Origin of the sequence: Paraburkholderia sp. BL25I1N1 (genome assembly GCF_003002025.1) — a bacterium.
GTDB lineage: Bacteria > Pseudomonadota > Gammaproteobacteria > Burkholderiales > Burkholderiaceae > Paraburkholderia.
On record NZ_PVZB01000027.1, the window covers coordinates 57,672 to 115,342 of the forward strand.

Annotated in this window: 48 protein-coding genes and 3 pseudogenes (2 of these 51 cut by a window edge); 28 read left to right on the forward strand and 23 right to left on the reverse strand. The window is 60.7% G+C overall.

Annotation, left to right across the window (positions count from 1 at the left end):
• Positions 1–1,029, forward strand: partial view of a porin gene (locus tag B0G73_RS31705; RefSeq protein WP_106285091.1) — the 3' portion only. Its footprint begins 51 nt before the window's first position; only the last 1,029 of its 1,080 coding nucleotides appear in the window; the start codon falls outside the window, past its left edge; the stop codon is at positions 1,027–1,029.
• Between the two features lie 48 nt (positions 1,030–1,077).
• Positions 1,078–2,379 carry an MFS transporter gene (locus B0G73_RS31710; RefSeq protein WP_258194027.1) on the forward strand — a complete coding sequence of 434 codons (1,302 nt, stop codon included), beginning with the start codon at positions 1,078–1,080 and terminating at the stop codon, positions 2,377–2,379.
• A 143-nt stretch (positions 2,380–2,522) separates the two neighbouring features.
• Here the strand turns inward: B0G73_RS31710 and B0G73_RS31715 are convergent, their stop codons facing one another.
• The 3 genes from B0G73_RS31715 to B0G73_RS31725 form a co-directional block, all read right to left on the reverse strand.
• Positions 2,523–3,668 (reverse strand): porin, encoded by a 1,146-nt coding sequence (locus tag B0G73_RS31715; protein WP_106285093.1) that lies wholly within the window; start codon positions 3,666–3,668, stop codon positions 2,523–2,525.
• A 132-nt stretch (positions 3,669–3,800) separates the two neighbouring features.
• The gene (locus B0G73_RS31720) at positions 3,801–4,943 is read right to left on the reverse strand and encodes a branched-chain amino acid ABC transporter substrate-binding protein (RefSeq protein WP_106285094.1); all 1,143 of its coding nucleotides are present in this window, start codon (positions 4,941–4,943) and stop codon (positions 3,801–3,803) included.
• 320 nt (positions 4,944–5,263) lie between these two features.
• Positions 5,264–6,226, reverse strand: a complete 963-nt coding sequence (locus tag B0G73_RS31725) for a LysR family transcriptional regulator (protein WP_258194038.1) — start codon at positions 6,224–6,226, stop codon at positions 5,264–5,266.
• 160 nt (positions 6,227–6,386) lie between these two features.
• Between B0G73_RS31725 and B0G73_RS31730 the strand changes: the two genes are divergently transcribed.
• The 4 genes and pseudogenes from B0G73_RS31730 to B0G73_RS31745 form a co-directional block, all read left to right on the forward strand.
• A complete protein-coding gene (locus B0G73_RS31730; protein WP_106285095.1) occupies positions 6,387–6,680 on the forward strand; it encodes a DUF1330 domain-containing protein in 294 nt (97 codons plus the stop codon).
• Between the two features lie 70 nt (positions 6,681–6,750).
• The gene (locus B0G73_RS31735) at positions 6,751–8,085 is read left to right on the forward strand and encodes an aspartate aminotransferase family protein (RefSeq protein WP_106285149.1); all 1,335 of its coding nucleotides are present in this window, start codon (positions 6,751–6,753) and stop codon (positions 8,083–8,085) included.
• 13 nt (positions 8,086–8,098) lie between these two features.
• Positions 8,099–8,887, forward strand: a complete 789-nt coding sequence (locus tag B0G73_RS31740; protein ID WP_106285096.1) for a hydroxypyruvate isomerase family protein — start codon at positions 8,099–8,101, stop codon at positions 8,885–8,887.
• Between the two features lie 4 nt (positions 8,888–8,891).
• A pseudogene (locus tag B0G73_RS31745) lies at positions 8,892–9,101 on the forward strand (ABC transporter ATP-binding protein); the annotation flags it as partial.
• A gap of 85 nt (positions 9,102–9,186) precedes the next feature.
• Here B0G73_RS31745 and B0G73_RS31750 read toward each other — a convergent pair.
• Positions 9,187–10,236 (reverse strand): phosphotriesterase, encoded by a 1,050-nt coding sequence (locus B0G73_RS31750; RefSeq protein ID WP_106285097.1) that lies wholly within the window; start codon positions 10,234–10,236, stop codon positions 9,187–9,189.
• A 15-nt stretch (positions 10,237–10,251) separates the two neighbouring features.
• Positions 10,252–11,583 carry an aspartate aminotransferase family protein gene (locus tag B0G73_RS31755; RefSeq protein WP_106285098.1) on the reverse strand — a complete coding sequence of 444 codons (1,332 nt, stop codon included), beginning with the start codon at positions 11,581–11,583 and terminating at the stop codon, positions 10,252–10,254.
• Positions 11,584–11,960: 377 nt separating this feature from the next.
• Here B0G73_RS31755 and B0G73_RS31760 point away from each other — a divergent pair, with 377 nt between their 5' ends.
• Positions 11,961–12,740 carry a TetR/AcrR family transcriptional regulator gene (locus B0G73_RS31760; protein ID WP_106285099.1) on the forward strand — a complete coding sequence of 260 codons (780 nt, stop codon included), beginning with the start codon at positions 11,961–11,963 and terminating at the stop codon, positions 12,738–12,740.
• 524 nt (positions 12,741–13,264) lie between these two features.
• Here B0G73_RS31760 and B0G73_RS40960 read toward each other — a convergent pair.
• On the reverse strand, positions 13,265–13,603 hold the full coding sequence (locus B0G73_RS40960) for a hypothetical protein (protein ID WP_146144255.1): 339 nt from the start codon (positions 13,601–13,603) through the stop codon (positions 13,265–13,267).
• Between the two features lie 175 nt (positions 13,604–13,778).
• Here B0G73_RS40960 and B0G73_RS31765 point away from each other — a divergent pair, with 175 nt between their 5' ends.
• From B0G73_RS31765 to B0G73_RS31795, 7 genes and pseudogenes are all read left to right on the forward strand, one after another.
• On the forward strand, positions 13,779–14,810 hold the full coding sequence (locus tag B0G73_RS31765; RefSeq protein ID WP_106285100.1) for an acetamidase/formamidase family protein: 1,032 nt from the start codon (positions 13,779–13,781) through the stop codon (positions 14,808–14,810).
• 173 nt (positions 14,811–14,983) lie between these two features.
• On the forward strand, positions 14,984–17,359 hold the full coding sequence (locus tag B0G73_RS31770) for an acetamidase/formamidase family protein (RefSeq protein ID WP_106285101.1): 2,376 nt from the start codon (positions 14,984–14,986) through the stop codon (positions 17,357–17,359).
• Positions 17,360–17,497: 138 nt separating this feature from the next.
• The gene (locus B0G73_RS31775; RefSeq protein ID WP_106285102.1) at positions 17,498–18,400 is read left to right on the forward strand and encodes a polysaccharide deacetylase family protein; all 903 of its coding nucleotides are present in this window, start codon (positions 17,498–17,500) and stop codon (positions 18,398–18,400) included.
• A 72-nt stretch (positions 18,401–18,472) separates the two neighbouring features.
• A complete protein-coding gene (locus B0G73_RS31780) occupies positions 18,473–19,330 on the forward strand; it encodes an ABC transporter substrate-binding protein (protein ID WP_106285103.1) in 858 nt (285 codons plus the stop codon).
• Positions 19,331–19,389: 59 nt separating this feature from the next.
• Positions 19,390–21,093 (forward strand): amino acid ABC transporter permease/ATP-binding protein, encoded by a 1,704-nt coding sequence (locus tag B0G73_RS41775; protein ID WP_106285104.1) that lies wholly within the window; start codon positions 19,390–19,392, stop codon positions 21,091–21,093.
• A 13-nt stretch (positions 21,094–21,106) separates the two neighbouring features.
• Positions 21,107–22,123: an alpha/beta fold hydrolase gene (locus B0G73_RS31790; protein ID WP_106285105.1), complete on the forward strand. Its 1,017-nt coding sequence runs from the start codon at positions 21,107–21,109 to the stop codon at positions 22,121–22,123.
• A 38-nt stretch (positions 22,124–22,161) separates the two neighbouring features.
• A pseudogene (locus tag B0G73_RS31795) lies at positions 22,162–22,255 on the forward strand (IS6 family transposase); the annotation flags it as partial.
• An 836-nt stretch (positions 22,256–23,091) separates the two neighbouring features.
• Here B0G73_RS31795 and B0G73_RS31805 read toward each other — a convergent pair.
• Entirely contained in the window at positions 23,092–24,054 is a 963-nt protein-coding gene (locus tag B0G73_RS31805) for a GlxA family transcriptional regulator (RefSeq protein WP_106285106.1), read from the reverse strand.
• Positions 24,055–24,247: 193 nt separating this feature from the next.
• On the opposite strand from B0G73_RS31805, the gene B0G73_RS31810 reads away from it, so the two are divergent.
• Positions 24,248–25,438, forward strand: a complete 1,191-nt coding sequence (locus tag B0G73_RS31810) for an MFS transporter (protein ID WP_106285107.1) — start codon at positions 24,248–24,250, stop codon at positions 25,436–25,438.
• Positions 25,439–25,884: 446 nt separating this feature from the next.
• On the opposite strand, the gene B0G73_RS31815 is transcribed toward B0G73_RS31810, so the two are convergent.
• The 5 genes from B0G73_RS31815 to B0G73_RS31835 form a co-directional block, all read right to left on the reverse strand.
• Entirely contained in the window at positions 25,885–26,976 is a 1,092-nt protein-coding gene (locus tag B0G73_RS31815; RefSeq protein ID WP_106285108.1) for a porin, read from the reverse strand.
• Positions 26,977–27,097: 121 nt separating this feature from the next.
• Positions 27,098–28,141: a porin gene (locus tag B0G73_RS31820; protein ID WP_106285109.1), complete on the reverse strand. Its 1,044-nt coding sequence runs from the start codon at positions 28,139–28,141 to the stop codon at positions 27,098–27,100.
• Positions 28,142–28,373: 232 nt separating this feature from the next.
• The gene (locus B0G73_RS31825) at positions 28,374–29,771 is read right to left on the reverse strand and encodes a uracil-xanthine permease family protein (protein ID WP_258194028.1); all 1,398 of its coding nucleotides are present in this window, start codon (positions 29,769–29,771) and stop codon (positions 28,374–28,376) included.
• A gap of 162 nt (positions 29,772–29,933) precedes the next feature.
• Positions 29,934–31,232, reverse strand: coding sequence for an MFS transporter (locus B0G73_RS31830; protein WP_106285111.1), 1,299 nt, complete (start codon positions 31,230–31,232; stop codon positions 29,934–29,936).
• A 295-nt stretch (positions 31,233–31,527) separates the two neighbouring features.
• The gene (locus B0G73_RS31835; RefSeq protein ID WP_106285112.1) at positions 31,528–32,214 is read right to left on the reverse strand and encodes a GntR family transcriptional regulator; all 687 of its coding nucleotides are present in this window, start codon (positions 32,212–32,214) and stop codon (positions 31,528–31,530) included.
• Positions 32,215–32,347: 133 nt separating this feature from the next.
• Here B0G73_RS31835 and B0G73_RS31840 point away from each other — a divergent pair, with 133 nt between their 5' ends.
• The 13 genes and pseudogenes from B0G73_RS31840 to B0G73_RS31900 form a co-directional block, all read left to right on the forward strand.
• Complete coding sequence (locus tag B0G73_RS31840; RefSeq protein WP_106285113.1) at positions 32,348–32,752, forward strand: carboxymuconolactone decarboxylase family protein; 405 nt, start codon at positions 32,348–32,350, stop codon at positions 32,750–32,752.
• Between the two features lie 158 nt (positions 32,753–32,910).
• Positions 32,911–33,705 carry an alpha/beta fold hydrolase gene (locus B0G73_RS31845; protein WP_106285114.1) on the forward strand — a complete coding sequence of 265 codons (795 nt, stop codon included), beginning with the start codon at positions 32,911–32,913 and terminating at the stop codon, positions 33,703–33,705.
• Between the two features lie 113 nt (positions 33,706–33,818).
• Positions 33,819–34,562 carry an SRPBCC family protein gene (locus B0G73_RS31850; protein WP_106285115.1) on the forward strand — a complete coding sequence of 248 codons (744 nt, stop codon included), beginning with the start codon at positions 33,819–33,821 and terminating at the stop codon, positions 34,560–34,562.
• A gap of 30 nt (positions 34,563–34,592) precedes the next feature.
• A complete protein-coding gene (locus B0G73_RS31855) occupies positions 34,593–35,474 on the forward strand; it encodes a xanthine dehydrogenase family protein subunit M (protein ID WP_106285116.1) in 882 nt (293 codons plus the stop codon).
• A 19-nt stretch (positions 35,475–35,493) separates the two neighbouring features.
• Positions 35,494–36,006, forward strand: a complete 513-nt coding sequence (locus tag B0G73_RS31860) for a (2Fe-2S)-binding protein (RefSeq protein ID WP_181196685.1) — start codon at positions 35,494–35,496, stop codon at positions 36,004–36,006.
• 4 nt (positions 36,007–36,010) lie between these two features.
• Positions 36,011–38,377, forward strand: a complete 2,367-nt coding sequence (locus B0G73_RS31865) for a xanthine dehydrogenase family protein molybdopterin-binding subunit (protein ID WP_106285118.1) — start codon at positions 36,011–36,013, stop codon at positions 38,375–38,377.
• A gap of 64 nt (positions 38,378–38,441) precedes the next feature.
• Positions 38,442–39,170, forward strand: a complete 729-nt coding sequence (locus tag B0G73_RS31870) for an enoyl-CoA hydratase/isomerase family protein (protein WP_106285119.1) — start codon at positions 38,442–38,444, stop codon at positions 39,168–39,170.
• 147 nt (positions 39,171–39,317) lie between these two features.
• The gene (locus B0G73_RS31875) at positions 39,318–40,985 is read left to right on the forward strand and encodes a UbiD family decarboxylase (protein WP_106285120.1); all 1,668 of its coding nucleotides are present in this window, start codon (positions 39,318–39,320) and stop codon (positions 40,983–40,985) included.
• A complete protein-coding gene (locus tag B0G73_RS31880) occupies positions 40,972–41,568 on the forward strand; it encodes a UbiX family flavin prenyltransferase (RefSeq protein ID WP_106285121.1) in 597 nt (198 codons plus the stop codon). The genes B0G73_RS31875 and B0G73_RS31880 overlap by 14 nt, the downstream gene beginning before the upstream one ends.
• Positions 41,569–41,649: 81 nt before the next feature.
• Positions 41,650–43,122, forward strand: coding sequence for an NAD-dependent succinate-semialdehyde dehydrogenase (locus B0G73_RS31885; protein ID WP_106285150.1), 1,473 nt, complete (start codon positions 41,650–41,652; stop codon positions 43,120–43,122).
• 31 nt (positions 43,123–43,153) lie between these two features.
• Positions 43,154–45,001: a UbiD family decarboxylase gene (locus tag B0G73_RS31890; protein ID WP_258194031.1), complete on the forward strand. Its 1,848-nt coding sequence runs from the start codon at positions 43,154–43,156 to the stop codon at positions 44,999–45,001.
• 59 nt (positions 45,002–45,060) lie between these two features.
• On the forward strand, positions 45,061–46,419 hold the full coding sequence (locus B0G73_RS31895) for an MFS transporter (RefSeq protein ID WP_106285123.1): 1,359 nt from the start codon (positions 45,061–45,063) through the stop codon (positions 46,417–46,419).
• A 51-nt stretch (positions 46,420–46,470) separates the two neighbouring features.
• Positions 46,471–46,581: pseudogene (locus tag B0G73_RS31900) on the forward strand (XdhC family protein); the annotation flags it as partial.
• A gap of 382 nt (positions 46,582–46,963) precedes the next feature.
• Here the strand turns inward: B0G73_RS31900 and B0G73_RS31910 are convergent.
• The 11 genes from B0G73_RS31910 to B0G73_RS31960 form a co-directional block, all read right to left on the reverse strand.
• Positions 46,964–47,971 (reverse strand): D-2-hydroxyacid dehydrogenase, encoded by a 1,008-nt coding sequence (locus B0G73_RS31910; protein WP_106285124.1) that lies wholly within the window; start codon positions 47,969–47,971, stop codon positions 46,964–46,966.
• Between the two features lie 13 nt (positions 47,972–47,984).
• Positions 47,985–48,488, reverse strand: coding sequence for an aromatic-ring-hydroxylating dioxygenase subunit beta (locus tag B0G73_RS31915; RefSeq protein WP_106285125.1), 504 nt, complete (start codon positions 48,486–48,488; stop codon positions 47,985–47,987).
• Entirely contained in the window at positions 48,481–49,755 is a 1,275-nt protein-coding gene (locus B0G73_RS31920; protein ID WP_106285126.1) for an aromatic ring-hydroxylating dioxygenase subunit alpha, read from the reverse strand. Before B0G73_RS31920 ends, B0G73_RS31915 begins: the two co-directional genes overlap by 8 nt.
• A gap of 73 nt (positions 49,756–49,828) precedes the next feature.
• Complete coding sequence (locus B0G73_RS31925) at positions 49,829–50,824, reverse strand: ABC transporter substrate-binding protein (protein WP_106285127.1); 996 nt, start codon at positions 50,822–50,824, stop codon at positions 49,829–49,831.
• Positions 50,825–50,963: 139 nt separating this feature from the next.
• Positions 50,964–51,692, reverse strand: coding sequence for a GntR family transcriptional regulator (locus B0G73_RS31930; protein ID WP_106285128.1), 729 nt, complete (start codon positions 51,690–51,692; stop codon positions 50,964–50,966).
• 146 nt (positions 51,693–51,838) lie between these two features.
• A complete protein-coding gene (locus B0G73_RS31935; protein ID WP_106285129.1) occupies positions 51,839–52,426 on the reverse strand; it encodes a UbiX family flavin prenyltransferase in 588 nt (195 codons plus the stop codon).
• A gap of 52 nt (positions 52,427–52,478) precedes the next feature.
• Complete coding sequence (locus tag B0G73_RS31940) at positions 52,479–53,483, reverse strand: ABC transporter substrate-binding protein (RefSeq protein WP_106285130.1); 1,005 nt, start codon at positions 53,481–53,483, stop codon at positions 52,479–52,481.
• A 73-nt stretch (positions 53,484–53,556) separates the two neighbouring features.
• Positions 53,557–55,152 (reverse strand): UbiD family decarboxylase, encoded by a 1,596-nt coding sequence (locus tag B0G73_RS31945; protein ID WP_106285131.1) that lies wholly within the window; start codon positions 55,150–55,152, stop codon positions 53,557–53,559.
• A 38-nt stretch (positions 55,153–55,190) separates the two neighbouring features.
• Complete coding sequence (locus tag B0G73_RS31950) at positions 55,191–56,726, reverse strand: class I adenylate-forming enzyme family protein (protein ID WP_106285132.1); 1,536 nt, start codon at positions 56,724–56,726, stop codon at positions 55,191–55,193.
• Positions 56,713–57,615, reverse strand: a complete 903-nt coding sequence (locus tag B0G73_RS31955) for a VOC family protein (protein ID WP_106285133.1) — start codon at positions 57,613–57,615, stop codon at positions 56,713–56,715. Before B0G73_RS31955 ends, B0G73_RS31950 begins: the two co-directional genes overlap by 14 nt.
• Positions 57,612–57,671, reverse strand: partial view of a PaaI family thioesterase gene (locus B0G73_RS31960; RefSeq protein ID WP_106285134.1) — the 3' end only. The gene runs 375 nt beyond the window's last position; the window shows 60 of its 435 coding nt (coding positions 376–435); the start codon falls outside the window, past its right edge; the stop codon is at positions 57,612–57,614. Before B0G73_RS31960 ends, B0G73_RS31955 begins: the two co-directional genes overlap by 4 nt.

Below are 57,671 nucleotides of genomic sequence, written 5' to 3' on the forward strand. Positions count from 1 at the left end.
GCACACGCCCAATCCAGTGTGACGCTGTATGGAGTTATCGACGACGGTCTGACGTATGTGTCTAACCAGAGTGGCCACTCGGCCTGGCGAATGGATGACAGCATCAGTCAGGGGAACCGTTTCGGCTTTAAAGGAACCGAAGACCTCGGGAGTGGGCTTTCGGCACTGTTCAACCTCGAGAGCGGCTTCAATCCGAACACGGGTGCGTCTCGACAAGGCGGACTGTTATTCGGGCGCCAGGCGTGGGTCGGACTCTCCGATTCCCGTTTTGGCACAGTGAAGTTCGGTCGGACGTACGACCAGATGACACTCACTTTGATTCAGTATCACGTTGGCTACTACGTCGGCATCTATGCGTTCGACCAGGGCGACGCCGACCGCATCTCAGGGGAATGGCTCAACAACCTCGTGACCTACTCCAGTCCGGTGATCGGCGGCTTCAAGTTCGGCGCTCAATACAGCCTCAGTTCGCCAGGGGTGCCCTCGACCTCATTGGGACCGGCCTACAGTCTCGGCGCGTCCTACGATCATGGACCCTTCTCCGTTGGTGCGGCCATGACAAGCATTCATGGGTATTCCATAAACCCTGGCGGGATGGGTATTCCGGTTTTTCTTAACACCAACACGGGATTCGCTTCGAAAAGCGTAGTGGTAGACCGTTATCGCACAGCCGGAATTGGCAGTTCCTACACCTTCGGCAGCCTTGGGATCGCAGCTGTCTACGCAAATACCCGCTTCCAGACGCTCGGACACGCCAACACGCTCCAAAGCATCAACGCGAATGTTCATTACTTCATCCTGCCTGCGGTGCAGGCGACCGGTGGGTACGGATACTCGCGCTTCACGACATACAACTGGAACGAATTCAATCTGGCCCTCGACTATTTACTGTCAAAGCGGACCGACATTATCACGAGCGCGGACTACCAGAAGGCAAATGGTGGCGCCCGAGCCGATCTCGTCACTCTGCCGGTTTCCGGAGACGACAAGCAGCTCGTTCTTCGCATCGCGATGCGCCATAAATTCTAATTCTCTGTTCAGGTCTGCGCAAAAATGAACCCAAAAATGGAAGGGAAAATGGATTCAAACACCTACCCGGATCGCGTATCCGCCCCCTCAATGCAAAGCACGGCAAAAGCCGAGCAACGACGCGCCGCGGCCGCCGGCATGGTCGGCTACATCCTCGAGTGGTTCGATTTTGGAATCTACGGCTTTCTTGCTCCCATCATCGCGCAGAATTTCTTCCCAGCGCATGACAGCGTCACGTCGCTGCTGGTGGCCTTTGCGGTCTTCGGCGTGGGTTGTGTCGCCAGGCCAATTGGTAGCGTAGTGCTGGGACGAATCGCCGACGTGAAAGGACGACACGGCGCACTTGCGACGACCATGATCCTCATGGCCGCGAGCACTGTCATGATGGGATTGCTTCCAACCTATTCACAAATTGGAATCGCCGCACCAATCCTGCTTGTTGCCGCCCGGTTGCTGCAAGGCTTTGCAGCCGGCGGCGAATGGGGTACAGCCGCAGCTTTTCTCGTTGAGTGGGGCGGCTCCAATCGTCGCGGTTTTCTTGGGGCATTCCAGCAGTCCAGCATTGCCGCAGGCCTGATGCTGGCGTCGTTTGTGGCAGCCGTTCTCAGCACATTTATTGGCCACGACGGTCTAACCGCCTGGGGATGGAGAATTCCGTTTATTCTTGGAATTGTTCTCGGGCCAATTGGCTTTTACGTTCGTCGCAACGTGAAAGAGTCGCCGATGTTTATCAAAGCGGCTCAAAGCACAGAAAAGATTTCCAGCGTTCTCTTCTGGAAATCCGTGCTGCACGGCTTCTGCTTCCTCGTGCTCTGGTTTGTCAGCTCGTATATGGTGTGCGTCTACATGCCTTCATTTGCAGCACGTTACGCACATATCGGCGAGACCGCATCGCTCTGGGCCGGCTCCCTGTCTCTCGCGGCAGTTGCGGTATTGACTCCACTCGCCGGCCTCCTGTCAGACCGGATTGGACGCAAACCACTCTTGCTGGGAAGTTGCCTGTTCTTCGTTATCTTCTCTTATCCGGCGTACAGACTGATTGTTGGGGGCATTGGCATGGGTAACTACATGTTGATACAAATGCTCCTCACGCTGGCCTTCATTCTCTTTTCGGGGTGCGGCCCGGCGGCTCTCGCAGAAATGTTTCCGACGAAAGTCCGCTCCTTGGGCGTGTCGATTGGCGGAGGCGTCGCTTCTATTCTCGGTGGGTTCACACCATTCCTCACAACGTGGACAATTTCTCTCACAGGTTCCAGCGCCAGTGCTGGCTGGTTGCTTGCAGGCAGCGCTGCGCTGACATTGCCGGTAGTTATCCTGATGCGGGATCGCTCAAAGCAAGTAGAAATTTGAAGTGGGACAAGCCGGAAGGAGATCAACATGCCCGTGTTCAAGCACGCATCACGTTAGCAGATTGGTGCGGGGGAGTATGTATATCCGTAGCAGCCGGCGAACTAGTTGCCGGCTGCAGGCTGCAGGCTGCAGGCTGCGTAGTGTCAGAACTTGTGGCGCAGTGCGACGCGTACGACAACCTGATTGCCGCCGCTCGATACACCATCAGCGCCCGGAATATAGGCAACGTCTAATACCGTGCCGGTGCGATCACCACCAACATGCTGATAGACACTCTGGACGTAGACGTCCGTGCGCTTGGACAGAAGGTAATCTCCCATCAAGCCGACGCTTTGATAGCTGGGGTTCAACTGCCCACCGCTTGAATTGAAGTCGGTACGCGTATACACGTACATCGCACCAACGTAGAAAGCAGGCGTGAACTGATACTTTCCGTTCACCTCGAAATTCTGGAATCTCAGGCTGGAGAGCGTACCCGAGGCCGGCGTAATAGCACCGACGTATCCGGAACTCACAGGGCGTCGTACGTAGCTGTTAGTGTAGGCGAAACCGACGTTTGCGAGCCCGAAGGTGTAGCTTGCACCTGCACCAAATACACGTAGCGCGTTAGCGACAAAATTTTCATCGCCACCATTATTTATCGCGCCGCCAGCAGTAGCGGACGGGTTGTTCGCCTGCAAGTAGGCCGCCGCGAGAACGAGGCCGCCTACCGTGTATGTTGCGCCGGCACTGTATTGCCGATTGTTCGCGAAGCCGGTGTCGTTACTGAAGCTATATGTGCCGCCAAACTGCAGACCACCAAAAAGCGGGCTGGTGTATTTGACGGTGTTGTTGACGCGAAACGTATTGTCAGTGTTGTCGCTATCGTACGGATGGGAGAATAAATAACCGGCCCAGTTACCGTTCGCCGTTACCGGACCAAGATAGTCTACAACCGAGTCGTACTGGCGACCGAGCGTAACCGTGCCAAGGCTGTCGGAGGTAAGACCAACGTACGCCTGGCGGCCGAACATCAGTCCACCCTGACCGAGGCGACCATTGTTGAGGTTGAAACCGTTCTCGAGTTGAAAAACGGCTCGCAGGCCGCCACCCAGATCCTCCGTTCCCTTAAGACCCCAGCGGCTCCCCTGCGCGAAGCCGCTCTGCAGTTCGTACACTTTACTGCCGGAAACATTGTTGGTGTAGTCGAAACCCTCGTCGATAACGCCGTAAAGCGTCACTGAACCCTGTGCCATTGCCGAGGTTGCGAGTGCGGATACCATCAAGGCGGGAATGATTCGCTTGTTCATATTTTTCTCCAAACCTGCTTTTTTATTTGTGAGTCACTGCCGGACAGCGGACGTGACCGGGCCTCACAGTGAAGTGATAAATCAGGCCTCAGCGAGACCCGAATTTTCAATCAGGGGCAGAGGCCGCCGTGTTCAGGGCGTCATGGTGGTCAGCAACGTCTTCTTGCCGTCCTTATAGCCGTACAGCGTCAGACGGGGGCTTCTTACGTCGCCTTTGTCGTCAAATTGAATTTGACCGGTGAGACCTTGATAGTCGGTCGTACGCGCGGCAGCGAGAATTTTCGCGTGGTCTGTGCTGCCGCTCTTTTTCATCGCGTCGACGGTAACCATCACGGCGTCGTACGCATACGGCGCGTAGATCTGAACCGGCATCCCAAAGCGTTCCTGATATTCTTTCTCAAAGGCCGGACCAGCCGTCATCCGCGCAAGCGGCAGACCCGCAATACTGCAGACGAGACGGTCGACTGCCGGGCCGGCAAGAGAGATGACTTCTTCGGAACAGGTCCCGTCTCCCCCGAGCACCTTGGCATTCAGGCCGAGTTGTGCAACCTGTTTGATGAAAGGGCCCGCAGTCGCATCCATGCCGCCGTAGAAGATGACGTCGGGAGATTGGCCCTTGATTTTGGTTATAACGCCTTTGAAGTCGATGGTCTTATCGTTTGTAGCCTCGCGCGCTACGATCGTCGCACCACCCGATTTGACTGCACTGGAAAACTGATCCGCAAGACCCTGACCATATGCGGTGCTATCGTCGACTATAGCCACCTTCTTTGCCTTCAGTGTTCCCAGTGCATAGTGCGCGAGAACAGGACTTTGCTGCGCGTCCGTTGCTACCAGACGGTATGTCGTGTTGAAACCCTGCTGCGTGAACTTTGGATTAGTGGAATCGGGCGAGATCTGCAAAATCTGTGCATCGTGGTAGATATGTGATGCAGCAATGGATACGCCGGAATTCAAATGCCCCACCACGGCTACGACACCATCGTCGACAAGCCGCTGTGCGACCTGCGTACCCTGACGCGGGTCTGCCTGATCATCGACGGCATCGAGTTCAAGCTTGATCTTCTTTCCATTAATGACAAGGCCGCGGCGATTCACATCCTCCACCGCGAGGCGAGCGCCGTTCTCGTTTTCCTTGCCGAGATTCGCAATTGCACCGGTAGTCGGCGCCGCACTGCCAATTTTTATGACGGCGACATCGTCCGCGGCAAACGCAGCATTGCATGCAGCAGATAACGCTGCAACTGCGAAACCATGTTTCAGATAACTATTCATAATCCCCTCATCTCCTGATATCCCTGAAGCCATTAAAGCGTCATTCGGCATGGGCCAAAACCGAGCGTTTAACGACTGACTAGGTTGCTCCGGCTGCCCGCAGTGCCTGATTTACTGGTCTCATCAAGAGTGCATGCGGCAACGCACACACCTCAGTCAGGCCCGACGAAAATCGCAGCGGCAACAGTTAGAGCGCTGGTCGAACAAAGTCGACCAACGGGACAAAGGCTATGGGTGCAATAAAGGGATGACAATTCACTCTTTCCGCCGCTGGCATTACACGCGGGTAATACAAGCACGGAAGCGCCTCTCGAGGGCTTCTAGCTGGTCAGATCAGACGATATTCCAGGTAAGTTCGATACCGCCTCTTCCCGGATGCACTCTCCGAGAAGCATGGGTGCCCGAGAATCGAGATCCGCTCTGCGATAGAGCACCACCTCGCCGAGTTGGGTAAGGGATGGCGTATTCATCAAAGATAGCCGTCCGCGCGCCGCATACTCGGTTGCATGCGACAGAGGAAGTATGGAAACGAACGGACCTCGCGCCATGAGCTCTACGTTCAACGCGATACTGCTTGATTCGACACACGAATCGTCGATGTTCAACCCTTCGGCCTCCATCAAGTGCGCGAGCGCGACGTAGGACGGGCTGCCTTGTTGAGGCACGAGCCACATGAACTCCTTCAAGTCTTTCACCGTGACGGATCTGCCGTGCGAGAGTGCATGAGAAGGGCCGGAGACAAACACGAATGGCTCGCTATACAGCGTTTCCGTCACAAGCGTCGGGTCGTCCTTTCCTCGGGCACGAGCAAGTACCAGGTCGATTTCGCCGATTCGCAGCATCTCCAGCAATTCATCCAGCGGTGCCTCGACAAACTCGACCGAGGCTGCCGGAGCCCGGGTCAAAAAGCTCATTATCGACTGCGAGATGAATGAAGGCGGCACAGCCGTAACCGAACCCAATGTCACACGTCCAGCCGTACCGGTAACAAGTGAGGCGACATCTTTTTGCGCCAGTCCTACCTGGCGAAGAATTTCTCGACCGCGGCGTGCAAGGACGGCCCCGACATCGGTCAAAAAAACCGCCTTCCCGACACGCTCTGTCACTGCGGCGCCCAATGCCTGTTCTATCTCCCCAATCTGTTTCGAGACTGTCGGCTGCGTGACATTGAAAGCCGCTGCGACCTTTGTGACCTGTTTCAGGTCGGCGAGCGCAACGAGCAGACGCAGATGCGAAAGCCGCAGTCCGCTGGAAAAGAATCGTTCAATCGGAGTAAGCATCATGAATTCCAAGGTTCATTACCTGTGGGTAATGAGACGACCATAAAAGTGATTTGTCAATTCCGATTTCGATCCTCTACTCTCCCTGTTCTGGAGTTGGCTTCGCAGACGCTTCCAAACGGTCTGTCGAACCACCTTCTCTTGGAGCTAGAGGAGACAAAAATTGCCTAAAGGTTATGTAATCGCAACGATTCAAATTACGGACGCGAGCCGCTACGACAAATACCGGGCACTCGCAAGCGAAGCGATTGCGGCTCATCGCGGAAGGGTGCTCGTGCGTGGCGGCCACAATGAAGTCATGGAAGGCTCGGCTCCCGGCCGAACGGTCGTCATCGAATTCGATAGCCTCGAACAGGCTCGGCGATTCTATTCATCGTTTGAATATACAAAGGCTCGCGCCGCTCGTGAAGGCGCGGCCGATCTGACCTGGTTCGTGGTGCAAGGCGTTGACGATTGAGTGCCTTCGAAGCACGGTCATCGGCAAGACGGACGAATTTATAAAACACGTCGAAATTAATGGATTGGAAATGAACATCAGTACTTTCGAAATCAGCAAGGACGATTCGGCTCGACTCTTCGAGCGCGCGCGAGCGGTAATGCCCTCCGGCTACACCAGAAACATGCTGGTCGCCAAACCTCATCCGTTCTATGCCGTAAGCGCTGACGGATCGCGTCTCACTGACGCGGATGGCTGCACGAGAATCGATTGGGTCAATAACTTTGCGTCTCTCATTCACGGCCACAACAAGCGGGAGGTCGTCGATGTCATCTCCCAACAGGCAGCGCGCCTGCTGTCGGCAACCATGCCCGCGGAGTGGGAAGTGAAGCTTGCCGAACTTCTCGTCGATCGAATCCCGTCCGTCGAACAGGTGCGGTTCATGAACTCCGGCACTGAGGCCAATCTCATTGCAATCAAAGCGGCGCGAGCGTTCACGGGAAAATCAAAGGTGGCCAAGCTGGAAGGTGGCTACCACGGTCAGTATGATCTTCTGGAGGCGAGCTACGTGCCGCCTTCGGACAAATGGGGGAAGCGCAACAATCCGGCAGTTGTCGCACACAACGCTGGCACGCCACAGTCGCTGCTCGACGAACTGGTTCTCTTCCCCTTGAACGACATCGAGACCATGCGTGAAATCCTCACGCGTCATGCATCCGAGGTGGGGACGGTAATCATCGATCCCAGCGGGTTATCTTTGGGTACTGGCGTCTATGCAAATCGCGACTTCTTGGTTGCTCTGCGGGAAACGACAGAAAAGCTGGGCATGGTCCTTATTTTCGATGAGGTCTGGTCTCTACGCTCAAGCTACCGGGGCACCCAAGGATTGATGGATATCACTCCAGACCTGACCACCATGGGCAAAATGATTGGCGGCGGTCTGCCAATCGGCGCTCTCGGAGGCAAGCGCGACGTGATGTCAGTGTTCTCAGTTGACGACGGCGAGCCCAAGGTTAAGCATTCCGGCACATTCACGGGCAATCCTATGTCTATGGCTGCCGGCTTTACGGCCATGTCCCTGATGACACCGGCCATGTTCGACAAGCTCGCGAGGCAAGGCGAGCATCTGGCCGAGGGGTTGCGGCGCGCTTTGACAGACACGGATACGCAAGGCCACGTCGTAAATCGCGGTTCGATGACTAACCTGCTCTTCACGGAATGCCTTCCCGTCGACTATCGCGACCTCCATGCCCAACAAACAGCCCGTGTCGCGTCGCTGTCGGCACGCATGCCGAAGCTGATGGCAGCAGAGGGGCTGCATGTATTGCGCAATATGTTTGTGGGTTCGACTGTCATCTCCCGCGACGACGTAGACGAGACCATCGTCGCCGTGACACGCTCGCTGCTGAAAGCGACTGAAACGTGATAGCGAAGTCCCGATGAGACGATATGCCGCCAACATTGGAATGTTGTGGTCCGGCCTCGCTCTTCTCGAACGCATTGATGCCGCGGCTCGGGCAGGTTTCCGTGCGGTCGAGATGCATTTTCCATACGACGTGGCACCCGGAAAGGTTCGTGACGCTATTGAGCGAAATAACCTGACGCTACTTGGAATCAACTCGCCACCCGGCAATCTCGCCGCAGGTGAACTTGGTCTCGCAGCGGTTCCTGGTCGTGAAACAGATTTTGTTGAGAGCATGCGGACCGCTTTCACCTATTGTCGGGAGTCGGGTGCGCGGTCGCTTCATATCATGGGAGGAAACACGTCCGGCTTGTCACGCAAGACGTGTCTTGAAACTTTTCGATCAAATATTCTGCGTGCTGCGGATCTCGCGGAGTCGAACGATATCCAGCTACTTCTCGAACCACTTAACACGGCGCGTCATCCGCACTACTTCTACCATCGCGTAGACGAGCTTGTGGAAATTCTGAACTGGGTAAGGCATCCACGCCTCGGAATCCAGTTCGACACCTACCACGTGGGAATGGAAACCAACGAGATATCTACGCTTCTGCGGCGAAACTGGTCGATGATCGCGCACATTCAGATAGCCGCGGTTCCGGATCGAAGCGAACCGAATTCAGGCGACATCGACATCGCAGAAGTACTTCGCGAAGCAGAATCACTCGGCTACGCTGGCTGGATTGGATGTGAGTACCAGCCTGGCGGGTCCGTCGAGGAGGGTCTTGGCTGGAGGCAGGACACCAGATTTGTGGAGACCGGCTAATAGCTCGCCGATCATGGTCGAGAAGGTCTTTGAAGTCGTGCGTGAGGTGTCGCGCGAAGGCATCACGGTTCTGCTCGTGGAACAGGACGCGCGCCTCGCCCTGCAGGCAGCGACTCGCGGTTACGTTATGGAATCGGGCACGGTGACGATGTCGGGCGATGCGAGCAAGATGCTCGACGACCCGAAGGTACGCGTGGCTTACCTTAGAGAGTAAGCTGCTATCTTGATAGCCAGAGGATGCTGCAGCGTCCGCTGGCTTTCCCCGTTGCACCGAAAATCCGGCCTCTAAAACGGCATGCTCAGCAAAGCGTGAGTAAGCGGCGTGGATTATGCACCAGGATTGCGTCGATTTCGTTCTGCGTAAAGCCGCGGCGCAGCATGCGCGGGACGACGTTAGCAAAAATATGCTGATATCCATGCCCGCCGAACCGGCGCAAACGAGTTTGCACGCAGATGTCGTGGCTAATCACGATGCGGTCGATGTGTCCGTGGTCCGCCAACGTGCGCAGCATGCCGATACGTGCGCCGTCGTTTGGAATGTCGATGTCTTGCACTGGGTACGCAGTGTGCTCCCACCCGAACATGTCGAATTCGAGCGTGACGCCAGTATCCGCCAGGTCCAATAGCGTTGCGTCATCGAAAATCGTGCGGTCAATGTGCCCCATAATCAGGCGGCTCACGTCACCACCCTCTGCTTTGATGAAGTCGACCACTTCACGCGGCTGGGTCGGCTTGCGGCCTGGATGGACACTGATTGATGCGCCGGTTTCCCGCTGGGCTATCAGCGCTCCGCGCATAACCTTCTTTTCAAGGTCGGTCCACGGATTCTGGCATCCAATTTCGCCGATGATGCCTGCTTTGACCGAGGTGCCCCAAGCCCCCTCGGTCAACTGCTGAATCATCTCACTGGCGAAATCCTCGACCGCACGCTCATGGTTGCGCTTAGCCTGATACTGTTCGACGTAGTACCCACAACCCATCACGATTGGCACACCCGTTGATCGGGCAATCTCGACGAGACCCGATGGGTTGGGCTTGAGGCCGCCCACCGTAAGCTCAACAATGGCACCGCCGCCCGCCTCGCGCATCTCATTGACTTCTTCAGCCACTACTTCGATATTATCGAGGCGGTAGTTTCGAGTCGACCGCTGTTGCCCAAAGTTGATTTGCCAACAGTTGCAGAGCGTGATTTCGCACTCTGATTCCTGCGTCACTTCCGCCTCGGGCGGATTCAGGTCGATGAGCAGATGCTCGTGCATCAGCGTTGGGCCCAGCGTAGCCGGATCCACGAGGCCGAACACGGTCTGGACCTTGCCGCTGCGTTGTTCTTTGGAAATGGAAGCCGTCATCGTTTTTCCTCGTGGTCAGCGGCTGGTTGGAAGAAGTGGCCGGTAGCGCTCAACAAAGCTGCGAGTCGCCTGAACGAAATGCGAAATATCCTCTTCACTCAAGGGCAGGCTAAGCGTCAAATATCCGCGTCGCGCCAGATAAATGCCGGCTTCCACAAGGTGGAAGAAGTAGAGGTCTTTCAAACGGTGCTCCAGACCAGCGAGATCATCGACTGACCGGACATTCTGATCAGTGGGCTGAAGATTCATCAACGAACCGAGGCCCATGAAGCGCATTGCGACGCCCGCTGCAGCGAACACTTCATTCAGGGTGTCGCGCAACTGGTCACCCCGTGCGTTAAGGCTTATCGCTGCCTGCGGGGTGTACAGCTCGCGCAGTCCCGTGACGCCGGCAGCCATCGTCATCACATTGTTGTTGAAGGTTCCTGCGTGAGCCAGCGCGCCTTCCGCACGCGGGTCGAATTGAGCCATGATTTCCCGGCGGCCACCGAATGCGCCGAATGACATACCGCCGCCAATGTATTTGCCGATCGAGGTCAGGTCGGCGTGGATACCCAGCTTCTCCTGCATACCACCCGGTGCGAGACGGGAGGTCATCACTTCGTCGAAAGCCAGTAGCGCGCCAAAGCGCGTACACAACTCACGCACGCCGCGCAGGAAATCGGGCTGCCCGACAATGCAGCCCGACGCTCCCTGCATCGGCTCAACCAGAACTACCGCGATGTCACGGCCGTGCTGCTCGAAAAGGCTCTCGACACTCGCAAGGTCGTTGTAGCTCGCAAACAGGAAATGGTGCGGAACATTGACGGGGTTGGGGCCCGAACCGAAAGACAGGACGCCGCCGTGATATCCGCCCTTGAAGACCACGATCTTCTCCCGCTTTTTGAACGCCTTTGCAGCAGCCAGTACCAGAAGGTTTGCCTCTGTTCCCGAATTGGTGAACCGTACCCGCTCCACCGTCGGGAAGCGCTCACAGACCGCGGCAGCGAGTTCCGTCTCGATGAGGTTATGCCCACTGAGATTGATGCCGCCGTCCAGCGCAGCATCGATTGCGCTGCGGATTACGGGATTGGAGTGTCCGAAGATGCCCGCGCTGAATTCAGCGATGAAATCACGATATTCATGCCCATCCGCATCCCACAGTCGCGCCGCTTTTCCCTTGACAATGGTCAACGGAAACGGCGCGTAGTAGAGAACGGAGCGCGTGTTGCCGCCAGGCATTGCCTCAGTGGCCTTGTTGAACTGGGCCGCGCTCGCCGGATTTGCACGGGCGTATGCTTCCGCCGACTGCGTCAAGGCGTCGTCAAGGGCAGTGGCTGAAAGGGATTGCGTGTTGGAATTCATCATGTCAACTCGTCAGGCAAAAGAGAGGTGGAACCTGTGCAGCTTCCTTGAAGCTCGTATTGATTATCGGGTTAATATAAATTAGACACAAGACAATTTAAGTTGGCTCGGGTTCTCCCTGGATAAGTCGTGTGGCCGGCTGTATGTGGGATCGATGCACGCTGTATGCGGCAGATGCGAGGCGTGCGATCGTAAGCACGATCGACGCGCATTGGTCCAGTCCGCGAGGGGGACGGCTTACCGTCTGCGGTGGTAGTTGAGAGAAAAGCGAAACCTGTCCTGCGGCTGTAGAACCGGGAGTTGACGCTTGTCCGTTGCTCTATAATGAGAGCAATCCAATCATTGGCGTGTGTCATCACCGCGCCTGAAGACCGCAAGCCATGGCCCGCACAGCTACAACCACAGCAGCACCCGCTCGAAGAACCGTTGGGCGTCCCTCGAAAAGTGCCATCAAGAGGGAAGCCATTGTCGCTGTCGCGCTTGAGCAAATCGACAAGGTTGGCGTCTATGCTTTCAGCCTGCGGGACGTCGCGCGTTCGCTGGATGTTTATCCGGCCACTATTTACTGGCACGTAAACTCGAAAGACGCTTTGCTAGCTGATGTTGCGGGCGCGGTCATGCAGGAAGTCACGCCACCACGCGGTAAGTCGAGTTGGCAGGTGTGGATGCGCGACCTGTTCTTCCGCTATCGCGCGGCAGTCCGAAAGCATCCAAACGTCGCCCAACTGATTGGGGCGCAACTTGTATCGAACTCGAGCCTGCGAACGGATCTGATTGATGGTGTGTTGATTGCGCTGCTAGAAGCCGGCGCCACTGAGGAGAATCTCCTCGAAGCGTATAACTGTGTGATTTCCTCGCTCATCGGCTTCATGACCATGGAGCTGGCTCCAATGCCATCGGAGGAGGCATCGCAATGGGCCGACGCGCTGAAAGAGCGGGTGCGCAGCATCAGCCCGCTCGACCACCCAACGCTCGCCAGATACTTGCCGAAGCTCGCGAACAAAGCTTTTATCGTCCGCTGGCAGAACGGTACAGAAGTACCGCTCGACAGCAGCTTTGCTGCCAACGTCGAAATTTTCGTTGCCGGCCTGGAAAGCTTCCTGCAGAAAAAGACGCAGGCCGTTGCCTCGTCGAAGACACGCAAACCGCGCCGCGCTTAGGTGCCTTCCTTCTACAGCCTCTCGCTCGGAAGAACTCTCGAGGACTGCTGCAAAATCGACAACCTGACACCGATGTCCATATGAAAGAAGATATGTAAGGCGCCGCCCGCTGGCATAGAAGGGCAAAACCGTTCGTTATTTGGTCGACCGAGGTCAAAGCGTCAAATTGGTGACGATTGACAAGGGTTCGGCCAGCGTCTTACGGGAACGACGAAGTGCAGTGCCGTGATCTTGCCAGCGGCTCATGTTCATCCAACAGACAACCCCAAAGTCCCTTTTCAGAATCACGAGGGTGCTCACTGCACGTCCGCAAATTTATTTCGAATGTCGGTAGTCGGTTGGTAAAGTCCCTCGATTATCAAATTGGATAGTGCGAGATGCATTCGTGGCGTGATCCAGCCGGTCGCCGGCCAAACGGTGCGCATCGACCTTGACAGCGCATGCAGCCGGTTTGTCTGCTGTTGAGATGCGAGTCCCACTCGATGCGGTCGATACTGCAAGCGAGATGGTGTGCGTCGTCTGTATTACCGGTGTCGGGACTTCGACCGACCGCTTGAAATAGGTTGACGCGTGTTGATTCGCGCAAAGAAGCAGCAGAAGCTGGATACCCCCGTCGACAACGGGTGAGGCGCGCCGGAATGTGGGTTAGGGATCAATGTAGCGGCGGCTCCGTCGCTCGTCTTGCTGTTTTGCACCGAAACGTAGGGATTTGGAATGACGCTCAGGCATTCCAGCATCGAATCGAACGTCTTGAGCTCCTCCCTCGGCGCGACGCAGCGCTTTGCCAGCAAGGGGTGCCGCGAGACGAACGTGCGCAATGCCGGCTGCGCGTTTCCGACCATCAGTGAGATGAATCGAGACACGAATGGATCCTGTCTTGCGGCCTGAGACCCGCGGCAGCCGGGTGACGCTGCTAGCCGATTCGTCCACGCACAAGCTTTTGTACGCTGTCGCCCAAGTGTATCTATTCTGTCGCTCGTACGATCTGTCATCGGTCACGTCGCACCGATCGCACACTCATACGGAGCTTAGGAAAGCATGCTTCACGACCTGCCTGCCATCCAGAAAAATGTTCACTGGGGATATTTTGACGCGGCGCTAGCGCCCGCACTGATCGTGGAGAGCGGCGACTTCGTTTGCGCCGAAGCGGTCACGCATCACGCAGGCGACGCCCCCGAACTCATGATGGATGACAGGGTGCGTACGCTCTACGACACGATTCCCGAAGCCGACCGCCAACCCGGCGTGCATTTGATGACCGGGCCGATCTTCGTGAAAGACGCAAAACCCGGCAATCTGCTCGAGGTGCGCTATCTGCAAATGATTCCGCGCTTCAACTACGGCTCGAATCTCGCTGCACACTGGGGCCATCTCTTCACTGACTTCGAGAAGGAACGCGTCACTATTTACGAACTCGATCAGGCATCGAATACGGCTCACGCGCTGTATGCGTATGACTATCCCGGCAAATATCTCGTGCCGGGAAAACGCTCAGAGATCCCCGACTGCTGCCGCGACCTCGCACTCAAAGGCATTCGCGTGCCAGTGCGCCCTCATCTGGGCACGGCAGGCGTCGCGCCTGACGTGGCAGGCCGCGTGAGCACCGTGCCGCCGGGCGCGCATGGAGGCAATATCGATAACTGGCGCATCGGCGCGGGCTCCACCATGTACTACCCGGTCGCCGTGGACGGCGGATTGTTCTCGATCGGCGACCCGCATGTATCGCAAGGCGACGGCGAAATCAGCGGCACCGCGATCGAGGCGTCCCTCAATGTGATGTTCCAGATCGTGCTGCGGCGCGACTTCAGATTTCCCTCGCCGCTGCTGGAAACGCCGGACTACTGGATCGTCCACGGCTTCGACGAAGACCTCGACGTCGCGACCAAAAACGCCTCACGCGACATGTTGCTGCTGCTTACCGAACAGCAGGGCCTCTCGCGCGACGACGCGTATTCGTTAATGAGCGTTGCCGCGGACTTCTCAGTGACGCAGGTCGTCGACGGCCGCCAGGGAATTCACTGCAAGATCCCCCGCAGCATCTTTCCTCCGAAGAAAAAGCGTCGCGCGTAAGCTGTGCGTGCGCGCTACGACGGTGCGTAGCCGCACCGCCGCGCGCTGCGCCACAAGTGTGCGAAAACGCACCGTGATGACGCAGCGTGTGGCGTCAACCGCGTTGTCACCGATGGCACGGACATTGCCTTTCAATCCGTCGACTGACGTTCGTCAGGGTCCGGGAGCCGGGGTTGGACTTACTGCATTTCACTACCGAGTCGTACGCTGAAGTAGATCGCCTGCGAGCATGGAACGAGGCGCTTGATCGGCTTGGTCTGCGCTGCGGCGCGCCTCAAACGGCCGCGCGCCACTCGCACGGAACCATCAAGTCGCGCACGTCGAGCAACCGCTTCGAATTGATCGCACTGGCCGCGTTCGCGCAGACCATAGAATTCAAGGTCGACGGCGCCGACAGCCTTGTGATCGTGCTGCATCTCGATGGCGGCGTGATGCTCGTCGCCGACGGTGTGCGCACACGGGTTGATACCGGCGACATTGTCTATGCGTCGTCACGCGAGGAAGCGCTCCTGTCGTTCAACTCCGATTTCCGCGCGTTCGTGATCCGCGTGCCCCGCACTGCCATTAACGCACGCCTTCTTACGCCGTTCTCCCTGCGTGCCGGACGTTTGCCCGGAGACGCAGGCATCGGACACGTGTTCTCCAGCTTTCTGCGCTCGATTGCCGAAAGCGTGGAGACGTTGTCGCTCGACGATCTGCGTCCGCTCGAACTCGCGCTCGCGGAGTTCCTGGTCGCAAGTCTCGTCGGTCACGACAAGGAAGGCAGCTTCAGCGGACTCACGCCCTCTCAGGCGGCGCTTTTTTCGCGCGTATGTCGAACCATCGAAGGCAATCTCGCCGACCCCGATCTCGGGCTGACATCGATAGCCAAAGAAGAGCGCGTCTCGCCGCGATACCTGCAGAAGCTGTTCGAAGCGGTCGGACAGAATTTCTCGACCTATTTGCGCTCACGCAGACTGGAGCGCTGCCGCGCGGATCTGGTCAATCCTCTGTATGAAAAGCTGTCGATCGCGGATGTCTGCTTCCGCTGGGGTTTCAACGATCCCGCGTATTTCAGCCGTGCGTTTCGCGAGCAATACGGCGCGTCGCCGCGCACTTTCCGGCATGAAGCGAGTCTCGAATTAGCACGGCATCTCGTGCGGCGAATCTCGCGCGGTCTGCCCGTCAACGCCGGGAGTCTGCTCGTGCATGCAGGGTTCGCCGGGCAGGGAGCCGTTCACGAAGCGGCGGACGAGGCCGAGCTTACAGAGCCGCCTGAAACGCCTTCGGCACCGCCGCCCCGCGAGTCGGGCAAGCCGCGTCATCACCTGTTGCGAGCAACGGCCAACACGGTTCACTGGGGTTACTTCAGTCACGATCTCAAGCCCGTGCTAGAACTGAACAGCGGCGACACAGTGACGATCGAAACACTCACCCAACACGCGGCGGATGACTGGGAGCGCATGGTGCAGGGCGATCCCGGCGCCGAAAGCGTGTTTCACTGGACTGCCGAGCGCAAGAACGTCAACCGCCGCGGCGCGGGCCCCATGGATGCGTCTATCTACGGACGTGGTGCGGGAGAAGGCTTCGGCGTGCATATCTGTACCGGACCGATAGCCGTGCGCGGCGCGGAACCGGGCGATGTACTGGAGGTGCGGATCCTCGATATTCACCCGCGTCGCTGCGCCAATCCGAAATTTGCCGGGCGTGCGTTCGGCAGCAACGCCGCTGCCTGGTGGGGATTCCACTATCGCGAGTTATTGACCGACCCGAAGCCGCGCGAAGTGGTCACCATCTATGAGCTCGATGCCACCCCCACTGCTGGAGAAACCGCCTGCGCGCGCGCCGTCTATAACTTCCGCTGGACACCTCAGCGCGATCCCTTTGGCGTGATGCATCCGACGATCGACTATCCTGGCGTGCCAGTCGATCATTCGACCGTAGTCGAGAATCACGACATTCTGAAGAATGTCCAGATCCCGGTCCGTCCGCATTTCGGCGTGGTCACCGTCGCGCCGCAGCAGGATGGTCTGATCGATTCGATTCCGCCGTCCACATTCGGCGGAAATCTCGACAACTGGCGCGTTACGCGCGGAGCGAGCGTATTCTTGCCGGTCGGGGTTGCCGGCGCCCTGCTCTCCGTCGGCGACCCGCATGCATCACAAGGAGACTCGGAACTGTGCGGCACTGCTATCGAATGTTCGCTCACCGGCGACTTCCAACTGGTGCTTCACAAGAAAGAGACGCTCGGCAGCCAAGTATTCTCGGACCTCACCTACCCGCTGGTCGAAACCGCCGACGAATGGGTTCTTCATGGCTTCAGCTATCCGAACTATCTGGCCGAGTTCGGCACCAGTGCACAAAGCGCGGTGTACGAAAAATCCACTCTCGATCTCGCCATGCGCGACGCCTTCATCAAAACGCGGCGCTTCCTGATGGCAACCAAGGGCCTTTCCGAAGATGAAGCGATCTCGCTGATCTCGGTCGCTGTTGACTTCGGCGTGACACAGGTGGTGGACGGCAACTGGGGGGTGCATGCAATCATCCGGAAGTCGCTCTTCACCGCATGAAGTAACAAGTGGCGACCTCCAATACGCGTGCGTACAAGAGTTTGTTCGCAGCAAGCGCGATGCGGCGATTTTGACTTCCCTACCATGGTTCTGACGTGAACACAGGCGTACGCGCCGTTCGACAGGACTCACTGGATCATGGATTCTCCCGCACATCGCGCGCTGCCCGGCCACGGGCGCTTTCACTTTTCACCGATCAACGGCCGACCTGTTTATCGCTGGCCTGACGGATCCCGGCTAGCGGTTTATATCGGCTTCAACATCGAGCACTTTGCGTTCGGCGCAGGACTGGGGCCGACCATCGGACCGGTCATGCCCGAACCCGATGTGCTGAATCACGCGTGGCGTGAGTACGCATTGCGGGTAGGTGCATGGCGCTGTCTCGATCTCTTCGACGACCTCGCGCTGCCGGTCGCGGCAATCATCAACACGGCGCTCTACGATCATTGTCCTGAACTGGTCGCAGCGTTCGCGCAGCGCGGCGATGAACTCGTCGCGCACGGCCATACGAATTCAGAACGACAAGGGACGCTCACTGAAGACGACGAACGCGCACTAATCGTGGCATGTCGCGAACGGATCGCGGTGGAAAGCGCGCAGCAGCCGGCGGGCTGGTTATCACCGTGGCTCTCGGAGAGTCATGTCACCACCGATCTGGTGGCCGAAGCGGGCTACCAGTACACGCTCAACTGGTGCCACGACGATCAGCCGACGCGCCTGCTTACGCGCAACGGTCAGCCGCTGTGGGCGATTCCGTACCAGGAGGAAGTCAACGATATCCCGATGATCCTTGCGCGCCAGATGGACGCGAAGTCGTTCGCCGATCTGATGATTGACCACTTTGAGGAAATGCTGCGGCAGTCGGCCCGAGAACCGCTGGTCATGGGCATTGCATTGCATGCGTACCTGATGGGACAGCCGCATCGCTTGTGTCACATGCGCCGCGCACTCGAACATATTGCCCGCGCACGCGACGAAGGCCGGATCTGTATCACCACGCCGGGTTCTATTGCAAGCCACATGGATTTTCTAGGCCATTAATCAGTTCATTCCAACTTCGTTATACCGCCTTCTATCACTCGTATTCCGTTTTCAACCTCAATAGGATTCGCCATGTTCATGTCAAAGGCCATCAAGCTGCTGTTATGCGCCCTCACCGGTCTGCTCCTCGCGCAAGGCGCGTCAGCGCAATCGTGCGAACCGACCAAGGTCGCCCAGAAGTATCCCTCGCTGGCGGGCAAAACAATCAAGATCGGCGTGGACCCCGAGTCGCCGCCGTATGCGTTTCGTGACAGCAAGGATTTCAACAGGATCATCGGCGCCGATGCCGACATGGCTCGCGCCGTGTTCGATTGCGCCGGTGTGAAAACGGAGTTCTTCACTGCCGGCTGGCCCGGGCTGCTGCCCGCGCTGCGTGCGGGACAGATCGATGTGATGTGGGACTTGCTGTACTACACACCGGAACGCGCGAAGGAAACCACGTTCGTCACGTATATGCAGGCCGGCACCGGCGGTCTGGTGGCGGCCGGCAACCCCAAAAAGGTCGACGACATCTCGAAGCTCTGCGGCCTCACGGTCTCGGCGGGCATCGGCACCGTCGAGCTGACGATGGCGCAAGCGCAAGCCGCCAAATGCAAAGCCGAAGGTAAATCCGATGTGACCATCATGACGTCCGCCGATATCGCATCGGGCGCGCGCCTCGTCGCCAGCCATCGCGCCGACGTCATGATGTACGACCTGGCGCTCGTCGACGGTCTCGCGAAACAGAACCCCCAGCTCTACACCCGCGGCTTCATGGTGACGAGCGGCATGAAGATCGGCGTGGGCGTGAGGAAAGGCAACGCCGACATGATCGCCGCCGTATCTGATGGACTCAAGATCATGCAGGCCAATCAAACGCAGAAGAAGACCTTTCAGCAATACGGCGTAGATCCGTCGCTGGAAATGCCCGCCACACTGCTTGCTCAATAAAGGCTGACTGCACGGCACACCTTCGCGCGTGCCGGCAGCGTCATGGATCAGGTTCTGAAATGAAGGCATTGCGTATCAAACACAACGTCGTCGGCGCGCTCGGTATGGTCGCCATGTTCCTCCTGCAGCCCGCAACGGCCGCCGGTCTCGATGGCGTTCAGGTGCTCGACGGTTTCAAGGAACTGGTCGGTTATGTCGGCTCGCCGTTCCTGCTCGGCGGCGCATGGATCGCAGTGAAGATCACGCTGACAGCGATGTCAATCGGGCTTGTGCTCGGGCTCGGCCTCGCGCTGATGCGGCTATCGCGATTCAAGGCGCTGAACTCGGCGGCGTGGGGCTATATCTGGTTCGTGCGCGGCACACCGCAACTGCTGCAACTCGTGTTCATCTTCGACGCGTTGCCGCTGATCGGGTTGCGCTTCGATGAAGTCACGACTGCGGTGATCGGGTTTGCACTGAACGAGGCGGCGTTCAGTGCTGAACTGTTTCGTGCCGGGATTCTGTCCGTGAACCGTTCGCAATCCATCGCAGCCGCCGCACTGGGCATGGGCCCGTTGCTCACGTTACGCCGCATTATCCTGCCGCAATCGATGCGCGCGGTGATCCCGGGTCTCGCCAACGACACTATCGGCATGTTGAAGCTAACATCGATCGCGTCGGTGATCTTCGTCAACGAACTCACGTTCCGCTCGCAACAGGTCGTCGGCCAGAACTTCAAGTTCTTTACCGTGTTCGGTGCGGCGGCGGTGATCTATCTGTTTCTGACGAGCGGAATCTCATTGCTTCAGGTATGGCTCGAACGCATGTTCGATCACGAGCGCGATCGGAAACTCACGTTCTCGTGGTTCGGACTGCGCGCTTCGACACCTGATGTGAAACCGCACGACGCACCGATTGTTTTGCCGGTCGCCGCCCAGCAGCCGCAGGCGAACGATCATGCATGGATCGGCACGTTGCTGCCCGCAGAAACCCGCACGCCGCGGCATCGCAATGAACCTTTTGTGGTATGCCTGAACGTCTGGAAATCCTATGGCAAGCGCGAGATTCTGCGCGGCGTCGACCTGTCGATCTCCCATGGCGAAGTCGTGGTGATCCTCGGTCCGAGCGGTTCCGGTAAAAGCACGCTGCTCAAGCTCATCAACCATCTCGAACCCCTTGACTGGGGGACGATCAAGATCGATTCACAGTATGTGGGCTATCGGGAGGTGCCGGGTGGCGGCGGCACCGTGCGGCCCCTGCACAACCTCGCACGTGCGCGCGCCGAGGCACGTGTCGGCATGGTGTTCCAGCATTTCAACCTGTTCAGTCATTTGAGCGCGCTGGAGAATATCGTCGAAGCACAGCGGCAGGTCTATGACGTGCCTCGTGCCGAAGCAGAGGCGCTCGGCCGCGAACTGTTGAAGAGTGTGGGCCTCGCCGCACATGCGGATTTTCTGCCGCATCGCTTGTCGGGCGGGCAGCAGCAGCGGGTAGCGATTGCGCGTGCGCTCGCGATCAAACCCAAGTTGATGCTGTTCGACGAACCGACTTCGGCGCTGGATCCAGAACTCGTGGGAGAAGTGCTTGGCGTGATGCGCGGCCTCGCCGATGCCGGCATGACGATGGTCGTGGTCACGCACGAAATCCGCTTTGCCCGCGATGTCGCCGATCGCGTCGTTTTCATGGATGGCGGCGAGGTCATCGAGCAAGGGACGCCGCAGGAGGTGATCGACAACCCGACTCACGAGCGCACCCGAAAATTCCTTAACGTCTTCGCCAGTTAAATATGAGGCTCACATGATGGACTTCGAAACTTTCAGCCTTGGCCGCGTCGCGCTGCAGTCCGGCGCGACGATGCCTGACATGCGGCTCAGCTACAAGACATATGGCCAACTGAATGCGGCGCGGGACAACGCGATTGTCTATCCGACGTTTTATAGCGGCAGCCACGTTGACAACGAGTGGCTGATTGGGGAGCACATGGGCCTCGACCCGCGGGAGTACTTCATCATCGTGCCGAACATGTTCGGCAACGGCGTATCGAGTTCGCCGAGTAACAACCCACCGCCTTATGATCGCGGCCGCTTTCCGTGTGTCACGCTCCACGACAACGTCGCGATGCAGCACCGCCTTGTGACCGAGAAGTTCGGCATCGAGTCGCTCAAACTCGTCACCGGCTGGTCGATGGGCGCGATGCAGGCGTTCCATTGGGCCGCGATGTATCCGCGGATGGTCGAGCGCATTTTGCCGTTCTGTGGGGCCGCACGCTGCTCAAGACACAATTTCGTGTTTATTGAAGGCCTCAAGGCGCCATTGCTGCTGGACCCGGAATTCAAGGACGGCTTCTACGATGCACCGCCCACGCGCGGAATGCGCGCCGCGGCGCGCGTGTTTGCCGGGTGGGGATTTTCGCAGGCGTTTCTGCGGCAACGGCTCGACATGGAAGCAATGGGATATGGTTCGCTTGAGGATTTCATCACCCAGTTCTGGGAGGGCGATTTCCTGAAGAAAGACGCGAACAATATTCTTTCGATGATGTGGAGTTGGCAGCACGGCGATATTTCCACCAATTCTCTTTACCAGGGAGACTTCGATCGCGCATTGGGCAGCATCACTGCCAAGGCTATTGTGATGCCCGGGCGCACGGATCTGTACTTCCCGCCGGAAGATAGCGAGTATGAAGTTTTAAAGATGCCTAACGCTCAGCTGCGGCCCATCGAGTCGGTATGGGGGCATTTCGCGGGTGGGCCTGCGGCCAACGCAGTCGACGTCAAGTTCATCGACAACGCGGTGAGGGAAATTCTGGCTATGTAGTATGGTGGTCGGTCCTGAGACCAGCGATGTAATGAATGATCAAAGCCGCGAACGCCGCTGTGAGCAAGGTGCTTAAGCGGTTGCATTACCCGCTGGACATAATGCTGACATGCGTACGTTGGTACGGAATGCGAGGGGTATTGGAAAAGTTAGGCGCCATCGTGATTCCGCAGGGATTCTCTCTTGGCGCCTCATCCGGCATTCACCGAAGCGGGCAACTTTCCGGCGAAAAGGCGGACGCCGAGGCTCGATCGCTCGGATTTCGTTAGTCGAAGTGACATGACAACTTGCCCGCGGATAAGCAGGACGGCTCGATGAGAAACGCTTCGGACAGCTTTTGCGTCTGCCAAACAGACATGGCCACTGACAACAGCACGCGAGACTATAAGCACCTTCGATATGCAATCAATCGGGTCGAGAGACCGATGTCCACCCTGAGCCGACGGTGGACCCGGCACCACATATTCGACAGCTTCCACACTACGGCGGCCAGTCACTCTTGCAAGTCGCTCGGCGGGTCATCGTCCTTGCGCTCATTGATGCGTGGGCGCGCGCAGTCGGCCAGGTCCAACGGACACTCGCTCGCTCGGGTCGACTGCCGCTTATGACATTTCCCGCCGTTCGATGGCCAACCGTGATACGTCCGCCAGAGGCCTGTCATCCGTCGGTCACGACGACACCATCGCAGCGGATGTCAGCTTGCGGCTAAGGCAGTCGTATACTGCAGTCGCGAACCGAATTTCGACTTCCCAGGGGCGAACGCAGATTGGGAACGGAGAGTATCCGTAAGTACGATCACTCGAATGCCGCCACCTTACTGGCCATAGTCCGTCTGAGCGGCATAACCGAGGCGCTGCGACGTGCAGTGAATTGTCTCACTCGTCAAATCACCGACCATGTCCTATTGATAGATCACTGCCTCCCGAGTGCTGGGTCCGAAGCGTATCGCGCGCGGACCACTGCACGGTTTATTGTTGTGCGCGTCCAACCGGCCCACGGGTTTCCCTGCGGGAGCGACGGACTGTCTGGGGCGGTTGACCAATCGTCCGCAGGAACGCCCGCCTCATTCGCTCCCGATCCGTGAGGCCGACCTGGTCGGCGATCACGTCCAAAGATAAACGCCCGCTTTCCAGCAACAGCCTCGCGGCTTCCACGCGCAGATGTTCGACTGCTTTGGCAGGGGATTGCCCCGTTTCAGCACTGAAAGCCCGACTGAACTGGCGTGGGCTTAAGCCCGCGACGTCGGCTAGTTCCTCGACGGTCAACGCGCTGCGCAGATTGGCGTTCGCATAGTCGATCGCCTTCTGGATTCGGTCGGATTTCGGTTCGAGGTCGAGCAACGTGGAAAACTGCGATTGCCCGCCGGCGCGGCGATGGTAAACGACAAGCTTGCGCGCTACGGCGCGTGAGATGTCCTGACCGTGATCCCTCTCGATCATGGCGAGCGCCATGTCGATCGTGGCTGTCATGCCTGCCGACGTCCAGATCGGTCCGTCGACGATGAAAATCTGGTCCTCTTCCACGGTTATTGTCGGAAAACGGCGCTGCAGATCGTGTGCGAAGCGCCAATGTGTCGTCGCCCGGCGACCGTTTAACACCCCCGCTTCAGCCAGGATAAAAGCGCCCGTGCACGGAGCCGCGATCCGTCTCGACGTCTTCAGAGCGCGCCTGACGAAGGCAGTCAATGCAGTAGAGACAATGTCGATCTCAACGCCAGAGCCAAACATGACGGTGTCGAATGCGGCGTCGCAGAAGGGTTGCGTTTCTACGCGGATACCAGCCGAGGACATCACGAGTCCTCCCTCTTGAGACAAAACCGTCACCTCGTACGCCGGCTCGCCGAGCACTACGTTCGCCAGTTCAAATGCGGTAACTGCCGCGAAGCCCAACAGGTAGAAATTCGGGAATACAACGAAGCCAATCCTGTGCATCGCTTGCCTCGGGTCATGTCACGAATCACTGGTATATATGACATTTGAGACACGGTCAACGAGGATTATTCTCTTCCCATAAACCGTTCCGGCGCAAAAAAGCGGTCGGGCCAATTCCGCGATCGCGAGGCGGTCAATCTACGGCACGCGTCTTCGGACTGAACCTCAACCCCCGAATATCAGGAACTTTCGTATGGATCGTCGACTACTGATACTGGCCGTGGGCATGTTCGCCATGGGCACCGACAACTTCGTCGTCGCCGGCATTCTTCCCGGCGTCGCGACGTCACTGAATACATCGGTCAGCCTCGCTGGGCTGATGGTCACGGTTTACGCATTGACCTATGCCTTGGCGGCCCCAGTCATGGCGGCTTTGACGGGTGGCTCGCCGCGCAAGCTTCTGCTCGTTTCCGCGCTCGGCATTTTCGTCGTTGGCAACATGCTCAGCGCGGTAGCCGCGGACTTGCACTGGATTCTGTTTAGCCGGGCTCTGTCAGGATTCGGCGCAGCGCTGTTCTCGCCAACTGCATTGGGCGTTGCCTCTGCGCTTGCAGCGCCCGAAAAACGCGGCCGTGCATTAGCTGCAGTAACGGCCGGATTGACGGGGGCGACAGCGCTCGGTTCGCCGATCGGCACGTTTATCGGCGGATTCGGAAGCTGGCGAACGACTCTCTGGTTCGTCACCCTGCTCGGGATGGCGGCGATGACCGGCGTCTGGACGATGCTGCCATCTGTTCCTCGCCCTGCATCCGTCAGGTTGCGAGAACGGCTTGCACCCGTGCGCGATGTGCGGATAACGCTGACATTGCTCACTTCATTATTCGCCTTCGGCGGATTCCTCATGGTCTACACCTTTGCAGGCGTAGTGCTGCAGCGTGTGACGCACGGCGACGAACGCATTCTCGCTGGAATGTTTTTGTTGTGGGGCGTCGCGGCGACGGCCGGGAACCTCCTGTCCGGCCGTCTTGTGGACCGATTCGAGAGCCGCACCATCATCAATGCAATGTTGTGGCTTGCGATCATCAATTTCTGTGCGCTGCCGTGGACGTCCGCACATGCATTCACCACTGCAATCGCGCTCGCGATCTGGGGCATATGCGGATGGGGACTCATCGTTCCGCAACAACATCGGCTGGTTCAGCTCAAGCCGAGCGTGGCGCCACTGCTATTGGCGCTCAACAATACCGCGACATACATCGGACTCGCCTGCTCCGGCGCGCTTGGCGGTGCGGTGCTGCAGACGATCGGCAGTCGATACCTTAGTCTCGTTGCGGCCGCGCTTATTGCGATCGCTTTCCTGCTCGCCGAATTCGCCCATCGTTGCATACACCGCCCTTTCCCGCAGCGGCGTGCGACTACGAACCGCGAAGCCGATCCCGTCTGATTGGTCTGGGCCTGCCAGTGAAAAATGCTCTACGGACACGCCGGAGCGACTCAGTTCCTTTTGGCGGGGTGTTTGGACCGCTGACCTCCTCGTGTCTGCGCTATTAATGGAAATTGAAAATGAAGGCATTCGTTAAAATCAGAGCGACCGTTGGGTCGCCCCTCGGATTCAGGTCCGCGAACGTGAAGCCGATCAGATGCTGGTTGCGCGGATTTTTTGATCCTCCAGACAGTGATCGACCCGATCACGGAAATCGTCATGTCGGGGCGTTATATCGACCGTGTCGTGACGGAGGGAGACCGCCTTCTGTTTAAAAGCCGTGTTTGCGTGACAGATACACTATCTGTACCCGGCGTGGGCAGTGGGCCGGTGAAAGACGCGAGACGGAAGCGCCGCGTACGGCGCCCTACCTCACAAGCCTCATGTCCGGCTCGTAATGCCCGCTTCTAGAAGAAGTGGTTCATACCGAACGAGAAGCCGGTCTGCTTGCTATGCAAGGATGGGTTCAGCGTTGCATTGGTCACGTAGCCGCCCGTGAAATGTGTATAGTCAACATCGGCATAAAGCTCGGTGTTCTTCGAAAGAGAATAGCTGACGCCCAGGATGGCCACGTCCTTCCTGCCGTCCACGCCGGCTGTCGTGTTGTTGTCGTCGTAGTAGGCACCCGTTACGTTGAAGGTCGCCGACGCCTTGTAGCGGAAGCCGCCCCACAGGTACTGGTTGCGCGTCTCGCCGTGCACGGTTGAGGGAACGGCTTGCGTGGCGAGCGAATAGCCACCCATCAGATCAACTGGACCGAGCGTCACGGCGCCGCCCGCAGTGTACTGATTGTTGGCAAAATACGCGTTCGATGTAGCCGAAAACGGGTTCGAGCGATGCGTATAGCCTGCACCGAACTTGAACAGCTTGGTGTGATAGTTCACGCCGCCCGCGACCATGGTGCCGCTAGCCAAACTGCCAGCCACGCCCCCCGGTGCATAGACAGCGCGGGCCGTCCACGGGCCGAAGTCACCATGATAGTGAATGGCGTTGTCGTCCCGGCCGCTCGTGCCGCCCGAAATCGCCGCCGCTTCGGTAATGCCCAGATAGTGCAGATCGAACGGTTCGAAGTCCTTGATCAGCCTATGCTGCAGCGTGAACTGGTGGCCGATGTTGACCTGGCCAAACGGTCCGCCGAATCCAACGGTCGACGTGCGCTGGAACAACTGGTTGGTCGTACTGCTGTTCGCACCAGTCGAAAGAATGTAGCCCGCTTCCAGATTGAAGCGGACGTAGTATCCGCCGCCCAGGTCCTCGACGCCGAGAAAACCCCAGCGATTCGACTTGTAGACGCCGTTGGATGCCATTGTCAGCGCCGCGCCGCCTGCTTTCGTACCGTTCACGACATTGCGCAGACCGCCATCCAGTGAGCCGTACAGCGTCACGCTGCTTTGCGCGTGCGCGACACCGCCCGACAGTCCCAACAAGGTCATTGCGGCTAGCGAGCGCCGCAGGCCGATCCTGCGTGCGCCGCTACCTGTTGCTCCAGACTCAAACATATCTCCTCCATTGAAATCTTTACTTCGCGAGGCAGAAGGAAGTGCCGTGCGCCGCACTCCTCCGTGCCGTCAATCGCGGATTGCGCGAGGCATTCGCGCGCGCGTCGCAACACGCAAGCGATCAGAATTGCGTGCGAAGACCGCCGCCGATCGTGGTGCCGGTCGACATCCTGCTCGCGCGATCGGACAACACCGCCGCATAGACGTCGGTCCGTTTCGACAACGGATAGTCGTACGAGAGCGCCCACGTATTGCGATAAACCGAGCTATGGCCGGAACTCTTCGAATAGGCGTCCGAACCAAGAATCCTGCCGACGCCCACTGGAACCGCGAAGCCGATCTGGCCGGTGTCGATGCCGACGTCGCCGGTCGAGATGGCATCCCGGATGTGCTGGTACTGGCCGTAAAGCTTCAGGAAATTCATGTCGTACGACACGCCGAGATTCACCACCGACTGCGTCGTCAGTCCGGGCAACACCGTGCCGAGGTCGCCGGCGTTCAGGCTGTACTTGATCTGCTGATACACGACCGACGTCGCGAACCCGCCGTTGTTGTACGAGGCCTGGCCGCTCCACTTGTTCTGGCCGAGATGGCCGGGCTCATTGCCGAACGAGTACATAGCTCGCCCGACGAGGCCGTTGTACGACGGCGAGGCGTAGTACACGGAGTTCCACCATTCGCCCGCGTTGCCGAACACGCCCTGGCCGTTCACGCCTACGTAGCTTTGCAGCACGATCGGCGAGAACACGAACGAGTTGAAAAACGGATTGAACGTGATCGTCGAAAACCATAACAACGGCGGGATCAGACCGGCGGTCGCCGTACCATAGCGGCCGGTCACGCCGACATACGCGTTACGCGAGAACAAACCGTCATGCGGGAATCCCGTGCGGCCCATCGCACCGGTCTGGATATTGAAGTAGCCTTCGAGGTCGAAAACGACCTTCGTACCGCCGCCAAGGTCCTCCGTCCCGCGCAAGCCGAAGTACGGCGCCGTCATGCCGCCGTTGCCGGCAATCACGCTCGACTGACCGTTCATCGGCTTCTTGTAGCCGACGAACGCATCGAGAAGCCCATAGAGCTGTACGCTCGATTGCGCGTGCGCCGCCTCGGCAAACAGCGCAGCGCCGACCACGAGCGCTGCTACCCCGAATTTCAATTTCATCTTTGTCTCCCGCCTGTCCAAACCCGGATTCATGGCTGTGAAGCGGTGTGCGCTCGAACACATTGAGATGCGTCGAAGCAGGCCCTTCTGTTCCGCTCTCTTTATTGATAAGTGTTACTAAATATCAGATCATCAATACCGTCTTCCCAGACGTTCTCGCACGATCGGCAAAACGGATTATGTGGAGATAGTTCCAGACGGACAGTCCACCCGGACCGATTCGTCGCCTTATCTATGTCTGATTCTGTGTGCGCGACGCTGCGGCCGACGGCGTGTTCGACGCCTTCTGCTTCGAGCAAAGAAGCGAGTGCAGTACGACGAGAGTCAAACCGCCAGAAATCACCGGCTGCTGAAGCACGAGCTGGAGCATCAGCGGCATTGCATAAATGACTTCCGGCGAGATGAAGAGGCCGCCGAGACCAACGAGAAACGCAAGCCCTGACGCGATCAGCCGGCGATCGTCCCACTCCACCTGCGCGAGGATGTGCACACCGTGCATGAAGACGATGCCGAACAGCAGCGTCGCGGCGGCCGAAATCACGGGGATCGGCACGACGACGAGCAACATATCGAACTTCACACAGCCGCCCAGCACGATCAGGAGAATGCCGGCAGCGAGTGTCACGTAGCGCGAGCCGACGCGCGTCGCGCGCAGAATGCCGATATTGTCCGGATACGCAATCGTGCTGAAGCCGCCGCAGACCGCGGCGAAGACCGAGCCGAGGGCGACGCCAAAGAGCCCTTCGGACATGCGGCCCGGACTCAAGGTCTCGTCGCCCCATTCGGCGACGGCCTGGTACAGCGCCATCGACCCCATGCCGGCAGGAATCAGCACGAGCAGGAACACCGCGACGAGATCGGGGCGCACGCCGAAGCCGAACGGAAAGATGCGCGGCTCGACAAGTAACGGCGCAGCCGCCACCGCCGCGAATGACACCGGCTGGAATAGCGTATAGGCCAGCGTGCCGAGCGCGAGGCCGAGCAGGATCGCGACGCGCCGCAGGCGTAGTCCGCCCCACAGCATCGCGAATACGATACCGGCCACCGCGACGGCGCCCGAAAGGAGGTTCACGACCGGAAAGCCCGGGCTTCTGGGGTTGCCGATCCAGGTCGGCAGCGCGACGCTTGCAATCTGCACCACGATCAGCATCACGATCATTCCGGAGATGATCGGCAGGCGCAAATGCCGCGCGAACATGCCCGCCACGCTGCGCCCGCGGATCGGCACCGTGAGCAGGCACCAGATCAGCGAAGCGGCAAAGAACGACCCGAATGCAGTACCAAGGCCGCCCGCCTGCAAATGGCCGACCGTCAAAAGCGCGCCAAAGCTGCCTGCGTAGGGACCCTGCGCGATCGGTAAGCGCAACAGCAGCACCGATTGCAGAATCGTAATGATCCCGCACGCCATGAAGGTCATCCCGTACAGGTATGCGATCTGCGGATCGGATAGATGAAATGAACGGCCCAGCAGTCCGGGAAAAACGAACATGCCCGTCATTCCGAACACGTTCTGCAGTGCGAGCACAGCCAGTTGCGGCAGCGGCAAACGCTCGCTGATTCCGATATCGAAGACGCGTGCCGGCGGACTGTCCGCGGTGCTCGCTCGCGTTGAAACGCCGGGTTTCGGCATGTGTGTACTCAAGGTGTGTTCCATTGGACCAAAACGAAAACCTGCCTGGCGACACCCGTCCGCCTCCGGCACGCCGCTTTCGTCCTTCGAATGCGGTCGCCCGAAGGAAGCAGCTGCATCCCAACGGCGGATGAATTGCTCGCCGTATGTCTGCAGCGACCCTCAGTTGTCGAGCGGAACGCCCTTTGTCTCGGGACCGAACCAGATCGATACCATGCCGACCACAAAGAGGAGCGACACCGCAGCAGACGCCGCGGGAAACGACCCGAACTTTCCGACCACCGCGTTGCCGGCGATCGGGCCGATACTCGTCAGCGCACGGGCCATGTTCCAGCAGAAGCCCTGACCTGTCGCGCGCACTCGGGTCGGGAAAAGTTCCGGCAGATAAGCGGCGAACGTGCCGAATGCGCCAATGACGAAATAACCGTACACGGGCATCAGCCATAGCACTCCGCTGACATCGTGCACCGTCAGAAACAGCACAAGCGACACGATGAGCGATCCTAACGAAAAGATGAAGTACGACATGCGCCGGCCGAATGCGTCGAGCATCCAGATCAGCGTCAGATAGCCGAGCGTCGCGCCGATCATCATGAGAATGAACGCGTAGCTGACCGTATCGCCGACGTCGCGATGATCCGTGGCCGCAGCCGACAGTTGATGAATCCAGCTCGGCAGAAACGTGAGACCGCCCCAGCAGCCGAGCATGGCGGCCGACGAAACGACCACGCCGATGATCGTCTTGCGCCGCAGTCCGGGCGCGAAGATCGCGGTGAAGGTTTGCATCGCCGATTCGGCGATGACGCTGTCGCGCACCTGCACCCAGCGCTGCGGCTCGGGCACGAAGCGGCGCACGAGAATTGTCACGAGCGCGGGCGCGGCGCCCACGCCGAGCACGACGCGCCAGCCGAAGCGGCCGAGCAGCAGATTGTCGAGCGCTGCGGCGAGAAAGCCGAACGCGAACGCCATCTGCATGATCTGCATGGCGCGAGCGCGTTGTCGGCCCGGCCACGATTCGGCGACGAGCGCAGCGCCTGCAGCCCATTCGCCGCCGATGCCGAAACCGGCCATCGCCTGCGCGACGGCAAGCTGCGGCCACGTTTTTGCGAATGCGCTCAGCAGCGTGAAGGCCGCGTAGATCAGGATGGTCCAGCCCATGATGCGCGAGCGGCCGAGCCGGTCGGCGGCCACGCCGAAAAGCACGCCGCCGATACCCCACGTGAGCAGCTTGCCCGCGATGATGTAGCTGCCGATCTTGCTGATTTCCGTTGCGTCAGTGCTGTGCAGCAACTGGCCGACGCTTGGCACGAGGACGAGCGTGAAGAGATTCAGGTCCATCGAGTCGAACATCCACCCGAGGAACGCCGAAATCAGCGCCAGCCACTGGCAGCGCGACAACCTGAAACCCTGCGCGTCGGCCAAAGCCACCGACGCCGCCTTGGCGCTCTGCGATGTGCCCATTGTTTCCCGTCTCCTGATCTACCGCCGAAAAGGGCGAGCGATTTGATTGACACGGGTCTCATGGCCCGCTTATGTCACTGGGCGCAGTATAGCGTAATGCAATGAGATTGCAATACAGATTATTGTATTACGGTCTGGGAATCGACTGATTGTCAGTCGAACAACGGTCGCAGGACGGGCAGAGCGGGCAATTCGCGCAGGCCGCCCCGCTGCTACCCGAACCTTCTCACGGCCGTGCCCGTTGGACCGGGCACGAAGCAGTTCCGGGCAACGCGCGGTCGGTCGACTGATCGTTCTAGGTATTAACCGCTACAGCCAGCACTTCAACCGCCAGCCGTTCGGCCTGTTCGACATGGTGCTTGCACGCCGCCGCAGCAGCGTCGGCGTCGTTGCGCATGACGGCGTCGACGATCATCGCGATCTCGTCGTAACTCCGCTGAAGGCGCCCTTCCTGTGAGAGCGTCGTCGCTCGCAACATCATGACTCGCGTATGGACGAGACGCAGCATCTCGGTCAGCACCGGATTGCCGGCGCCTTCGAGCATCACGTCATAGAACTGCGCCTTCTGCTTCAGGAAGAGCATAGTGCCCTCCTGCCCCTGCATGTCCCGCATCGACTCCAGTTCCTTCAACGCCATATTCAGCGCACCGCGCTGCGCGTCGGTCGCCCGTTCGGTGAACTGGCGGCCCGCCAGCGCCTCAAGTACCGCGCGCACTTCGTAAAGACCCCGCGCCTCGTCCGCTGTCATGACGGAGACGATCGGACCTTTGTGGGGAATGATCTGCACAAGCCCTTCGGCCACTAGTTGACTCAACGCCTCACGTACGAGCGTCCTGCTTACGCCAAGCATTTCGCAGAGTTCACGCTCGATCAGCCGGTCGCCCGGCTTGAACGTGAGATCACTAATACATGCGCGCAAACCGTCGATCACTTGCTGGCGCAGCGTTGCCACCGGCCGCACTACCAGTCTGTTGGTATTCATTCCGTCCCTTTGCCGTAAAAATAACGAGCCGCTGTTCTTCGTAATACAATCATATTGACATTCGACAGTGAAGCTCCGATACTGCCTCTCATTATACAATCCTACAACCGCTGGATAAACCCGAAGGATACTCATGGAAGACATCACGCTATCCGAACGTCGTGCCATCGGCGCCAAGATCCGCAAGGAAGTGCTGGGCGCGAGCCACACACAGAGCAACGCGACCCCCCATCTGTTCGACAACGTGTTCCTCGAATACACGGAAGACGTGTGCTGGGGCAACGTGTGGAACCGCGAGGGCCTCACGCGCGCCACGCGCAGCATGCTGAACCTGGCCATGCTGGCGTCGCTCGGCCGCTGGCACGAATTCGAAGTCCATACCCGCGGCGCAGTGAACAACGGTGTGACGGAACAGGAAATTGCCGAGGTCGTGCTGCAAGCCGGCGTCTATGCAGGCATTCCTGTCGCGGCAGAAGGGTTGCGCCGAGCGAAGGCCGTCGTGCTCGACCTGAAAGCAAAAGCCGCGGCGACTGCCTGATTGGTGTGCGATTCGCCGAGGCCCCCCGCGATACGTCGCCTCATTCCACGCTGTATGCCTCGTGGTCCCGAGGGGAGCAGGCGTTACGCGCGGCGGGTTGCCGGCCCGGTAGCCGAGCGCGAAGCACCTGTCTCCCCCGCGCATTTCCCGTATAAGCCATGTCTCATTCAACTTTCTGCGAAATTCAGGCCGGCCGCATTGCCTACTCCCGTCGCGGCACGGGCCGGCCGCTGGTTCTTCTTCACCCGATCGGCGTCGAGCGGAGCTGGTGGGACGAATACGTCGACCATTGGGCTGCATCGTATGACGTCGTTGCGATCGACATTCGCGGCCACGGCGAGTCCAGCTTCGTCACTTCGCCCGTTACGCTCGCCGACCATGCGGCCGACGTCGCCGCCGTGCTGCGCAAGGAGCGCGTGAGCGGTGCCACGCTGATCGGCGTCTCGATGGGCGGCATGATTGCGCAGCGTATCGCGATCCAGTTTCCGGAACTCGCCGGCGCGCTGATTCTTTGCGGGACGGCCGGCGGCTTCCCCGACGAAGTGCGCCCGCGCATTCTCGCGCGCGGCGACATGAGCCGCCAGGGCTCAATGTCCGAAGTGATCGACGACACGATCGCGCGCTGGTTCGCCGCCGACACGCCGCGCCCAGGCCTCGTCCAGAAATGCCGCGCGCGTCTCGCCGCCGACGACTGGTATAGCTGGAGCGCGAACTGGCAGGCGATCTCGCTGCTCGACAATCTCGCCGAACTGCCGGCAGTGAGCGCGCCGGCGCTCGTCGTCGCGGGCGATGCCGACGCAAGCATTCCGCCAGCGCTATCGCAGAAGATCGCCGATGCTTTGCCGGATAGCCGTTTCGTCGTCATTCCAGGCGCCGCACATTTTGGCGCATTCGACATGCGCGAAATCTTCGCAACGGTATTCGACGATTTTCTGTCGAGCCTTGCTCAATGAAATGAGACGCTAGCCCGCCCGCACGCGAGGACAATCTCACGCGCCGTGCGGCTCGGTAGTGACCGAATAAGTGGAGCGGCGCCCGCCCGGGCCGATCGCTCCGAGGAGGCAGTATGGCAATCACAATCCGCTCGTCTTTCACCGTCGATGCACCGCCCTCGGACGTCTGGAAGACCATGATCGACATCGAACGGTCCGCGCCGTGTTTTCCGGGCGCGGAACTCAAGGAACAGCAGCCCGACGGCAGCTACAAGGGTGGCTTCACCGTCAAGCTCGGTCCGCTCACGCTCAAGTTCGCGGGCAAATTCAAGATCGCTGAACAGAACGACGCCGGGCGCACGGTCGTGGTGTCCGCAAGCGGCACCGACACGAAAGGCCGGGGCGGCGCCGATGCGCAGATCAACGCCGCGGTCACCGACGCGGACGGCGGCAAGACAAAGGTCGACGTCGTTTCGGACGTGAACCTGTCGGGCACGGTCGCGCAGTACGGTCGCGGCGCCGGGATGATCGAGGCGCTCTCGCAGCAACTGCTGAACCAGTTCGCGAAAAATCTGACCGCGCTGATCGAGTCGGACGCGGCCTACGCCGCCGAGACCGCCGCACCTGCGCAAGCCACCGAATCCGCTCAGATCGGTCAAGCCACTCAAACCGCAGCGCCGGACACGGCTAGCGAGCCCGGCGTGCCGAACACAGCTGCCACGGCGGATGCGCCGCGCCCGGCCGCCGAGGCGCGCCGCCCGCCGCCCGCACCTGCGCCGGTCGTGCCGCTCGACGCAGGTGCTCTGATGCGCAAGGCAATGTGGCAGTCGATCCGGAATTTCTTCGCGCGGCTCTTCGGCGTCAAACAGCATCATTGAAGAAGCCCCCGCTGCACTATCGGAGCACGCATGAAACCCAGTGAATTTAAGTATCACGCGCCGACCACCGTCGACGAAGCCGCGCAGTTGCTCGGCACGCTCGAGGATGCGCGAGTGCTCGCCGGCGGCCAGTCGCTGATGCCGATGATGAACTTCCGCTATCTGATGACGAGTCACCTGATCGACCTGAACGGCGTCGAGGCACTGACCCGTATCGAGGAGCGCGATGGCCGCCTTCACATCGGCGCGATGGCGCGGCAGCGCGACATCGAACTGTCGCCGCTCGTCACGAAACGCGCGCCGCTGATCCGCGAAGCGTACCAACTCGTGAGCCACAAACAGATCCGCAATCGTGGCACGCTCGGCGGCAGCCTGTGCCAGCTGGATCCGTCGTCCGAGCAGCCGTGCTTTACCGCCGCGCTCGACGGCGTGCTGACGATCGCACGCTATGAGGACGGCGCCGTCACGCACCACGAGTTGCCGATGTCCGAGTGGGCGCTGATGTACATGACGCCCGCACTGGAAGAAGGCGAACTGCTCGCCGGCATCTCGCTCGACATCTGGCCCGAAGGCCACGGCTACGCATTCGAGGAATTCGCGCGGCGTCACGGCGATTACGCCATCGTCGGCGTCGCGGCGCTCTGCACCGCCGACGGACAAGGGCATCTCGACCGCGTTTCGCTGACGATCTGCGGCGTCGCGCCCGGCCCCGTGCGGATGTACGACGTCGAAACCGCCCTGCTCGGTCGCCCGATGGACGAAAGCGCGCTGCGCATCGCGAGCGACGCCGCACGCGCGCTCGACGTGATGACCGACGCTCACGTGAGTACCGACTACCGCCAGCATCTCGCCGGCGTCCTGACCGAAAGAGCGCTGAAGACAGCGTTCTCGCGCGTCGCAAGACAATCGTAGAGTGACAAAGGAGATGGACATGGAGACTCGTACTGTCAGAGTCGTCGTCAACGGCACCGCTTACGAGCGCGAAGTCGAATCGCGCCGCATGCTCGGTGACTTCCTGCGTCACGACCTCGAACTCACCGGCACGCACTACGGTTGCGAACACGGCGTATGCGGCGCCTGCACCGTGCTGATCGAAGGCCGCACCGCGCGCGCCTGTCTGACGCTCGCAGCTCAGGTGAACGGCCGCTCGCTGACCACCGTCGAAGGACTCGCTCACTCGGATGGCACGCTCAACGAGCTGCAAAAAGCCTTCAGCGAAACGCACGCGCTGCAGTGCGGGTTCTGCACGCCCGGCATGCTGATGACGCTGACCGAACTGCTGAGCGAAACGGATGCGCCGAGTGAAGCCGAGATCCGCGAAGCGATCACGGGCAATCTGTGCCGCTGCACGGGCTACCAGCCGATCGTCGCCGCGGCTCTGCTCGCCGCGCAACGCATCCGCGACCAGCGTGCCACCGCACCGACGGCACACGCCACGGAGTAACACGATGGAAATTTCCGACCTGAAAGGCGCGCCCACCGACCAGCGGTTCATCGGCAAGCGCGTCGCGCGCACCGAGGACAAAAAGCTGCTGAAGGGCCAAGGCTCTTACGTAGACGACGTGCATCTGCCGAACCTGCTGCAGGCTGCCGTGCTGCGCAGCCCGCATGCGCATGCGAAGATCGTCTCGATCGACTGCACCGCCGCCCGCGAACTCAAGGGCGTGCACGCCGTCTACACGCATGCGGATCTTAGCGGCCGGGCACGTGGCCGCGCACCGTCGATGCTGCCGAATCCGGCGATCCGCTTCGAACGCACCCAGGAACTGCTCGCCTCGACGGAAGTCACGTTCGCGGGCGAAGCGGTGGCGTTCGTCGTCGCGGACAACCGCTACATCGCGGAAGACGCGTGTGGTCTGATCGAGATCGAGTACGACATCCTGCCCGCCGTCGCCGAATGCCGCGCCGGTCTGCTTCCCGAGTCGCCGCTGTGCCACACCGATGCGAAAGACAACGTCGTCGCGCATATCGAAATGGGTTTCGGCGACATCGACGCAAGCTTCAAAGACGCGCCGCATGTCGTCGAGGCAACCTATTGGCAAAACCGCGGTTCCGCGCATCCGATGGAAACGCGCGGTTACCTCGCGGAATATCACGCGACCAACGGCGAATTGACTGTCTGGTCGTCGGGTCAGGCGCCGCACCACGAGAAAAAGAACCTCGTCGAACTGCTCGAGTGGGACCCTGAGAAGCTGCGCGTGCTAATGAACGACGTGGGTGGCGGGTTCGGTCCGAAGCTGCCGTTCTATCCGGAAGAGGCGCTCGTTGCGATCGCGGCGGTGGCGCTCAAGCGTCCGGTCAAATGGATCGAGGACCGCCGCGAACACTTCCTCGCGGTCACTCAGGAACGCGACCAGTGGTGGACCGTGCGCATGGCGCTCGAAAACGACGGCAAGATCCGCGGGGTGCAGCTCGAGATGGTGCACGACAACGGCGCTTTCCTGCCGTGGGGCATCATTACCCCCTACATCTCGATCACAACGACGCCAGGTCCGTACGTGATCCCCGCGATGCACGCCAAGCTCGACGTCGTCTACACCAACAAATGCGCGACCTCGCCGGTGCGCGGCGCGGGCCGTCCGCAGGCCGTATTCGCCATGGAGCGGATTCTCGACAAGGCCGCGCACGCGCTCGGCATGGACCGTGCGGAGTTGCGCTGGCGCAATCTGATCCAGCCGGAACAGATGCCGTACGACGCGGGCTTCATCTACCGCGACGGCAGCCCACTGCGTTATGACAGCGGCGACTATCCCGCCTGTCAGAAAGCAGCGCTCGAGCGTGCGAACTACGCGAGCTTCGCCGGGCGCAAGGCCGAAGCGCGCCGCCAGGGCCGCTTCATCGGCATTGGCATGGCGAGTTTTGTCGAAGGCACCGGCATGGGTCCGTTCGAGGGCGCGACGGTGCGCGTGCAGGCAACCGGCCGCGTCGTGGTGATCACGGGCGCATCGCCGCAAGGTCAAGGCCACAAGACGACCTTCGCGCAGATCTGTGCAGAACAGCTGAACGTGCCCCTCGAAACGATCGACGTCATTACCGGCGACACAGGCGGCATCTCGATGGGCGTCGGAACGTTCGCGAGCCGCGCAACCGTCAATGCCGGCAACTCGGTCTACATCGCCGCGCAGGCTGTCGGCGAAAAGATGCTCACGCTCGCCGCGCACCTGTGGAAGTGCGAAACCAGCGACCTCGTGCTCGTCGAGGGTCATGTGGCACGCCGCTCGGGCATCGAACAGCGTATGAGCTACGGCGAACTCGCGAAAATCTCGCAGGGCATGCCCGGTTTCACGATGCCTGAAGGCCTTACCGCCGGCCTCGAGGAAACCAAATACTTTTCGCCCGCGCAGTCGACGTATTGCAACGGCACCGCCGTCGTCGAACTCGAAGTGGATCGAGAGACCGGCCATATCAACATTCTCAACTACGTGATGGCGCACGACTCGGGCAAGCTCATCAATCCGATGATCGTCGACGGCCAGGTGATCGGCTCGGTCGCGCACGGCATCGGCAACGCGACGCTCGAATGGATGCAGTACGACGAGAACGCGCAGCCGACCACGACGAACTTCGGCGAATACCTGCTGCCGATGGCGACCGACGTGCCGAACATCGACATCGTGCACCTCGAGATGCCGTCACCGCTGAACCCGCTCGGCGTCAAGGGCGCGGGTGAAGGCGGCACGATTCCGGCCGCGGCGGCGATCGTCGCGGCCATCGAGGACGCGCTCTCGGAATACGGCGTCGAATTCACCGAAGCGCCGCTTGTCCCGCAGCGCGTGTTCCAGAAACTCAAGGAGGCCGGCGCCTACGTGCGCTGACCTGCGCAGCGCCGGCTCGTCGCCGGCGCCAACTCCCTGTTTTCATTGTTTGGACCTCTTCTCCATGACGACCGAATTCACCGTAGCGCTCCACGAATCCGAATACCGGATCACCCTTGCCCAGCCGGAACTTGGCAACATGCTGACGCTCGACGCGATGCGCGAGCTGGCCGCCGAAATCCGCAAGGCCGGCCGCGACAGCGCCGTAAAAATCATCCGGATCCGCGCATCCGGTCCGGCGTTCTGCCGCGGCCGCGCAGTCAGCGCACCGCCCGCCACGCCGCCGACGTCCGCGCAGTTCCGCCGCAACGTGGCCGATCCGATTCTCGACGTGTACCGCGCGATGCACGAAAGCGAAGTGCCGCTACTCGCCGAAGTACAAGGCGATGCCGAAGGTTTTGGCTGTGCGCTCGTCACCGCCTGCGACATGGCCGTCGCCTCGGACAGCGCGCGCTTCAGCCTTCCCGAGTTGCAAAAGAACCTGCCGCCCACGCTCGTGCTGTCGGTGCTGCGCTACAAGGTTCCGCCGAAAGCGTCCGCGCACATGGTCTACCTGACCGAGACCATCGACGCCGCGAATGCGCGCGAGTGGGGCATCGTCGCCGAAGTCGTGCCAGCCGCGCGCCTGAGCGAACGCGCCGACGCGATGGTCGCCTCGATCTGCACACGCGACCGGATTGCCATCGCGGCCTTGAAGACGTACTTCCGCGAGATCACGATTCCCGACTTCTCGCTGGCGAGCGAAGTAGCGGGCGCTTCGCTCGCGAACGCAATGACGTCGATGCGTCGTTAAGACGCGAGCGCTTCGTCAGCGAGGCGCCGTCGCGCCTTCGCGCGGTACCCACGGAACACATCGAACGCGCAATACCCTCCCCGCGTCGGGCAACACTTCAAGCATTACGGGCGCCGCGCAACGCGGTGCTACACGGGACTTCTAGCCATGGCTGAACAAGACACCACTTCCACGTCTGCCGCGAACCCGGGTTACGCGGACCTGCACGAACACATCGCGCGCCTCGAAGCAGCTGGTTTGCTGTACCGGATCGACGAGCCCGTCAATAAAGACACCGAAATGCACCCGCTGGTGCGCTGGCAGTTTCGCGGCGGCATTGCTGAAGCGGATCGCAAAGCTTTTCTCTTCACGAATATCGTCGACAGCAAAGGACGGAAGTACGACATTCCGGTGATCGTCGGCGGCATCGCCGCAAATCCCGAGATTTATCGGATCGGCATGAACGTGCCGACGCTCGACGACATCGGCGACGCCTGGAACCGCGCGATCGACAATCCGGTACCGCCTACACTCGTTGAAAGCGGCCCCGTGCATGACATCGTGATCGAAGGCAAAGATCTCGAAGGCCCGGGCAACGGACTCGAATCGCTGCCGCTGCCGATCTCGACGCCGGGCTTCGATGCCGCACCGTACATGACCATGACAGGTGTGATCTCGCGTGATCCGGACACCGGCGTGCAGAACATGGGCACGTACCGCGGCCATCTGAAGTCGGCGACGCGTCTGGGCATGATGATGCTTGTGAACCTGCGCGCCGGCGGTCTCGACCACTGGCGCAAGTATGCGGCGAAGGGCGAGAAGATGCCGGTCGCCATCGTGCTCGGCGCGCCGCCGCTCGTCGCGTTCCAGGGGCCGCAGAAGCTGCGCCCGAACGTCGACGAACTGAGCGTCGCCGGCGGCCTTGCCGGTGCGCCGATTCGCGTCGTCAAGGGCCGCACCGTCGATCTGCTGGTGCCGGCCGAGGCGGAAGTCGTCGTCGAAGGTTATGTCGATCCGCAATATCTCGAACCGGAAGGTCCGTTTGGCGAAAGCCATGGCTACGTGGCGCTGGAGGATTACAACCTCTCGATCGAAGTCACGGCGATCACGCGCCGCAAGGACGCGGTGCTGACCTCGATCATCTCGCAGGTCACGCCGTCCGAATCGAGCGTCATCAAGCGTCTCGCCTACGAGCCGATGTTCCTGCGCCACCTGCGCGATCAGCTCGGCATTCGCGGCATCAAGAAGGTTGCGCTACACGAGCCGCTAACCAATCTGCGCCGCTTCGTGTTCCTGCAGTTCGAACGCGGCGCGAAGCGCACCGAAGTCTGGCGCGCGCTGTACGGCACGATGTCGCTGCAGGCCGCGATCGGCAAATTCGTGATCGCCATCGACGACGACATCGATCCGGACAACGCCGACGCCGTATTCTGGGCAATGGGCTACCGCTGCAATCCGGTCGAAGACGTGAAGCTGATTCCGTTCCGCGAGCCGGGCCACGGTCCGCGTTCGGACCACGACACCGGGCTCGACTCGGCCATGCTGGTCGACGCGACCATGAAAGCGCCAATGCCGCCGCTCGCGCTGCCCAAAAAGGAATACATGGAGAACGCCAAGGTGCTGTGGGAACGCCTTGGCCTGCCGAAGCTGAAACCGGAGTCGCCGTGGTACGGCTACTCGCTTGGTGACTGGACCGACGAATGGGACCGCAACGCCGAGCAGGCGACGCGCGGCGAATGGATGCAGCGCGACGCGTCCTACCAGGCTCGCCGCAAGAGCGGCGTCGAACCGAATTCGCCGGTACGCGGCATCGAGGGCCATCATGGCGACGAATAACGGCACGCCGGAACGGATCATCGTCGGCATCACCGGCGCGTCGGGCGTGATCTATGGAATTCGCGCGCTCGAGTTACTCGCCGAGGCCGGCATCGAGACGCATCTCGTAATCAGCAAGGCCGCCGAGCTGACGATGACGTACGAAACCGACTTCCGCGCGGCCGATTTGCGCGAACGCGCGTCGAAGTGGTATGCGCCCGCGGACATCGGCGCGGCGATTTCGTCGGGCTCGTTCAGAACGAAGGGCATGCTGATCGTGCCGTGCTCGGTGCGCTCGATGAGCGAGATCGCCACCGGCATTACGAGCTCGCTGATCAGCCGCGCAGCGGACGTGGTGCTTAAGGAGCGCCGGCGTCTCGTGCTCGGCGTGCGCGAAACGCCCCTGCACGGCGGACATCTGCGCACGCTCGTCCAGCTCTCGGACATGGGCGCGATCATTGCGCCGATCGTCCCGGCGTTCTATTCGAAGCCGCAAACGATCGCCGACATCGTCGATCACACGGTCGCCCGCATGCTCGATCTGTTCGACATCGAAACCGGTGTGGTCAAGCGCTGGAAGGACCAGCCGCAGCAGGAGTCGTAACCCACGCGTCGCCCCGCTCTCACCATCCACCTCACAGGCTTGCCGCGCAGCGCTGTCGGCGAGCCGCCTCTCGCGATGACCATGACTGAATCCAATCCGCTTTCCCGGCTCGCCGATCCGAGCCTGTTGCGCACGCTCGCCCATGTAGACGGCGCATGGTGTGGCGCCGACGATGCCCGCACGTTCACAGTCGACGATCCCGCCACCGGCGAGAAGCTCGCCGACGTGCCGCTCATGACGGGCGCCGAGACACGCCGCGCAATCGAAGCCGGCGAACGCGCACAGCGCGGCTGGCGCGCGCTGACCGCGGCGCAACGCGCGGCGATCCTCAAGCGCTGGCACGCGCTGATGGTGGCGAGCACGGACGACCTCGCGATCATCATGTCGGCCGAGCAAGGCAAGCCGCTCGCCGAAGCCAGAGGCGAGATCGGCTACGCTGCGTCGTTCATCGAATGGTTCGCTGAGCAGGCCAAACGGATCGACGGTGACGTGCTCGCGTCGCCGGCCGCCGACAAGCGGATGCTCGTCACGAAGGAGCCGATCGGCGTCTGCGCCGCGATCACGCCGTGGAACTTCCCGGCCGCGATGATCACGCGCAAGGTCGCGCCGGCGCTTGCCGCCGGCTGCGCCATGATCGTGAAACCCGCCGAAGCCACGCCGCTGTCGGCGCTCGCGCTGGCCGAGCTTGCGCATCGCGCGGGCGTGCCGGCCGGCGTGTTCAGCGTGGTCGTCGGCGATCCGCGTTCGATCGGCGCGGAGATGACCAGCAATCCCATCGTGCGTAAGCTTTCGTTCACGGGCTCGACGCCGGTAGGCCGCCTGTTGATGAGTCAGTGCGCGCCGACGGTGAAGAAACTTTCGCTCGAACTCGGCGGCAACGCGCCGTTCATCGTATTCGACGACGCCGATCTCGATGCGGCCGTCGAGGGCGCGCTCGCTTCGAAATACCGCAATGCCGGTCAGACCTGCGTCTGCACGAACCGCTTCTACGTGCAGGACAGCGTGTACGACGCGTTCGCCGAAAAATTCGCGGCGGCAGTCGGTCGCATCAAGGTCGGCAACGGTTTTGAAGGCGGCGTGACGCAGGGCCCGCTCATCAACGAGGCGGCGCTCGAGAAGGTCGAAGCGCACATCGCCGACGCCGTGGCGCACGGCGCGCGGGTGCTCACTGGCGGCAAGCGTCATACGGCAGGCAAGCTTTTCTTCGAGCCGACTGTCGTGGATGGCGTCACCGCGTCGATGCGCTTCGCGACCGAGGAAACTTTCGGCCCTGTCGCCCCGCTATTCCGCTTCAGCGACGAAGCGGAGGCGATCGCAGCCGCGAACGCCACCGAATTCGGTCTCGCCGCCTACTTCTACAGCCGCGACATCGGCCGGATCTGGCGTGTTTCGGAAGCGCTCGAATACGGCATGGTCGGCATCAACACCGGCCTGATCTCGAATGAAGTCGCGCCGTTCGGCGGCGTCAAGCAATCGGGCCTGGGCCGCGAAGGCTCGAAGTACGGCATCGAGGAATATCTCGAGATCAAGTATCTGTGCATGGGTGGTCTCTGAGCCGATGCTGCTTCCGCCAGTCGGCAGCTGCTTGCCGACTGCCGGCCGAATTCGTCACGTCGAAACCGACTACCAGCCGTCGTTTGGCAGTGGTCCAGCCGCCATCGGAGCGCCATGCATCAGTGGGCAAAGCCGCGTTGACATCGACAATTCTGTTATGCAATCATACAATCACACGAATTCGCCCGCCTACCGGGTTTCGTATCAAGGAGACGGAATGTCATCATCACCCCACGATCTTTCGCGAACGGCAACCGCCGACGGCGCCCCGCGCGACCTGCAGGAACACATCGCCCGGCTCGAGGCCAAGGGGCTGCTGACGCGCATTCAGCGGCCGATCAACAAGGATACGGAACTGCACCCGCTGGCGCGCTGGCAGTTCCAAGGCGGCCTGCACGAAGACCAGCGCCGCGCTTTCCTGTTCACCAACGTGGTCGACGGCGACGGCCACACTTATGACATCCCGGTGCTGATCGGCGGCCTTGCCGCCTCGCCCGAGATCTACGCCACCGGCTTGGGCCTGCCGGTCGAACAGATCGGCAAGGCCTGGACGGAGGCGATCGCCGAGCCGGTTGCGCCCGTCATGGTGGCGCAGGCGCCCTGCCAGGAAGTCGTGATCAGCGGCGATGCGTTAAAGGAAAAAGGCTTGTCGCGGCTGCCGGTGCCGGTTTCCACGCCGGGCTTCGACGCGGCTCCCTATCTGACCGCCACGCTGTGCGTGACCAAAGACCCGGAGAGCGGCGTTCAGAACATGGGCACGTACCGCGCCGCGCTGAAGTCGGAGAATCGACTGGGTGTGCGCATGGCGAGCCGCCTGTCGGGAGCGGGTGGTTATCTGCATTGGGAGAAGTATCGGGCCAAGGGCGAGCAGATGCCGTGCGCCATCGTGCTGGGCTGCGCGCCGGCCGTGCTGTTCACCGGGCCGCAGAAGCTGCAGATCGATCAGGACGAGATGGCCGTTGCGGGCGGCCTGATGCGCGCGCCGGTCGAGGTGGTGCGCTGCAAGACCATCGACCTCGTCGTTCCCGCCGATGCCGAAATCGTGATCGAAGGCCTGATCGATACCGATGCGCTCGAGCCCGAAGGCCCGTTTGGCGAAAGCCACGGCCACATCGCGCTCGAAGACTACAACATGTCCATGCACGTCACCGCGATCACGATGAAGAAGAAGCCCGTCTTCGTCTCGATCATCAGTCAGGTCACGCCGAGCGAAAGCTCCGTGCTGAAGAAAGTGGCCTATGAGCCCTTGTACCTCGAACATCTGCGCAAGGTGATGGGCGTGCGCGGCATCGAGCGAGTGGTGATGCACGAGCCGCTGACCAACCTGCGCAAGGTGATCTTCCTGCAGTTCGCGCGCGGCACGCAGCAAGCGGAAGTCTGGCGCGGCCTGCAAGGGGCCGCGACGCTCCAGGCGCAGTGCGGCAAGCTGGTCATCGCGGTCTCCGAGGATATCAACCCGGAAAACGCCGATGCGATCTTCTGGTCGTTGGCCTATCGGGCCGACTTCACGCATGACCTGCACGTGACGCCCTATCGCGCCAGCGGCCACGGCCCGAAGTCCGGTCGCGCGCCGCTCGAAAGTACGCTGCTGATCGACGCGACGCTGAAGCACGCCATGCCGCCGCTGGCCCTGCCGAAGGAGCCATACATGACCGCGGCACGCAAGATATGGGAAGAGCTGGATCTGCCCCGTCTCACGCCGCAGCCGCCATGGCATGGCTACCACCTGGGCGACTGGGACAAGCGCTGGGACGAGTATGCAGAAGCGGCGACCTCCGGCGGTTGGCGCGAGACGGGCGAGCGCACCTGGGCCAACCGGCGCGGCGGCGTGAAGCCGGAAACACCGGTGCGCGACGTGTCGGGCGGCCACAGCGAGTGAGCGCCAACGCGCCGCCCGACTGTAAACAACCCCAGGAGCAGAGGCATCCGGAGACCGTCATGACTCAAAAGAATACCGTCGATATCGCCCACGTAGTCGAGGCGCAGGAGCGCAGCTGGTTCACCGTGACCCTCTTCGTTCTGTGCGCCCTCGTCATGCTGGCGGACGGCTTCGACAATCAGGCTTTGAATTACGCCGCCCCGGGCATCATCAAGGAATGGGGCATCAACCGGGCCCTGATGACGCCCGTGTTCAACATCAGCATCGTCGGCTGGATGGCGGGTTCGGTGGTCTTCGCCATGCTGGCCGACCGCATCGGCCGGCGCCGCGCAATCCTGCTAGCTACCGCGCTGTTCGGCGGCTTCACGTTCGCCGTGCCGTTCGCCCACAATCTGGTCGAGCTGTCAGTCCTGCGCTTTTGCGCGGCGCTCGGCATCGGCGGCGGCATGCCGATGGCGGTCTCGCTGATCACGGACTACGCTCGCTCCGGCAAGCGCGGGCTGATCATTACGCTCCTCTATCTCGGCTACACCGCCGGCTCGTCCGGCGGCGGCCTTCTCGCGGCGGAGATCATCCCGGCCTACGGCTGGCGCTCGGTCTTCTACGTCGGCGGCGCCGGCGCAGTGGTGGCGGTCATCATCCTGTTCATCGGGTTGCCCGAATCGATCCGCTATCTGAGCCTGCGCAATCCCACTAGCGATCGCATCCTCGCCTATGCCCGCAAGCTGAAACCCAGCGCGCGGTTCGCGGACGACACGCGCTTCACCATTCAGGAGCAGGCGCGCACGGGTGTGCCGGTGAGGCACCTCTTCACCGAGGGCCGTTCGGCCATGACCGCATTCCTGTGGCTCGCGCTCGGCTTTTCCTTCGTCACGCATTTCTTCCTGTCGCAATGGATGACGACCCTGTTGACCGACGAAATCGGCTTCGCCAATGCCGCCCGCAGCCAGGCCCTTTTCCAGCTTGGTGCCGGCTTCAGCTGGTTCTTCGGCTGGCTGATCGACAGGAAGGGCGTACGGGTGATGACGCTGACGCTGATCCTCGGCGCCATTCCGGTGGCAGCCCTCGGGCTGGCCGTCGGTACGGGCGCCGGTCTCACCATGGCGATGGCGCTGGCGTCGGGTCTGCTGGTCCTGGGTGGGAATATCGGCCTCAATGCCATTTCGAGCATGATCTATCCAACCTTTATCCGCTCGACCGCGACCGGCGCTTCCTTTGCGGTGGCGCGCATCGGCGCCATCGTCGGCCCGCTGCTCGCCGGTGTCCTGATCGCCTTCGGAACGCCGATCGGGACGATCTTCCTTCTCGGTGCGTTGCCGTTGCTGGCGGCAGGTGCCGCCTGCTTCATGCTCAACAGAACCATCACACCGGAAGCAGCACGGGAAATGTCCTTGCGTTCGGCGCTGTCGCGACACTAACGGGTGTCTTCCGAAGCCCGACTTATGCTCAGGTAATCACCCGATATTTTCATGGATAGCGTCAATCTCGAAGTGCTGAAGGCGAGCGTTCAGTGGATCGAAACCGGCCATCGCGTGCTGCTCGTCACCGTGGTCAGGACGTGGGGTTCGTCGCCGCGGCCCGCGCAGTCCAGCCGACTTCGCACGACTTAGAAAGCATGCGCGATTCCAACTACCACCGCGAGTTGGTTGGCACCGGTCGCGACCGGGGTGGTCGACCGTGTCGCACTTAAGTGCAGACTTCGCGCTGTTGATGACGTACGTGGCATCTGTGTACAGTGTGGTGCGCCTGGATAACAGGTAGTCTGCGTTGACGCCTGAGCTGATGGCATGCGCCGAAGCCGTCCGAAATGCGCAATAGTACGAACCAGCCAAACTTGAAACGCTGGTATTACCTTATAGCGAAGCCCTCCAAATGCCATGGTCTGCGGCGGCGACACAGCGAATGTAGCGACAATGTCGCTCAGTTGAGCCGGTCACCCTTGATCGCGTCCCCGCTGCCGGCTCAATAACCGCGGGTACGATCGACGATATTCGCCAGCGGTTCCCCGCGCAGGAATCGCGCGAAATTGCCAAACCAGAGTTCGAGCACCCGCAGGTTGTAATCGGGCGCGTCGCACGAAATGTGCGGCGTGACGACGAGCTTCGGCACGTCCCACGCCACATGTTCCGCCGGCAACGGTTCAGGATCAAATACATCGAGCAGCGCGCCGCCGCAAGCGCCTGAATGCAGTCGCTCGAACAACGCCACATGGTCGAGCAGCGCGGCACGCGAGAGGTTGACGACGCCCGCGCCCGGCCTCATGCGAGCGAGGCGCGTGGCGGAAAGCAGGTCGCGTGTCTCCGGCGTAAGCGGCGCGGCGACAACGACGAAGTCGGCCTGTGGCAGCCAGTTGTCGAGTGCGGAGATCGTTGCGAGGACATCGACTGTTTCCACCGCCTGCGCCGATGCGGTGCCACTCCGGTTCAGTGCAATCACTCGCAAGCCGAGCGCTCGTGCCGCGCGGCTCGCTGCCATGCCCAGATCGCCGAAACCGATGATCAGCGCCGTCTTGCCGCGAATCGACGTGGTAAGCCGTGCGTCCCAGCGATGCTCCCGCTGCGCCTGCAACACGGCTGGCAGTTGCGCATTCAGCATCAGCAACGCCATCTGCGTATACTCGGCGGCCTTGTCGCTATGAATGCCGCTACTGTTCGTCAGGATCAGGTCGCGGCGCAAACGATCGAGCGGCATCAACTGATCGACGCCGGCGCCCGTCGTGTGAATCCAGCGTAGACGTGGTGCGTCGTTCACCTTGTCATGCGGAAATCTCGACGCCAGCAGGAAGTCGACGTCGTCGAACGGACGCGCGAACCGCTCGCCGTCCCAGCCGAACGTCACGTCGATTTGCTGCGCAAGATCAGGATACCGCGCGCAGGCGACCTGCCACACGGCTTCGTGAAGATGAAAGGGCGGTGCCTGACGCCGCTGGCTTTCCAGGTGCAGCCGGTAACGGCGGGCAGGTCCGGTCATGCAGGCGACATCCTTATAGAGGCAGCGCAACGAGTGTGTCGTAGCGGCACGAATCCGTGACGACAGTGCGCTCACGCAGCAATGCGCGGCCGCCCTCGATGACAATCTGATCGATATAACGCCCAACGCTGAACACAACCATGCCGCCTTCATAGCCGGTTCGCACGATCATGTAGCTGGTTTCGCAGCCGATCAGCCCGTCTTCGTCGCTGACGACTTCGGTCGGTCCAAGCACGTGACGGTAGACATGCGGCTCGAACACATTAACCGATTGGATAGAACTGACGCGATCCAGCAACATGCCACGTGTGTTGCAGAACCAGATACCGAAATCGCGACCCGCTTCGAAATCGGCGCGCGTGAGTATGCGGTAAGTGCAATCTTCGGTGAAGAACTCCGGCCAGCGGTCTAAATCGCCATTGTCGATCGAACTGCAATAGTGGGCAATCAGGCGCGCAATGCACGCGCCCGTCTGGGTGCCAACCTCCAGCTCAGGGTAGCGCGTCGTGCTAGACATCCATCAGCTCTCTATAGAATTTCCAGAAACCGCGCACCGAGGTTTCGGTCGCGCGGGTCGCCATCGGGCCTGTGCCCTTTCCGCCCATCTCGATCACGGCAGCGTCGTCAAGATCGCCGCGAATACCCTTTTCGACGAACGCGCCAATCGTGCCGTCTTCCATCGACACAAAACCCGCAGGCCCGACGAGATTGCTCTGCTTGCGCCGGATGAGCGTTTGCTCCGGCGTATCTTCCTCGAAGCCGAGTACGGTCCAGATCAGTTCGCATCGATCTACACCGAGCGGCACCACCTGCCGCACGCCGATGGAGTTCATGATCTGATGCAGCACGAAACCCGGAAAAATGCTCTGGATCGCATTGGTGATCTGATCGGGATACTCCATCCACTGATCGATCAGCGAGGGATCCTTCAGGCCGAAATCGTCGCGCATTGCGCGAATCACGCCGGAGTCGTATGCCTGATCGCCAACGTCGGTATAGCGCTTGGTAAAGGTGATGTGATGTCGGCTGTCTTCATCCTGCAACGTACCGCCTTCCGCCGATAGCCGGTTGATCTTGAAGGTCGAGAAAAACGCATGCAAAAGGCTCGGGTGATAGTTGTCCCGGCTATTCTCGACGTAGAGTTTCCAGTTGTTGTGCATCACCTGACTATAACGGCCAAGTATCTTTAAGCGCCCATACAGCGTGCGCTCCATGTGCCGCACCATCGTCGGTCCGAGATAGTCCCTTAGTGCAGGGGCTTCTTCGGAAAACGAACCGAACACGAGGCCGCGGATGGTCTCCACGCGCAGCTTCGTCAGACGGAACTTCGATTTGTCGAAATCCTCGGGCATGCCGCCTTTGCCCTGCACGCCCTTCTCGAATGCGACGCTCGTCAGTTCGCCGTCGAAGTTGTATACCCAGTTGTGGTAAGGGCAAACGAAATTCGGACGCTTGCGGTGCCCCTGCGCTTCGTAGCAAAGCACCGAGCCCTTGTGCACGCACTTGTTCACGAGCGCACCAATGGTGCCGTCCTGCTGGCGCACGACAATTACCGACGTATGGCCGACCTTGGTCGTGATGTAGTCACCCGGGTTCGCCATTTCGATATCGAGGCAGAGGAAACTCCATGTGGGCCCGCGAAATACGGCATCCTGTTCGCGCTCGTAGGTTGCCGCATCGGAGAACACACGTAGCGGCACACGTGTAATGCCCTCTTCCGGCCAGCGGATCCGGCTAGCGGGAAATCCAATGGCCGCGACCGCACCCTCGCACTTTTCCGTCATATTGCTGCTCCGTCGATGAAGGCCTGTACTCCGAGGCGGCGGTTGTGGCCACTAACCCATTCCCGATATCCGCTCATTTGACTGCTTCCGAGTCGAGATAAGGCTTCTGGTAGAAGAGATCCGCGGGAAGCTCGCCCTTCAGCGTACCGGCAGCCTTGAAAACTTCGAATGTGCGTTTCAGTGTGTCGATGTCGCCGGATTTGAACGAGACCGTATTCATGGCCGTCCAGTGGTCGCCGTAAAAACGCGCGCCCTGGTCGCTCATGTTGCCGGCCTTCTTGAGTATCGCCACGACCGCGTCGGGGTTGGCCGCGCCGAAGGCCAGCGCCTGACGCATGGCCGCGAGCACCTTCGCCGCATCCGCCGGGTTGTCCTTGAGCCACTCGCTGCGCATCACCGCGACACCGATATAGGGCGGTGTGCTCGCTTTGGTCATCTGTTTCCATTGATCGGACAAAGTCGTGATGACGCGGACTTTCTGCGCACTGTCCGGCACTTGCGCCACCGTGGTCGGACGCATGACGGCGGCGTCGACGTTCTTCTGAACGAGGAACTGCGCAAGACGCGGCTCGTCGCCCGCAACCAGGCGATAGTCGGCAAGCTTGAGCCCGTAATTGCCGTCGAGCACGGCTGTGCCGACGCCAGTGGTCGCACTGCCGATTGGCGACATGCCGACTTTCTTGCCGCGCAGTTCGCCCGCGGAACGAATGGGCGAATCCGCGAGCACGACGATTTCCGCATCGACGATCTGCGTGGCAGCCACCATCCTGACCGGCACACCCTGCTGGCTCAGGCTGAATGCTCCCGCGAGGCTGGTGCCGAATGCCAGATCGATCGCGTTCGAAGCCAGCGCAGTAGTTGGTCCGTTCACGTCCGGAAAGTGGAGGAACTGCACCTGCAGGCCCTGCTTCTCAAAGAACTTCTGCGCTTCGAGCACGGCGCCGAAACCGAGACTGGTGCCACTGGTCCAGTAGCCCACACGCAGTGGCGCCGCATACGCACTGGTAAGGCAAGCACCGGCTACTGCGAGTGTGCATGCTGCCTTTAGAACGCAACGAAATGATTTCATGGTGCTTTGCCTGAAGTACGACGCAGCCAGTCTCCCAGCGTCGTCATTGAAGGATTACTAAGTGTCCTTATCAAAACATAAAGCACGGTGCAACCATTCATCGAGAGATTCCGCCTGAAGCGACGGCGGAATCTCCGTATCACTTGCCGATCGCTACTAGCGGCGCATGCTCGAAGTCCTGCTTCATGCTGCGCAGCACGCGCTCCATCGTCATGTCCCGAAACTTCTCGATGTGCCGGCGCGTAATGCGCGCGCCCGACTTGCCGTCGCCTGCCGACAGCACCTCGACCAGTTGGCGGTGGTCATCGGAGATTTCCGGGCTGTCGTCTTCGTCGCTGAACCCGAGCGCCACCAGCCGCGCCATTTCGTCGAACAACACCGAGATGCTGCGCACCAGACGGTCGTTGCCCGATGCCATTGCGATCACCAGATGAAACTCCCGGTTCGCATCGAGGAAAAAACCGATCCGGTTGCCGTGGTTCTTCGACGCCGTATTGCCGCGCGCGGCGCGATCGATCCGCATCAGCGCCTTTGCGTCCACCTTGCCGGCCGCGAGCCGCGCCGCCTCGGGTTCGAGAATGAGCCGCAGCGCGAACACCTCCTCGACATCCTTCAGCGTGACCGGCACGACGACGTAGCCGTGTCGCGGCACCGAACGCACCAGCCCTTCGTGCGTGAGACGCGCAAGCGCCAGCCGGCACGTCGACTTGCCGACGCCATATTGCTCCATCAGAGCAGCCTCGGTCAGCATGCTGCCTGGTTTCAGCGAGCAGGACAGTATCGCCTGCCGCATGGCCAGATAAGTCGACTCTCCCAGCAACTTGCCCTCGCCCGTGGCGTTGCCCCCAGAAACTATTTTCCCTACCATGTTGCCCCCGTGCGCTCTATCCAGGAATGGCTGTGTATTATGCTTACGTCATTCTGTAGGCACCTCACCAACCTCAAATCATTCTAGGAGATGCATATCGGGAAGTAAACTGAACACAAAATAAGCACACCGTGTCGCACGGTGTATCAGCCAGCAGTCCCGCTCCATCGGCGTACGGTTCGTGATTCGATATCGAACAGGTCGAGCACGCGCCCGAGCGTATGATCGACCATCTGCTCGAGCGTTAGTGGCAGCGCGTAGAACGCCGGCACTGGCGGATAGACGATCGCACCGGCGTCCGTGACAGCTGCGAGACTGCGGATATGACCCGCATGCAACGGCGTCTCCCGCACCATCAGCACGAGACGGCGACGTTCTTTCAGCATCACGTCCGCCGCTCGCGACAGCAGCGAACTGGTACAGCCGGTGGCCACTTCCGACAGCGTCTTGATCGAACACGGCGCAACGATCATACCGTCGACGCGAAACGAGCCGCTCGAAATCGCCGCACCAATATCGGTGTTCGGATAGTTGACATCCGCGAGTGCCTGCAGATCGGCGAGCCGCATCTGCAACTCCTGCGCAAGTGTCACCTGCGCCGAACGGCTCACCACGAGGTGTGACTCCACCTCGAGCTCGCGTAACAGACGAAGCAAACGCACACCGTAGATCGCGCCCGAAGCGCCGCTGATACCGACCACGACGCGTCGCCGTGCTGCGCATTGATATCTCATGCAACATCTCCTTTATCCACCGGATACCGCCATTGCGCGCGCAAACGGGTCATCATGGCTTTTGACCCGCTATGATCTTCTTCGCCGTTCGGTACGGTCCGGTGACGAATACATCGGGCGGAAGCGTGCCTTTAATCGAACCGCTCGCCGTGAAGATCTGCTGCTCGCGCTTGAGCGTATCGATATCGACTTGTTCGAAGGAAATGCTGTTCAGCTCGGCCCAATGCGCGGCGTAGATCTGCGCGTCGCTTGCGGGAAGATTCGCGACTTTCTGCAGGACCGCCGCGACCTGGTCCGGATGCGCGTTGCCCCAGGCGATTGCATTGTGAATCGCGACGATCAGCTTCGCGACGGATTGCGGATCTCGCTGAATCAATTCCGTGCGTGCCGCAGCCACGCCCAGATACGGCATCGCATCGGATTTCGTCAGCTTGTGCCATTCTTCCACCAGCGTGCCGAGACGCCGCGTCTTAACTCCCGTCAATTGCGCGACCGTGACGGAACGCAGCGCCGCGGCGTCGACCTGGTGCTGCACGAGAAACTGCGCGAGGCGCGCCTCGTTGCCCGGCACCAGCGAATAATCGCCGGCATTGAAACCGTAATTCGCTTTGAACACCGCAGCCGTCATCAACGCGACCGAACTTCCCGACGGGGACATGCCGATCTTCTTGCCGCGCAGCTGCGCAATCGACTGGATCTGCGAGTCGGAGGGCGTAACAAATGTGACATCGGCTGGCGCCGTTGCACCGAAGATCTTGATCGGCACGCCGCTCGCTGCGATGCTGAACGCGCTCGCGCCCGCCACGCTGAAGCTCACGTCGATCACGTTGGCGGCGAGTCCGCTCGCCGGTGCGTTGACCTCGGCGAAGTGCACGAAACGCGCGTCGTCGATGCCGGCTTTCTTCAGGAAATCGCCGGTTTCCAGCACAGCGCCAAGGCCGAGGCTCACACCGCTCGTCCAGTAGCCGATGCGCAGCGGCGCGGCCTGCGCGGACAGTGCGAGCAGGGACATCACGGCGGCAAACAGCGCACGCCTTGCGAGCAGGTAAGGTTGCATCAGGTCAGCTCATTAATGGGGTGGATGGAGCGCTGCCGGCCCGCGCAGCGCACTCAACGACATCGCGCGCCACTTAGCGCCGTGTCGGCGGCACGGCGTCGAAGCGCGAACCGCGCACGCACAGCTTGCCCTCCGCGGTTTTCCACAACTGCTTGCGTTCATGCAGTTCGCCGAGCGCGCGAGCCAGCGTGCGGAAGTCGTATTTCGACAGCCGCTCGGCGAGTTCGGTGTAGTAAAGCGGCGTGTCGCCGATGAGCGCAAGCGCCTCGGTTGCGGCTTGCTCCACCTGCTCCGGCTCCGATACATGCACCGTATCCGCTTTCCCGCCTACGTAGTCAGCGATCTTCGCCGTATCTGCGTATGCATAGGAAATGCGCTCGTAGCGCTCGTACGGAATGCCTTCGGAGATCGTTGCGTCCACACCGACCTTGGCGCCCGTCGGCACCATGCCGGGCGGCATCACCGGCAGGCTCGGGTCGAGCGGCTTGGCGCGTGCGCCGGGAATTACGATCAGATCGCGGTCGCCCTGCACGCGCGTCGCGATCGCCCATTCGACCTGTTCGCCGTTGAACACGTCGATGTCGTCATCGACGACCACCACGTGCTTCAAATCCATTACCGACAGCGCCGCCAGCAGCGCGTTCTTGCCTTCGCCCGCCTGCTTCCTGATCGAAATAACCGCATGCCAGAACGCGCGGCCGCCCAACGTCACGTTGATATCCTTCACCTGCACGCCGGCCGTACGCAGCGCGCTGCGGATCGCCTGATAGCGCGTCGGTGCCGCGAGCCACGTGTTTTCCCACGGCATGTGCAGCGAGTAATACATCGCGTCGCGCCGATGCGTGATCGCCTTGATGCGTACATCCGGGTTCCAGTGCAACCCGCCCATCAATGCGGTGAATTCGCCGAAACGGCCTTCCGGCTGGGTCCAGCCCGTCGGCAGGATTTCGGCTTCGATCACGATTTCAGAGTCGGCGATATAAGGCAGATCGACGGTCTCGCAAGGCGCCAATTCGACCGCCACGCCGCGAATGCCGCCCGCGATTGCCATTTCATCCACGCCGATGGGTGCGCGATAGCCGGCGCCCATGATTTCCATCGGATGGTTACCGATCGAAATGGAGATCGGACACGGCCGCCCCTGTTCATACGCACGCTGAGCGAACATGCGCATGTTGTTCGGCGTCACGATGTCGATACCGCTCAGCGCCTTTTCCTTGACCATGAAGCGGTAAATGCCGCTGTTCAAGCCATACTCCGGATCGCGCGAAATCACGATACCTGCGGTAATCATCGGACCACCGTCGAAGATCGAAGACATCGGAATGGGCAGGCGGAACAGATCGACATCGTCGCCTTTGTAGATCACTTCTTTCGTGGCAGACGTGGCGACGTATTTGGGCGGAATCGGGTTCTGAATGCCATGCGCCAGCATCTTCTCGATTTCGGAGTAGCTGTCGCAACCCATTGCCATCATCGCGCGCTCCTGCGTGCGGATAATGCCCGAGAGCAGCGGCATTTCGTAGCCGATCACGTGATGAAACAGGAGCGCCTTGTCGCTCTGGTCGACGAGCGTGCCCACGTGGCGGATATCGACGGGTTGCCGGATATCGACCAGTTGCTGTGCCGCGCGCAGGCGCTCCAGGAACTCGCGAAAGTTCTCGTTCATACTGAACTCCATGATGTTGAATGTCGTGTCGGTTTCACTTACGGGGTCTCGCTATCCTGTAACGACGCAAGCGCCATGGCTTTCAATGCGGCGCGATCGATCTTGTTCGTCGACGCAAGCGGCAATGTGTCCACGAACCACACGCGCCGCGGATGCTGGTATGCGGGCGCATGCGTCAGCGCATACTGTTTGGCGTCCTCTTCCGTTAGCAACGCACCCGCGCGCCGCACCACGAACGCCACCGGCTTGGTTCCCTTGATGTCATCGGCAACCGGCACCACGCAAGCCTGCACGATATCCGGGTGCGTCTCGAGCATCTGCTCGACTTCACCGGGAAAGATGTTTTCGCCACCCGACACGAACATGTCGTCCGCACGGCCGACGAACGCATAGAAGCCCTGTTCGTCGCGGTGAAATACGTCGCCTGTAATATAGAAGCCGTCTGCTGTCACCGGCAGAGGCAGGTCCGGCCGATTGTGGTAACCGAGCATGACGGCCGGACTTTTTACAGCCAGCACGCCGGACGCGACACCCGCCGGCGGCGCATCGAGCAACTTGACGCGGACCTCGGAATGCGGATATCCGACTGACAGCAAGGGCGGTTCGATCCCTTGCGGATGCGGCCCGAACACGATCGGCCCGCCCTCGGTCGTGCCATAGGCGTTAGTGAGCTTCGCGTTCGGCAGCACCTCGCCGATCTGTGCAAGCAGACTCTCGCTGACGGGCGCCGAGCCCATCCGGATGAAGCGCACCGATGAAAGATCCGTGCGCGCAAGCAACTCCCTTTCGTGCAGCATCATCGCGATCATTGGCGGAACAGAGGTGAGCCACGTGACCCGATAACGCTCGATTGCCGTGATGTACATGCGCGCGGTAAATTGCGGAAGCAGTACGACGGTACCGTGCCCATACAACGACATCAGCACGAGCGTCAGCGCGTTCATGTGATACATGGGCGCGGCCACCAGAAAGCGATGCGCCGCAGGCGGCTGCGCGCGCGCTCGCGTACGCGCCACCCACAGATGGCTGCCGTGCGAGAGCATTACTCCCTTCGGCTTGCCGGTCGAGCCGGACGTATAGAGAAACATCGCCGGCGTGTCGGGCGTCGGCACGAAAGTCTCGAACGGCCCAGGTTCGACGAACGAAGCGAAGCTTTCCTCGCCGGTCGAATCGAATACCACTGTCGGCAGATCGTCCGGGCAATCGGGAAGTCGCGCGGCGTCGCAAAACACCAGACGTGCACCGCTATCGCGGATCACAAAAGTGGAGAGCGCGGAGGGAAACTTGAAGTTGACGGGCACGGCGACCATTCCCGCGCGCATGATGCCAAGCAGCGCCGCGACATATTCGGCGCGATTCGCGGCAAGAATAGCAACGCGCTCGCCGATTTTCAGACCGCGCCGCATCAGTGCACGTGCGACGCCGTCAGCCAGCGCGTCGAGTCGCCCGTAGGTCATGCGCGTGTCGTGGCACGCGCAACCTGTTTCATCTGGTTCCCCAAGCGCGATCACTGCAAGCTTGCATGGATCGCCGTCGGCGTCGATCAGATCGCCGAGATTCTCAGGCGTGGGCATGTTCAACTGCTCCGATAAATTCAACGACAGTATTGAGTTCGCCTAACAGCACGACAACGGACGACGCGCCGCTCTGTGCATGGGCCTGCGACATCAGCCGCACGACGCTCTCGTCGACGTGGGACGTGAACGCGTCCAGACGTGCGCGCATCGCCGCAAGGTCGCTTACCTCGACGACGACCGCGCCAAAATGGCTGTCGCGCCCTGCTGCGTTACATACGAGGTCGCCATAGCGCGCGCGATATGCCGCGTCATCGATAAAGTCCAGATCGAAATCACGCAACGCAATGCGCGAGTGGTGGGACGACGGCGATGTGAGATCCGACTCGCCTGCAATCAGCGCATAGCGGCGCGCTTCGAGTTGCGGGTCGTCGCTCACGATCACACATTCCTTCAGGCGTTGCGCGCCGTTCGGATGCTTCGTCCATTCGGCACGGAAGACCCATTCCGGCGTGAGGTGCTCGCAGAAATAGACGCGCCCGGCGGACAGTTCTTCGGCTGCGAGCCGGGTTGTCCGGAAACGGGCGATCTGCTCGACGCCTTCAATGTCCACGGGCCGCGTGAACGACTGCGGCTCACTGGCACGCACTCCGGCGTCGATCAATCGCGCATAGGTTTCCCGCGCGTCGTCGGTCTTGAAAACGAGGCCGTCTATACCCAGACGGCTTTCGAGAATCTCCCGCCGCAACGTGGTGGCGCCGGACGGCAGGCCGACCAGTTCCAGATAATGTCCGTCGAACATCATCAGGTGATTGACCGAGCCTAGCGAGTGATAGCCGCGCGGGGTCAACGCGAAGCCGAGCGCTTCGAAACACGACGCCGCGGCGTCGGTTTCGAACATCGCGTTCACGACGACATGGTCGAGCGTCGATGTCGCCGTGTTCATCATGCCTTCGGCGCGGGTGCGGGCGCGGTGGAATAGACGCCCCGGCCGCTTGCGAGCAG

Coding starts and splice junctions, on each gene's coding strand:
- B0G73_RS31710 (WP_258194027.1), top strand. CDS start 1,078: ATGGATTCAAACACCTACCCGGATCGCGTATCCGCCCCCTCAATGCAA.
- B0G73_RS31715 (WP_106285093.1), bottom strand. CDS start 3,668: ATGAACAAGCGAATCATTCCCGCCTTGATGGTATCCGCACTCGCAACC.
- B0G73_RS31720 (WP_106285094.1), bottom strand. CDS start 4,943: ATGAATAGTTATCTGAAACATGGTTTCGCAGTTGCAGCGTTATCTGCT.
- B0G73_RS31725 (WP_258194038.1), bottom strand. CDS start 6,226: ATGATGCTTACTCCGATTGAACGATTCTTTTCCAGCGGACTGCGGCTT.
- B0G73_RS31735 (WP_106285149.1), top strand. CDS start 6,751: ATGAACATCAGTACTTTCGAAATCAGCAAGGACGATTCGGCTCGACTC.
- B0G73_RS31740 (WP_106285096.1), top strand. CDS start 8,099: ATGAGACGATATGCCGCCAACATTGGAATGTTGTGGTCCGGCCTCGCT.
- B0G73_RS31750 (WP_106285097.1), bottom strand. CDS start 10,236: ATGACGGCTTCCATTTCCAAAGAACAACGCAGCGGCAAGGTCCAGACC.
- B0G73_RS31755 (WP_106285098.1), bottom strand. CDS start 11,583: ATGATGAATTCCAACACGCAATCCCTTTCAGCCACTGCCCTTGACGAC.
- B0G73_RS31760 (WP_106285099.1), top strand. CDS start 11,961: ATGGCCCGCACAGCTACAACCACAGCAGCACCCGCTCGAAGAACCGTT.
- B0G73_RS31765 (WP_106285100.1), top strand. CDS start 13,779: ATGCTTCACGACCTGCCTGCCATCCAGAAAAATGTTCACTGGGGATAT.
- B0G73_RS31775 (WP_106285102.1), top strand. CDS start 17,498: ATGGATTCTCCCGCACATCGCGCGCTGCCCGGCCACGGGCGCTTTCAC.
- B0G73_RS31780 (WP_106285103.1), top strand. CDS start 18,473: ATGTTCATGTCAAAGGCCATCAAGCTGCTGTTATGCGCCCTCACCGGT.
- B0G73_RS41775 (WP_106285104.1), top strand. CDS start 19,390: ATGAAGGCATTGCGTATCAAACACAACGTCGTCGGCGCGCTCGGTATG.
- B0G73_RS31790 (WP_106285105.1), top strand. CDS start 21,107: ATGATGGACTTCGAAACTTTCAGCCTTGGCCGCGTCGCGCTGCAGTCC.
- B0G73_RS31805 (WP_106285106.1), bottom strand. CDS start 24,054: ATGCACAGGATTGGCTTCGTTGTATTCCCGAATTTCTACCTGTTGGGC.
- B0G73_RS31810 (WP_106285107.1), top strand. CDS start 24,248: ATGGATCGTCGACTACTGATACTGGCCGTGGGCATGTTCGCCATGGGC.
- B0G73_RS31815 (WP_106285108.1), bottom strand. CDS start 26,976: ATGTTTGAGTCTGGAGCAACAGGTAGCGGCGCACGCAGGATCGGCCTG.
- B0G73_RS31820 (WP_106285109.1), bottom strand. CDS start 28,141: ATGAAATTGAAATTCGGGGTAGCAGCGCTCGTGGTCGGCGCTGCGCTG.
- B0G73_RS31825 (WP_258194028.1), bottom strand. CDS start 29,771: ATGCCGAAACCCGGCGTTTCAACGCGAGCGAGCACCGCGGACAGTCCG.
- B0G73_RS31830 (WP_106285111.1), bottom strand. CDS start 31,232: ATGGGCACATCGCAGAGCGCCAAGGCGGCGTCGGTGGCTTTGGCCGAC.
- B0G73_RS31835 (WP_106285112.1), bottom strand. CDS start 32,214: ATGAATACCAACAGACTGGTAGTGCGGCCGGTGGCAACGCTGCGCCAG.
- B0G73_RS31840 (WP_106285113.1), top strand. CDS start 32,348: ATGGAAGACATCACGCTATCCGAACGTCGTGCCATCGGCGCCAAGATC.
- B0G73_RS31845 (WP_106285114.1), top strand. CDS start 32,911: ATGTCTCATTCAACTTTCTGCGAAATTCAGGCCGGCCGCATTGCCTAC.
- B0G73_RS31850 (WP_106285115.1), top strand. CDS start 33,819: ATGGCAATCACAATCCGCTCGTCTTTCACCGTCGATGCACCGCCCTCG.
- B0G73_RS31855 (WP_106285116.1), top strand. CDS start 34,593: ATGAAACCCAGTGAATTTAAGTATCACGCGCCGACCACCGTCGACGAA.
- B0G73_RS31860 (WP_181196685.1), top strand. CDS start 35,494: ATGGAGACTCGTACTGTCAGAGTCGTCGTCAACGGCACCGCTTACGAG.
- B0G73_RS31865 (WP_106285118.1), top strand. CDS start 36,011: ATGGAAATTTCCGACCTGAAAGGCGCGCCCACCGACCAGCGGTTCATC.
- B0G73_RS31870 (WP_106285119.1), top strand. CDS start 38,442: ATGACGACCGAATTCACCGTAGCGCTCCACGAATCCGAATACCGGATC.
- B0G73_RS31875 (WP_106285120.1), top strand. CDS start 39,318: ATGGCTGAACAAGACACCACTTCCACGTCTGCCGCGAACCCGGGTTAC.
- B0G73_RS31880 (WP_106285121.1), top strand. CDS start 40,972: ATGGCGACGAATAACGGCACGCCGGAACGGATCATCGTCGGCATCACC.
- B0G73_RS31885 (WP_106285150.1), top strand. CDS start 41,650: ATGACTGAATCCAATCCGCTTTCCCGGCTCGCCGATCCGAGCCTGTTG.
- B0G73_RS31895 (WP_106285123.1), top strand. CDS start 45,061: ATGACTCAAAAGAATACCGTCGATATCGCCCACGTAGTCGAGGCGCAG.
- B0G73_RS31910 (WP_106285124.1), bottom strand. CDS start 47,971: ATGACCGGACCTGCCCGCCGTTACCGGCTGCACCTGGAAAGCCAGCGG.
- B0G73_RS31915 (WP_106285125.1), bottom strand. CDS start 48,488: ATGTCTAGCACGACGCGCTACCCTGAGCTGGAGGTTGGCACCCAGACG.
- B0G73_RS31920 (WP_106285126.1), bottom strand. CDS start 49,755: ATGACGGAAAAGTGCGAGGGTGCGGTCGCGGCCATTGGATTTCCCGCT.
- B0G73_RS31925 (WP_106285127.1), bottom strand. CDS start 50,824: ATGAAATCATTTCGTTGCGTTCTAAAGGCAGCATGCACACTCGCAGTA.
- B0G73_RS31930 (WP_106285128.1), bottom strand. CDS start 51,692: ATGGTAGGGAAAATAGTTTCTGGGGGCAACGCCACGGGCGAGGGCAAG.
- B0G73_RS31935 (WP_106285129.1), bottom strand. CDS start 52,426: ATGAGATATCAATGCGCAGCACGGCGACGCGTCGTGGTCGGTATCAGC.
- B0G73_RS31940 (WP_106285130.1), bottom strand. CDS start 53,483: ATGCAACCTTACCTGCTCGCAAGGCGTGCGCTGTTTGCCGCCGTGATG.
- B0G73_RS31945 (WP_106285131.1), bottom strand. CDS start 55,152: ATGAACGAGAACTTTCGCGAGTTCCTGGAGCGCCTGCGCGCGGCACAG.
- B0G73_RS31950 (WP_106285132.1), bottom strand. CDS start 56,726: ATGCCCACGCCTGAGAATCTCGGCGATCTGATCGACGCCGACGGCGAT.
- B0G73_RS31955 (WP_106285133.1), bottom strand. CDS start 57,615: ATGATGAACACGGCGACATCGACGCTCGACCATGTCGTCGTGAACGCG.